General features: G+C 41.0%; 46 protein-coding genes and 1 pseudogene (2 of these 47 cut by a window edge). 18 read left to right on the forward strand and 29 right to left on the reverse strand.

The genetic code is table 11. The features are described from left to right. The 6 genes and pseudogenes from infB to HMPREF0023_RS16785 all read left to right on the forward strand — a co-directional run. Nucleotides 1-2,240: the 3' portion of a translation initiation factor IF-2 gene (gene infB / locus HMPREF0023_RS12690; RefSeq protein ID WP_004637690.1), read on the forward strand. The gene continues 466 nt to the left of window position 1, outside the view; the window shows 2,240 of its 2,706 coding nt (coding positions 467-2,706); the start codon falls outside the window, past its left edge; it ends in the stop codon at nucleotides 2,238-2,240. Beyond that, nucleotides 2,240-2,638 carry a ribosome-binding factor A gene (locus HMPREF0023_RS12695; RefSeq protein ID WP_004637691.1) on the forward strand — a complete coding sequence of 133 codons (399 nt, stop codon included), beginning with the start codon at nucleotides 2,240-2,242 and terminating at the stop codon, nucleotides 2,636-2,638. Before infB ends, HMPREF0023_RS12695 begins: the two co-directional genes overlap by 1 nt. A gap of 195 nt (nucleotides 2,639-2,833) precedes the next feature. Then, a pseudogene (locus HMPREF0023_RS12700) lies at nucleotides 2,834-3,271 on the forward strand (hypothetical protein); the annotation flags it as partial. 5 nt (nucleotides 3,272-3,276) lie between these two features. Beyond that, nucleotides 3,277-3,618 carry a hypothetical protein gene (locus HMPREF0023_RS12705; protein ID WP_005083842.1) on the forward strand — a complete coding sequence of 114 codons (342 nt, stop codon included), beginning with the start codon at nucleotides 3,277-3,279 and terminating at the stop codon, nucleotides 3,616-3,618. A 271-nt stretch (nucleotides 3,619-3,889) separates the two neighbouring features. Continuing rightward, complete coding sequence (locus HMPREF0023_RS12710) at nucleotides 3,890-4,648, forward strand: hypothetical protein (RefSeq protein ID WP_017394648.1); 759 nt, start codon at nucleotides 3,890-3,892, stop codon at nucleotides 4,646-4,648. Between the two features lie 25 nt (nucleotides 4,649-4,673). Continuing rightward, nucleotides 4,674-4,817 carry a hypothetical protein gene (locus HMPREF0023_RS16785; RefSeq protein ID WP_004637695.1) on the forward strand — a complete coding sequence of 48 codons (144 nt, stop codon included), beginning with the start codon at nucleotides 4,674-4,676 and terminating at the stop codon, nucleotides 4,815-4,817. 263 nt (nucleotides 4,818-5,080) lie between these two features. On the opposite strand, the gene HMPREF0023_RS12715 is transcribed toward HMPREF0023_RS16785, so the two are convergent. The 18 genes from HMPREF0023_RS12715 to HMPREF0023_RS12800 form a co-directional block, all read right to left on the reverse strand. Next, nucleotides 5,081-5,446 (reverse strand): Na+/H+ antiporter subunit G, encoded by a 366-nt coding sequence (locus HMPREF0023_RS12715; RefSeq protein WP_005083838.1) that lies wholly within the window; start codon nucleotides 5,444-5,446, stop codon nucleotides 5,081-5,083. Nucleotides 5,447-5,457: 11 nt separating this feature from the next. After that, entirely contained in the window at nucleotides 5,458-5,733 is a 276-nt protein-coding gene (locus tag HMPREF0023_RS12720) for a monovalent cation/H+ antiporter subunit F (RefSeq protein WP_004637697.1), read from the reverse strand. Beyond that, on the reverse strand, nucleotides 5,730-6,257 hold the full coding sequence (locus tag HMPREF0023_RS12725; RefSeq protein WP_004637698.1) for a Na+/H+ antiporter subunit E: 528 nt from the start codon (nucleotides 6,255-6,257) through the stop codon (nucleotides 5,730-5,732). The genes HMPREF0023_RS12720 and HMPREF0023_RS12725 overlap by 4 nt, the downstream gene beginning before the upstream one ends. Next, nucleotides 6,257-8,068 carry a monovalent cation/H+ antiporter subunit D gene (locus HMPREF0023_RS12730; RefSeq protein WP_008942285.1) on the reverse strand — a complete coding sequence of 604 codons (1,812 nt, stop codon included), beginning with the start codon at nucleotides 8,066-8,068 and terminating at the stop codon, nucleotides 6,257-6,259. Before HMPREF0023_RS12730 ends, HMPREF0023_RS12725 begins: the two co-directional genes overlap by 1 nt. Continuing rightward, entirely contained in the window at nucleotides 8,068-8,436 is a 369-nt protein-coding gene (locus HMPREF0023_RS12735) for a Na+/H+ antiporter subunit C (RefSeq protein ID WP_005083834.1), read from the reverse strand. Before HMPREF0023_RS12735 ends, HMPREF0023_RS12730 begins: the two co-directional genes overlap by 1 nt. 1 nt (nucleotide 8,437) lies before the next feature. After that, nucleotides 8,438-11,281, reverse strand: a complete 2,844-nt coding sequence (locus HMPREF0023_RS12740; RefSeq protein ID WP_017396562.1) for a monovalent cation/H+ antiporter subunit A — start codon at nucleotides 11,279-11,281, stop codon at nucleotides 8,438-8,440. A 246-nt stretch (nucleotides 11,282-11,527) separates the two neighbouring features. Next, nucleotides 11,528-12,910: an AAA family ATPase gene (locus HMPREF0023_RS12745; protein WP_008942287.1), complete on the reverse strand. Its 1,383-nt coding sequence runs from the start codon at nucleotides 12,908-12,910 to the stop codon at nucleotides 11,528-11,530. Nucleotides 12,911-13,024: 114 nt separating this feature from the next. After that, nucleotides 13,025-14,533, reverse strand: coding sequence for a UvrD-helicase domain-containing protein (locus HMPREF0023_RS12750; protein ID WP_005083827.1), 1,509 nt, complete (start codon nucleotides 14,531-14,533; stop codon nucleotides 13,025-13,027). A gap of 9 nt (nucleotides 14,534-14,542) precedes the next feature. Continuing rightward, nucleotides 14,543-15,310 carry a bifunctional phosphoribosyl-AMP cyclohydrolase/phosphoribosyl-ATP diphosphatase HisIE gene (gene hisIE, locus HMPREF0023_RS12755; protein ID WP_008942288.1) on the reverse strand — a complete coding sequence of 256 codons (768 nt, stop codon included), beginning with the start codon at nucleotides 15,308-15,310 and terminating at the stop codon, nucleotides 14,543-14,545. 91 nt (nucleotides 15,311-15,401) lie between these two features. Further along, nucleotides 15,402-15,782, reverse strand: coding sequence for a VOC family protein (locus HMPREF0023_RS12760; RefSeq protein WP_017396561.1), 381 nt, complete (start codon nucleotides 15,780-15,782; stop codon nucleotides 15,402-15,404). A gap of 25 nt (nucleotides 15,783-15,807) precedes the next feature. Then, entirely contained in the window at nucleotides 15,808-17,124 is a 1,317-nt protein-coding gene (locus HMPREF0023_RS12765; RefSeq protein WP_008942290.1) for an FAD-dependent oxidoreductase, read from the reverse strand. A gap of 210 nt (nucleotides 17,125-17,334) precedes the next feature. Then, nucleotides 17,335-18,132 carry an ABC transporter ATP-binding protein gene (locus HMPREF0023_RS12770; protein ID WP_004637708.1) on the reverse strand — a complete coding sequence of 266 codons (798 nt, stop codon included), beginning with the start codon at nucleotides 18,130-18,132 and terminating at the stop codon, nucleotides 17,335-17,337. Nucleotides 18,133-18,143: 11 nt separating this feature from the next. Further along, the gene (locus HMPREF0023_RS12775) at nucleotides 18,144-19,052 is read right to left on the reverse strand and encodes an ABC transporter permease (protein WP_008942292.1); all 909 of its coding nucleotides are present in this window, start codon (nucleotides 19,050-19,052) and stop codon (nucleotides 18,144-18,146) included. Between the two features lie 86 nt (nucleotides 19,053-19,138). Then, the gene (locus tag HMPREF0023_RS12780; RefSeq protein ID WP_017396560.1) at nucleotides 19,139-20,518 is read right to left on the reverse strand and encodes a CmpA/NrtA family ABC transporter substrate-binding protein; all 1,380 of its coding nucleotides are present in this window, start codon (nucleotides 20,516-20,518) and stop codon (nucleotides 19,139-19,141) included. A 303-nt stretch (nucleotides 20,519-20,821) separates the two neighbouring features. Beyond that, the gene (locus HMPREF0023_RS12785) at nucleotides 20,822-22,441 is read right to left on the reverse strand and encodes an ABC1 kinase family protein (protein WP_004637712.1); all 1,620 of its coding nucleotides are present in this window, start codon (nucleotides 22,439-22,441) and stop codon (nucleotides 20,822-20,824) included. 12 nt (nucleotides 22,442-22,453) lie between these two features. Beyond that, nucleotides 22,454-23,122 (reverse strand): ubiquinone biosynthesis accessory factor UbiJ, encoded by a 669-nt coding sequence (locus tag HMPREF0023_RS12790; RefSeq protein ID WP_005083813.1) that lies wholly within the window; start codon nucleotides 23,120-23,122, stop codon nucleotides 22,454-22,456. Between the two features lie 10 nt (nucleotides 23,123-23,132). Then, nucleotides 23,133-24,074, reverse strand: a complete 942-nt coding sequence (gene ubiE, locus HMPREF0023_RS12795) for a bifunctional demethylmenaquinone methyltransferase/2-methoxy-6-polyprenyl-1,4-benzoquinol methylase UbiE (RefSeq protein WP_005083811.1) — start codon at nucleotides 24,072-24,074, stop codon at nucleotides 23,133-23,135. Between the two features lie 191 nt (nucleotides 24,075-24,265). After that, entirely contained in the window at nucleotides 24,266-24,973 is a 708-nt protein-coding gene (locus tag HMPREF0023_RS12800) for an FFLEELY motif protein (protein WP_005083809.1), read from the reverse strand. A gap of 205 nt (nucleotides 24,974-25,178) precedes the next feature. Between HMPREF0023_RS12800 and HMPREF0023_RS12805 the strand changes: the two genes are divergently transcribed. After that, nucleotides 25,179-26,597 carry a polyphosphate--AMP phosphotransferase gene (locus tag HMPREF0023_RS12805; RefSeq protein WP_008942294.1) on the forward strand — a complete coding sequence of 473 codons (1,419 nt, stop codon included), beginning with the start codon at nucleotides 25,179-25,181 and terminating at the stop codon, nucleotides 26,595-26,597. 29 nt (nucleotides 26,598-26,626) lie between these two features. Here the strand turns inward: HMPREF0023_RS12805 and HMPREF0023_RS12810 are convergent, their stop codons facing one another. Together HMPREF0023_RS12810 and HMPREF0023_RS12815 are read right to left on the reverse strand one after the other, a co-directional pair. Next, complete coding sequence (locus HMPREF0023_RS12810; protein ID WP_008942295.1) at nucleotides 26,627-27,958, reverse strand: MFS transporter; 1,332 nt, start codon at nucleotides 27,956-27,958, stop codon at nucleotides 26,627-26,629. 183 nt (nucleotides 27,959-28,141) lie between these two features. Beyond that, the gene (locus HMPREF0023_RS12815) at nucleotides 28,142-28,642 is read right to left on the reverse strand and encodes a hypothetical protein (protein ID WP_004637719.1); all 501 of its coding nucleotides are present in this window, start codon (nucleotides 28,640-28,642) and stop codon (nucleotides 28,142-28,144) included. Between the two features lie 205 nt (nucleotides 28,643-28,847). Between HMPREF0023_RS12815 and HMPREF0023_RS12820 the strand changes: the two genes are divergently transcribed. The 3 genes from HMPREF0023_RS12820 to recD all read left to right on the forward strand — a co-directional run bounded on the left by HMPREF0023_RS12820 (nucleotide 28,848) and on the right by recD (nucleotide 38,060). Beyond that, nucleotides 28,848-32,498: an exodeoxyribonuclease V subunit gamma gene (locus HMPREF0023_RS12820; protein ID WP_008942296.1), complete on the forward strand. Its 3,651-nt coding sequence runs from the start codon at nucleotides 28,848-28,850 to the stop codon at nucleotides 32,496-32,498. A gap of 3 nt (nucleotides 32,499-32,501) precedes the next feature. Then, nucleotides 32,502-36,215, forward strand: coding sequence for a UvrD-helicase domain-containing protein (locus tag HMPREF0023_RS12825; protein WP_005088041.1), 3,714 nt, complete (start codon nucleotides 32,502-32,504; stop codon nucleotides 36,213-36,215). Nucleotides 36,216-36,314: 99 nt separating this feature from the next. Continuing rightward, nucleotides 36,315-38,060, forward strand: a complete 1,746-nt coding sequence (recD, locus tag HMPREF0023_RS12830) for an exodeoxyribonuclease V subunit alpha (protein ID WP_373868175.1) — start codon at nucleotides 36,315-36,317, stop codon at nucleotides 38,058-38,060. A 701-nt stretch (nucleotides 38,061-38,761) separates the two neighbouring features. Here the strand turns inward: recD and HMPREF0023_RS12835 are convergent. Next, the gene (locus HMPREF0023_RS12835; RefSeq protein WP_005088044.1) at nucleotides 38,762-40,060 is read right to left on the reverse strand and encodes an EstA family serine hydrolase; all 1,299 of its coding nucleotides are present in this window, start codon (nucleotides 40,058-40,060) and stop codon (nucleotides 38,762-38,764) included. A gap of 237 nt (nucleotides 40,061-40,297) precedes the next feature. Here HMPREF0023_RS12835 and rpsO point away from each other — a divergent pair, with 237 nt between their 5' ends. From rpsO to HMPREF0023_RS12850, 3 genes are all read left to right on the forward strand, one after another. Next, on the forward strand, nucleotides 40,298-40,567 hold the full coding sequence (gene rpsO, locus HMPREF0023_RS12840) for a 30S ribosomal protein S15 (protein ID WP_004637724.1): 270 nt from the start codon (nucleotides 40,298-40,300) through the stop codon (nucleotides 40,565-40,567). Nucleotides 40,568-40,820: 253 nt separating this feature from the next. Continuing rightward, complete coding sequence (gene pnp, locus HMPREF0023_RS12845; RefSeq protein ID WP_171055766.1) at nucleotides 40,821-42,908, forward strand: polyribonucleotide nucleotidyltransferase; 2,088 nt, start codon at nucleotides 40,821-40,823, stop codon at nucleotides 42,906-42,908. An 84-nt stretch (nucleotides 42,909-42,992) separates the two neighbouring features. Then, nucleotides 42,993-44,216 (forward strand): magnesium transporter CorA family protein, encoded by a 1,224-nt coding sequence (locus tag HMPREF0023_RS12850; RefSeq protein WP_005083789.1) that lies wholly within the window; start codon nucleotides 42,993-42,995, stop codon nucleotides 44,214-44,216. 29 nt (nucleotides 44,217-44,245) lie between these two features. On the opposite strand, the gene HMPREF0023_RS12855 is transcribed toward HMPREF0023_RS12850, so the two are convergent. Both HMPREF0023_RS12855 and HMPREF0023_RS12860 read right to left on the reverse strand, forming a co-directional pair. Further along, nucleotides 44,246-44,572 carry a chaperone modulator CbpM gene (locus tag HMPREF0023_RS12855; RefSeq protein WP_004637727.1) on the reverse strand — a complete coding sequence of 109 codons (327 nt, stop codon included), beginning with the start codon at nucleotides 44,570-44,572 and terminating at the stop codon, nucleotides 44,246-44,248. 11 nt (nucleotides 44,573-44,583) lie between these two features. After that, the gene (locus HMPREF0023_RS12860) at nucleotides 44,584-45,543 is read right to left on the reverse strand and encodes a DnaJ C-terminal domain-containing protein (RefSeq protein WP_004637728.1); all 960 of its coding nucleotides are present in this window, start codon (nucleotides 45,541-45,543) and stop codon (nucleotides 44,584-44,586) included. A 163-nt stretch (nucleotides 45,544-45,706) separates the two neighbouring features. Here HMPREF0023_RS12860 and HMPREF0023_RS12865 point away from each other — a divergent pair, with 163 nt between their 5' ends. Then, nucleotides 45,707-46,057: a hypothetical protein gene (locus HMPREF0023_RS12865; RefSeq protein WP_004637729.1), complete on the forward strand. Its 351-nt coding sequence runs from the start codon at nucleotides 45,707-45,709 to the stop codon at nucleotides 46,055-46,057. A 109-nt stretch (nucleotides 46,058-46,166) separates the two neighbouring features. Here the strand turns inward: HMPREF0023_RS12865 and HMPREF0023_RS12870 are convergent, their stop codons facing one another. From HMPREF0023_RS12870 to HMPREF0023_RS12880, 3 genes are all read right to left on the reverse strand, one after another. Beyond that, nucleotides 46,167-47,039 (reverse strand): Hsp33 family molecular chaperone HslO, encoded by an 873-nt coding sequence (locus HMPREF0023_RS12870; RefSeq protein WP_017396559.1) that lies wholly within the window; start codon nucleotides 47,037-47,039, stop codon nucleotides 46,167-46,169. A gap of 108 nt (nucleotides 47,040-47,147) precedes the next feature. Then, nucleotides 47,148-48,965, reverse strand: a complete 1,818-nt coding sequence (locus HMPREF0023_RS12875; RefSeq protein WP_004637731.1) for a cation:proton antiporter — start codon at nucleotides 48,963-48,965, stop codon at nucleotides 47,148-47,150. A gap of 40 nt (nucleotides 48,966-49,005) precedes the next feature. Beyond that, a complete protein-coding gene (locus HMPREF0023_RS12880) occupies nucleotides 49,006-51,231 on the reverse strand; it encodes a primosomal protein N' (RefSeq protein ID WP_017396558.1) in 2,226 nt (741 codons plus the stop codon). A gap of 148 nt (nucleotides 51,232-51,379) precedes the next feature. Between HMPREF0023_RS12880 and gspF the strand changes: the two genes are divergently transcribed. The 3 genes from gspF (at nucleotide 51,380) to HMPREF0023_RS12895 (ending at nucleotide 53,822) form a co-directional block, all read left to right on the forward strand. Continuing rightward, a complete protein-coding gene (gene gspF / locus HMPREF0023_RS12885) occupies nucleotides 51,380-52,585 on the forward strand; it encodes a type II secretion system inner membrane protein GspF (protein ID WP_004637733.1) in 1,206 nt (401 codons plus the stop codon). Then, nucleotides 52,585-53,214, forward strand: coding sequence for a type II secretion system major pseudopilin GspG (gene gspG / locus HMPREF0023_RS12890; protein WP_004637734.1), 630 nt, complete (start codon nucleotides 52,585-52,587; stop codon nucleotides 53,212-53,214). The genes gspF and gspG overlap by 1 nt, the downstream gene beginning before the upstream one ends. Before the next feature lie 263 nt (nucleotides 53,215-53,477). Next, on the forward strand, nucleotides 53,478-53,822 hold the full coding sequence (locus HMPREF0023_RS12895; RefSeq protein ID WP_004637735.1) for a hypothetical protein: 345 nt from the start codon (nucleotides 53,478-53,480) through the stop codon (nucleotides 53,820-53,822). Nucleotides 53,823-53,910: 88 nt separating this feature from the next. Here the strand turns inward: HMPREF0023_RS12895 and lnt are convergent, their stop codons facing one another. Continuing rightward, nucleotides 53,911-55,470 carry an apolipoprotein N-acyltransferase gene (lnt, locus tag HMPREF0023_RS12900; protein WP_004637736.1) on the reverse strand — a complete coding sequence of 520 codons (1,560 nt, stop codon included), beginning with the start codon at nucleotides 55,468-55,470 and terminating at the stop codon, nucleotides 53,911-53,913. Continuing rightward, the gene (locus tag HMPREF0023_RS12905) at nucleotides 55,467-56,306 is read right to left on the reverse strand and encodes an HlyC/CorC family transporter (protein WP_004637737.1); all 840 of its coding nucleotides are present in this window, start codon (nucleotides 56,304-56,306) and stop codon (nucleotides 55,467-55,469) included. The genes lnt and HMPREF0023_RS12905 overlap by 4 nt, the downstream gene beginning before the upstream one ends. A gap of 175 nt (nucleotides 56,307-56,481) precedes the next feature. On the opposite strand from HMPREF0023_RS12905, the gene tusA reads away from it, so the two are divergent. Continuing rightward, the gene (tusA, locus tag HMPREF0023_RS12910; RefSeq protein WP_004637738.1) at nucleotides 56,482-56,739 is read left to right on the forward strand and encodes a sulfurtransferase TusA; all 258 of its coding nucleotides are present in this window, start codon (nucleotides 56,482-56,484) and stop codon (nucleotides 56,737-56,739) included. Nucleotides 56,740-56,844: 105 nt separating this feature from the next. Here tusA and HMPREF0023_RS12915 read toward each other — a convergent pair whose 3' ends face one another. Next, nucleotides 56,845-57,671, reverse strand: the 3' portion of a protein-coding gene (locus HMPREF0023_RS12915) for an electron transfer flavoprotein-ubiquinone oxidoreductase (RefSeq protein ID WP_008942297.1). The gene runs 886 nt beyond the window's last position; only the last 827 of its 1,713 coding nucleotides appear in the window; its start codon lies beyond the right edge, outside the window — the gene reads right to left on this strand; its stop codon occupies nucleotides 56,845-56,847.

The following is a 57,671-nucleotide window of genomic DNA, read 5'->3' on the forward strand; positions in this document are numbered from 1 at the left end:
CTACACAAGCGCCTGCTAAAACTGCAGTGGTTGTGAAAAAGCGTAACAGCGATAAAGTAATTAAAGCACCTGTTGTGAAACCAACAGAAACTGCAGAGCAAAAGAAAGCACGTGAAGCACAAGCTGCTCAGTTGAAAGCGACTGAAGAAGCAGTACGTCGCAAAGCGGCTGAAGAAGCTCAACAGCGTACACTTGAACAGATGCGTAAAATGGCATCGAAATATTCAAGTGATGATGCAACGACTACGATTCGTGTGATTGATGATTCACCATTGGCAGCTGGTCTTGTTGGTCAGGCTTATGAAGATTCCTTTAATCAAGAAGACCGTGAAATTAAACGTGGTGGCGCAAGCAACACACGTGGTCAGAAGAAAGGTGGTCGTAATAATCAAGAAGAGCAGAGCTTCAACCGTACACATCACAAACGTGGCTTAAAAACCAGTCAGTCAAACAAACATGGTTTTGAAAAACCGGTTAAGAAACAAGTTTATGATGTGGAAATTGGTTCAACGATTGTTGTGGCTGATTTAGCACAGAAAATGGCAGTTAAAGTCCGCGAAGTCATCAAGATGCTCATGAAAATGGGTGAGCTTGTTACTCAAAACCAATCGATTGACCAAGATACAGCAGTATTGGTGGTTGAAGAGTTAGGTCATAACCCAATTCTAGTTTCTGATACGCAAGCAGAAGATAACTTGCTTGAAGCGGCTGAAGAAGCGCGTGGCGAGCAAACCACTCGTCCTCCAGTCGTTACCATCATGGGTCACGTCGACCATGGTAAAACGTCATTATTGGATCGTATCCGTCGTTCTAAAGTGGCAGCGGGTGAAGCAGGTGGTATCACACAGCATATTGGTGCTTACCATGTTGAAACTGAGAAAGGCATTATTACTTTCTTAGATACTCCAGGACACGCAGCATTTACCTCTATGCGTTCTCGTGGTGCCAAAGCGACTGATATCGTTGTACTTGTTGTCGCTGCGGATGATGGTGTGATGCCACAAACTGCTGAAGCTATTGATCATGCGCGTGCTGCAGGTACGCCGATCATTGTTGCAATCAACAAGATGGACAAAGAGTCTGCTGATCCAGATCGCGTATTAAATGAATTGACCACCAAAGGTATCGTACCTGAAGAGTGGGGCGGTGATGTTCCAATCGCTAAAGTATCAGCACACTCAGGTCAAGGTATTGATGAATTACTTGATTTGATCTTGATTCAATCTGAGTTGATGGAGCTTAAAGCTTCTGCTGAAGGTGCTGCACAAGGTGTCGTCATCGAAGCGCGTGTTGACAAAGGTCGTGGTGCAGTAACTTCGATTCTTGTACAAAACGGTACATTGAACATTGGTGATCTTGTATTGGCTGGTTCATCTTATGGTCGTGTACGTGCGATGTCTGATGAAAATGGTCAACGTATCACGACAGCTGGACCATCTATTCCTGTTGAAATCTTAGGTTTACCAGAAGCGCCAATGGCGGGTGATGAAGTTCTTGTCGTGAATGATGAGAAGAAAGCTCGTGAAGTGGCTGATGCGCGTGCTGACCGTGAGCGTCAAAAACGTCTTGAGCGTGCAAGCGCAATGCGTTTAGAAAACATCATGGCATCGATGGGCAAGAAAGATGTTCCAACTGTGAATGTTGTGCTTAAAACTGATGTACGTGGTACTTTAGAGGCATTGCATGTTGCGCTAGATGAACTTTCTACTGATGAAGTGAAAGTACGCGTAATCGGTTCAGGTGTTGGTGCGATTACTGAGTCTGATGTGACGCTTGCTGAATCTTCAGAAGCAGTATTGTTAGGCTTCAACGTACGTGCAGATAACACAGCACGTCAGAAGTCTGATCAAGATGGTATTGATATTCGTTACTACAGCATCATCTATCAATTGATCGATGATGTAAAAGCGGCAATGAGCGGTAAGCTTGCTCCTGAACATCGTGAAACGATCTTGGGTGTTGCGCAAGTACGTGAAGTGTTCCGTTCTAGCAAGTTTGGTGCAGCGGCAGGCTGTATGGTGATGGAAGGTGTGATTCACCGTAACAAGCCAATCCGTGTCTTACGTGATGACGTGGTTGTGTTCCAAGGTGAACTTGAGTCTCTACGTCGTTATAAGGATGTGGTTGAAGAAGTTCGTGCTGGTATGGAATGTGGTCTTGCTGTGAAAGGTTATAACGACATCAAAGAACTCGATAAGATCGAGGTTTATGATGTCCAATTGGTTAAACGGAGTCTTTAATGGCGGGTAGCCAACGCTTAAAGCGCATGGCGGATTCGGTACAACGTGAGTTGTCTGAGCTGATCCGTCAAGAGCTTAAAGATCCACGTCTGGGTGGTCTAGTGACCATCTCAGCCGTGAAAGTTAGTGCTGATATGGGATATGCTGAAGTTTATGTAACCGTAATGGGACGTGAGCTTGGTGATGATCAAAGTGAAGCAGCGAATAAAGAAACTTTAGATGTATTGAATAAAGCATCAGGTTTCTTGCGTCATGAATTGAGTCGTCGTATTAAAACCCGTATCACACCTCGCTTGCGTTTTCACTATGACAAAACCAATGCTTATGGCAATTATATGTTTGGTTTGATTGCTGAAGCTGTCAAGGATTTGCCGGAACAAGAGCAAGATAAAGAATAAGTTTAAAAAGCCACCTTCGGGTGGCTTTTTAATACATGAGTTTTTGGGGATGACTGATAAATTGTATTTTTAAGAAAATTAAGAATAATTAAAGAGAATGAGTACTCATTTAAAAGAAATTTTGCTATCTAAATCAAAAACATATACAGACTGATTTGTATGAAAAAGAAGTAAGTCAGCGTAAAATATTGCAGAAGAAAAGCTGAAACAAATGTCAATGAAAATGAATGGCGTACATCTCAAGTCCCAATCTTACAACTGAAACTTCCGTATTCTTTTATTGCAGATGAAGTGGTGTATTCACTCAACTACCGCAAGAATCCGCTACCAGATACAATCTTTGGTGGACGTTTTCTGATGCACATTTGGCCTCGACCACTAATGTGGGCATTTGAATGGCATGATACTTCAAAGGATTTAATTCTAAAACGAGGTGAAACTTTATTTTACTGTCAGTTTGATAGTTATGATCCATTACGCACGATAAAACTGCTACAGGCTGAGAAAACACCTGAACTTATGCACTATATGGATCAAATTTCAGGTGTGGTGAATTATGTCAATCAAACATTTAGTTTATTTAATGAAGTGGAAAAGGTTAGACCTAAGAATTTGTTAGCAAATAAGAAGTAAAATTTATGCGTAGTGGATTAGTAAAGAAAATTCTATTTAGTTTGATTGTACTCGGTGTGATTAGTTTTGAGTTTTTTATTGTTTATGCCATACATTTTAGATCTTATGAGTTTTTAGGTCTTTGGGAAAGTTTTGGCATAGAACAAACACAGTGGTCTAGATTTGTGTTTGATACAGCACGATTTTGGTGGTGGTTACCAAAAATGAGTGTAGTTTTATGGGTATATACATTAAAAAACTTTCAAATAAAAACTGTGCTACTGACCCTAATATTTAATCTACTTATTATTTTTTCTTTGCTTTGGGCAATATATGAACCTACGATGATAATTGATTTATCTAAATAGTTATAAGCTTAGAGGAGTGAGTATAAATGAAAATAATGGTATATCAGTAGTACGTGTCGATGTGTTTAGAAAATAGACACAAGTTGATTCCTATTTATATTATATCTCATTGCCATCTGCTCAATTCGCCTACTTTATCTAATAGATAAATAAAGAAAGTTTAATGACCAATTAATTATAAATTAATTAGTGATTAAATTTAAGAGGAAGTGATATGTATAAAACGAAAATACTTTTATTAAGTATAATTTTATTATTCCAAGGAGCATGTATGCAGAAAAAAGAACCTCCGTATATACCACAGGAGGGTGAAGTTGTGACATGGAAACAAAATAATCATTTAATTGTTAAGGCTAAACTTGGAGAAAGAAGAAAACATATCGTTAATGAACATTGTCCTAAATGTGAGCGAGATTTCTACAAACCAGAACGAGAGCATTATCTAGGGCAGTTTCCGATAGATTATAAGCCTGAAAAATTTTCAGAAATCAGTGTGGTAGAAGCAGAGAGCTTACCACTACCATATTCTGATGGACAACTTGAATTTGATTTAATACTTAACGGTTCGACTGTACAGGCAACGGATCGGAGTATATATAGTGAACAAGGGTTAGATAATAAAGATCAAGTCAAAGTGAGGATATTTAATGAAAAGTTTAATAGCCGAACTGTGGATGTTTATAAGAGTTATCAGGACTCAACCAAAGATTCAAATTTTGATATGGTAGAGGCAAAAAGGTGGAGTGAACAGTATGGTGTAAATTGCTGGTTCTTTTCTAAAACAAAGAGTTTGAGATGTTATGGTCAATCTAGTCATGAAAAATCTATGGGTATTTTATTTAAACACATGGGAGGAGAAGGAAACTGGATATTTGCAGAATCATGGGAGCCTTTATATGGAGGTATTACAATCAGATGGAATATAGATAAACGTAACTTCCATCGTTGGAAGGATGTAGATGCTGCAATATGGCGACTACTTGAAACATGGAATGTATCATCATTACATAAAAATATCGAAGAAAATTAATTTTTAAAATTTAAGGAATATAGATGTGAGTATACAATTAACAGATGTACAATTAAGAAAAATAAAAGAATTTATTGAAGTTTTGGGAAATGAAAAACCAAACTATGCAGGTATGTATCAATATATTTATGATGAAATTTATAGATTACCGCCTAAAAGAAGCGATTAGATCATTTATTCTTTTAGTGCAAGATACTTATGGTGTGTTAGTTAAGAGTATGAATCATAATATTTATTGCTAATAGTTTAACTAAAGTTGCGAATCTTGCTAATAGATTGTGGGTTAATATTGATGATTTTAATAAAATAGCAGAGTCTTTGAATCCAAGGTACGACAGTGGATACGTAAAAAAAGTCTCTTGTTTTGATATATCTGAAATAAAAAGACCAACTAAAGTTGGTCTTTTTTGACTTAGGTTCTTTTGTAAAAGATTAATCTTTTTTACGACGATAATGCTGCCAAGGAAGCGGGCGATTCAAGGCTTCAGGGACGTCTCCACTATTTGAACGTAAGCGTAAATGGATTGCTGCTTGTGCCATTAAATTTGCAGATACAGGTGCTGTGATAAATGCAAAGAAGGTAATCAGCAATTCAGCAGCGCCAAAACGACCATGAGCAGCGCCGAATACCATTGCTGCAATCAAAAAGCTACCTAAGCCCAATGTACTGGCTTTAGTTGGCGCATGAAGACGCATAAATAAGTCAGGTAAACGGATCATACCAATTGATCCGACCAACATAAAAAATGCGCCAAATACCACAAAAAAAGAAATGATGATTTCTAGGGTAAGTTGCATGATTTATCTCCTTAATCAATCACATGCCCGGTTGTGAAATAACGAGCAAGTGCAGCGGTAGAAACAAAACCAAGCATTGCAACCAAAAGAGCGCCTTCAAAGAAATTGGTACTGGCCCAGTAAATTCCTAATAGTACAATAAGACATGTCGCATTGAGGAATAATGTGTCTAGTGCAAGCAAACGATCAATCACAGACGGGCCTGCAATTAGACGGATCAAACACATGAACATGGAAATGGTGATTGTAATCAAACCAATGCCCAGTGCATACGGTAAAATAGTCATTTGCTCGCTCCCTCTGGTATCTTCGCGCTGAAGATTTCAATTAAAGGCATTTCATAACGCTTTTTAATTTCTTGAACATCAACCTCTGTATCCTCACAGTTAAGTGCATGAACAAGAATATCACCACGTTCTTGATCGATTCCTGCAGAAACCGTACCTGGTGTCGTGGTGATAATCATTGCGAGTAAAGTGTTGACTTGTTCATGTTCAGTGTCTAAAGGAACACGATACCATTTGGGTTGCAATTTTTTCATTGGACCCAACACCATTCTTGCGACACGGAAATTTGAAATCACAATATCCCATAGCACCACAAAGAACAGTTTGATTGCTGCCCCAAACTGAATACGCGGGGTGTAGGCGATAAAAGGTCGCACCAACACTGGAATGATTACGGCTAATATGAATGCAAATGTAAGACTCGATATATGCACGCTATTTGCCAACATTAACCAACTGACAAAAACCAAGCACGAGACAAATGGATGTGGAAAACAACGATGAAGCAAATTAAGTTTTTGCATTAGTGTTCCTCCATTGGCTTGAGCTGGGCTTCATTTGGAATCGTAGGAGCTTCTAAAATCTGTTCAGCAATTTGACGTTGCTTATACTCAGAAATATGTTCGCCTTGTAAGCTGGCTTTTGAAATCACATCAGGGATGAGTATCGCATTGTGATCTTCAACTTCACCGCCATATTTTGTTTCAGGAATATAGCTTGGATCAAAAGGTTGTACGCTGATCGCGCGTCCTTGAGAATCCTTTTTCAAGATGGCTTCATTATAAAGTGCGTGGTCTTGAATTTGCTGTGCTGTCGCAACGGCATATTGCTGAATTGGTGAGGCAAATACCACATATGCCATCAAACCAGCGAGTAATAGATAAATGGCTTTATCATTGCGGTTTGGTGCAACCTCTGGTAGTGCCAAATATTCAGCATGTGCAGGCTCTTTCGGGTTCTGTTCAGGTGCACTCGCACGCCAGAAAAGAATGAAACCGACACGGGTAAAGGCAATAATACTCAGTAAGCTCACGATCAATACGATGGCAATAATCCACGCTTGATAAGGACTTTCTGCTGTTGCTTGCAATATAAAAACTTTACCTAAGAAACCACTAAATGGTGGTAGACCCGCCATCATGAGTGCAATCGTAAAGTAGGTAAATGCAGCCGCTTTTTCCTGTTTCATCTTTGGCGAGACTTTTAAGTGATCTTTGAATGCCCCTCGTTGAGAAGTGATCCAGCCACAAAACAGGTAGAATGCAGCAGCAATTAACGTACTGTGAACAACATAGTACAATGCGGCTGACCATGCTTGCGTATTAAACATCGCAATTGCAATCAAGAGTGTACCAATTGACGACAGGACCATAAAGCCAACAAAGCGGCGTAAACGATCCGCGCCGAGTGCACCAATTACCCCATAAATCGAAGTAATTAGACCAATTACCATTAAACAGTTCTTAAAAATGCTTTGTGCCATGGCATCATCAAAGACCGTGCCATTTACACGTAAAATGGCATAAATTCCGACTTTGGTCATGATGGTAAAGATAGCTGCAACAGGCGTGCTGGCAACAGCATAAGTTTTTGGTAGCCAAAATCCAACAGGAAGCATTGCGGCTTTAATTCCAAACACCACAAACAAGATTAAGCCACCAGCAATTGCCAGTTTATGTTGATCGTTATCTAAAGTTGACATCAGGCGACCAACATCCGCCATATTCAAACTTCCTACGCTGCCATAAATCATTCCTAAACCAACAAGGAAAAGGGCAGAGGCGAGTAAGTTGATTGTGACGTAATGAACACCGAGCTGAAAACGTTGACGACCTTGACCATGCAACAGGAGTACATACGACGCCATCAATAAAATTTCGAAGAAGACAAATAGGTTAAACAAGTCACCTGTTAAGAAGGCGCCTGAAATCCCCATAAGCAAGAAATGGAACATGGCATGGAAATAACGACCACGTGTATCCCAGTTTGCGCTGGCATACCACAGCACAGGTACAGCAAGTGCATAGGTCAACGCCAACATAAATGCGGATAAGCGATCAAGGACCAATACGATACCAAATGGTGCCGACCATTCACCCATCTGGTAAACGGTGATTTGTCCAGTATTGGCAATCACTAAATAACTTAGTGCTGTGATCAATCCTAAAATAACAGAAACCAGACTGATGCCACGTCGCCAAGGTTGTCGCCAATCTTGTTTTAAAGACCCTGAACCAGGATTGCCCAATATTAATAACAAAAAGCTCGTAAAAGCAGGAATTAAGATACTAAGAATTGGAGTATGAGTCTGCCAGAAGTGGTAGAAATCAAACATTATGGCTCATCCTCACGTGGTTCATAAGTCAAGGTTGCTTCTTCTTTGGAGTCAACATGGTCTGACCCCGACTCATAGCGACTGCGTAAAGCAAGTTGCACGATAAATGCTGTTGTCGCAAAGCCGATCACAATGGCAGTGAGTACGAGTGCTTGTGGTAAAGGGTCAGAAACTCTTGCCGTTTCAGTCAGCACGGCAGGTGCATTGACTTGGGTTCGTCCCATTGCAAATAAAAATAAGTTAACGGCATAGCCAATCATGACCAGCCCGAGAACCACAGGGAATGTTCTAGCACGCAGAATCAGATAAATTCCGGTCGCAATCAGTAAACCAATTCCAGAAGCGAGTAAAAATTCAATACTAAGCATATTATTTGTCTCCACTTGGGATTGGTCCAGACATACCAGAGTGACGCGAGTCACCTAGGACCGAAATCAACAGCATGGTGGCACCGACTACGGTGATATAAACCCCTAAGTCAAATGGCAATGCAGAAGCTAAATGCATTTTTCCAATCAATGGTGGCTCTACGTAGATATGTGCGCTAGTGAGGAATGGGCGTGCCCAGAACCATGCACCAACACCTGTCAAGCCAGCAATCATTAAGCCTGAGCCAATCCAAATTTCGTACAAACGCCCAGATTTGGCTTTAAGCATGCGTTCTGTTTGATCCTGCCCCAACGCAATATACTGAATAATGATTGCCATTGAGGTGACTAGACCTGCAATGAATCCGCCTCCTGGGTAGTTATGCCCACGCAGAAAGATGTAGACACTGATCACCAAGGCAAGCGGTAAGATCCACGACGCTGCAATACGTAACATGAGCGGAGATGGGTTGAAACGATAGGTAAGACCTTGAGTCACGGTCGTACCATGCGCACGCATACCATCCATGAGACATAAAGTACCAATCGCAGCAATACCAAGAACAGCAATCTCACCGAAGGTATCGAAACCACGGAAATCGACGAGAATCACGTTGACGACGTTAGAACCGCCTCCTAGTGGGATGGATTGCTGTAAGAAGAACCATGAGATTGAATTATGTTCGCGGGTAAGCAATAGCCACGTAATCCAACCAATGCCTAAACCACCTGCAATTGCAAGACTCGCATCTCTCCAACGACGTGGTCGGGTAGATTCATACGGTGTTAACTGCGGCAATAAAGACAAGCTCATTAACAATAGAATCGTAGTAACGACATCTACCGTGATTTGGGTTAAAGCTAGATCTGGCGCAGATAAACCGATAAACGCCATTGTCACGACTAAACCGACTGCACCACTGATGAGAATGGCTTTGATCCGTTCGTGATGGAACCACAACATCATCCAACAGCCAGAGAACAGTATCAACCAAAGCACGATCGCTGCCCAAGGTGCGTGATTAAGCTCACGCGTACCTGTGGTTAAACCTTGATTGAACAAAGGTATTGCGACCATCACAATGCTGAACAGTACGATTAAAAGTAGATAGAGCTGTAATGAACCAGTCTCAGTTTTTTGTTTGATTTTACGGCTTGTGAGTAATAAATGTTTTAGGAACAGTTCAAATAATACTTTTCCTTGCCATTTACCCAAATGAGGATCCAAATCAATTTTGCGAATACGACCATCTTTCGCGAGTGCAAAATAAAAGATCGTACCACCGACGAGAGCGATTAAACTCATAATTAACGGCGCATTCACACCATGCCAAATCGCCAGATGTGTGCCAGCAAACTCAGGTTGAGCTAAGCTTGCGCGTGTAACGCTATTGACAAAGGTTTCTGCCAGCAGTGCAGGGAAGATACCCACCAAAATACAAAGCACAGCAAGAATAATGGCAGGTAAACGCATACCAATATGAGGCTCGTGAGCATCTTTATGCGGAACTTGTTTACCAATCTCGCCATCGAAAAACACACCATGGACTAAGCGGATTGAATAACTCACCGCAAAAATACCGGCAAGAGTTGCAATCACAGCTGAAACCAACATGACTGGGCCTGACAAGTTTGCCAATAACTCAGTAAAGAACATTTCTTTGGAAAGGAAACCATTGGTCAGTGGAACGCCTGCCATTGATGCTGCTGTGATCATGGTCAGTGTTGCGGTAAATGGGAGTAGTTGCCAAATCCCACTGAGTTTACGCAGGTCACGTGTTCCTGTTTCGTGGTCAATGATACCTGCAATCATGAACAATGCTGCCTTAAAGGTTGCATGGTTGATGATATGGAAAATGGCAGCCGCAACTGCAAGGGGCGAACCGATACCGAGTAGACACACGATCAGACCTAAGTGACTGATGGTGGAGTATGCCAAGAGACCTTTTAAATCTTCTTTGAAAATGGCAAAACCAGCAGCCATACAGAGGGTAAACAGACCGACAAAAGTTACGATATTGTGGTATAACGCTGCACCAATAAAAATAGGTGCTAAACGAGCGAGTAAGAAAATACCTGCTTTAACCATCGTCGCTGAGTGAAGATAGGCCGAAACAGGTGTTGGTGCAGCCATCGCATTGGGTAACCAAAAGTGAAATGGGAACTGTGCGCTTTTGGTAAATGCACCAAGTAAAATCAGTAATAAAGTTGGTACGAAGAGTTCATGCTGTTGAATCACATCTTTCATCAATACCAATTGATCGATTTGGTAGGTTCCTGTGATTTGTCCCAATAGAACAAAACCACCTAGCATTGCTAGACCACCCATACCTGTAATAGTGAGTGCCATACGTGCGCCACGTTGAGCTGCATCGTATTGACTCCAGTAACCCACCAGCAAGAAGGACGAAATACTGGTAAGTTCCCAAAAAACCAACAATAAAATGAGATTGTTAGAAAAAGAAATCCCCAACATCGCTGCCATAAACAACATCAATAATTGATAAAGTTTACTCAGGGAGTTTTTAGGACTGAGATAATAATAGGCATATATAAAAATAAGGGTGCCGATACCGCTAATCAGCAGACCAAACAATAAACCTAAGGCATCTAGGCGGAAACTTAAATTAATACCTAACTGTGGTAGCCAATCCCAGCTTTGTAGTAAGGCATTGCCTTGAAGAACTGTTGATGCCTGAGTTAACAGTAAAATAAAACAACTCAGACTGATGCCAATCGCCCCAATCGCAGCCATGCCACGTGAAATACGGTGCAAGTATGGGATTAGGGTGGTGCCGAGTATGAGCGGTAATAAGATAATAATCGGTAGCACACTGGTATCCATGTCGATGATATAGGTCAGAAACCTAAGGGTGAAATTTATTCAAGACTTACAGGCGTTCAAAGAGAATGCCAAAGCTTTAAATCTTGAAGCCCAATCAAGTTAATAGAGCAGTAAGTTGTATTGCGCAACTTAATAATAAAAAGCGATTTATCTTACTATAAAATGAACAAAAAAGATTGGCTTATTACACGAAAAACACAGATCAATAGGTAAAAAAATATGCCGAGCGGTTGGATTTTTTGGTAATTAAGAAGAGCTTCGTTGCGGTGTGTCGTCGATTCTTAATAAATTGAGTAACTCACTTTTTTCTTGTGGGTCAAGTTCTTGAATTTGATTAAATAATGTATCCACTTTATTGGACGGTGTCGCTGCCTCTAGTAAGTTCGGATTGGGCGGTTCAGTTGGCTCTATGGGTTGGTATAATTCGTTATAAAGTTCAGAAAATTGCTGTTGGGACTGTTCTAAGTCGATCGGGAAAATTTCCTTCATATCGAGTTGTAAGCATTGATAATGCAAGGCGTGTTCAAGTAACTCATCACGATTGCCTGTGGCAATGATTTGCAGACGCGGGAATGCTTGATGTAAGCGCTCCAATATTTCAGCACATAGATTTTGATCGAGTTGTGTATCAATTTGATCAATCAACAAAATGCCTTCACCCTCTAAGCAGGGTTCAAAACAATTTTGGTTGAGTAAGCAGAGACGGCGACTAATATCCCCGACGAGAGCGATCAATGTCTTTTGTGATGCTGATAGCTGCTGGAATGGTAGTACCTGATCGTGATAACGAACCATCAGTTGTAACTTTGGCACATATTGAACGTAGATATCTTTGAGTTCTGGAAATACAGTGGTTAAGCTTTTTTTAAGGGCGTATAAGTTGGGTGCAGACAGTTGTTTGGGGTGATTCACCAGTTCCTGCTGTAATTGTTCCAACATCTCAGATTGATTTTGTTGGTTAAAATCATTGCCCATCAAACGTCTGACGATATGAGCCGAGTGAGCATTTTCAACATCACTAATTTCCCTAAACCATTCGAAGAAACGTGAAAAGGTGGTGTAGGGGATGGCGGTCAAGTCATAGGCTGACATTTTTTGTAAGATGCCTGGTACATTTTTACTTTGTAAATTTATTTCTTGCACAAAACGTTCAGCAGGATAATAGGCAATCAAAGGTAAACCAAAAAGTGGGTCTTGTTGATTGGTTTTTTGATATAAGCTTACCATTTGATCGAGTTGTTGGGTTTCTACTTGGCTAATGCCAACACCTTGATTATTATAAGTTTTAAAAAGCTTCCAGATACAGCTCTGAGTGTTAATGGCTTGTGCTGAGCTACTCTCGGTTAAGTTGCTGTTTAGCTCACTGCTGAGTTGGACTTGGATTTGGACTTTAGCTTGTAATCGAGTCAGCATGATGTCTTGGTCTGCAATCACCACACCTGCCGTCCGAATATCTTTATAGCGTGCTGAGAACCAAGATAGGGCGTGATAGATATTTTTTAAAACTGTTGTTTTGCCTGTGGCTTGATCACCCAAGATTAAAGTGATCGGATGTTGTGCAGGAAAAAATTCAAGTTTTAAATCACGAAACATACCGACATGTTTAAATTGAACCGATTCGATTTGCATATGCTCACCTTGGGATCTATGGTTTTCTTCAACCAGCGTTGCCTGATCAGCTAAAACGACATAAACAAGGCATGAAGCGTAGGTAATCGAAACAGACCCGAGTCAAGTGCGCTTTTAACCTGCGGACTGACGAAGAGTTGAGGGAGCGCGTTGTTTTAGCTTTAATTGTTGTATTAAGTCATAAAGATGATGGATATTTAAACTTACTTTAGCACGAGTACAGGCCACGTAAAGTAATCTTAATTCTTCATCTGTAATTTTATGTTCTAGTCCATTTATTTTAAATTGGTAATCATCTTCGATATGAACGCGATTCCACTCCAATCCTTTCGCTTTATGCGCGGTTGAAATGACATAGTCCGCTTGTTCAATTGGAGTGATTTTTGCCAAAGCTCTTTTGAGCGGTTCAGTTCCATGATCATCGACAAGTTTAACCAACGGTTTGATATCACTGCCATCATTGGTTTCGCAGTATTCATGTACATCATGCCAAGAGTTAAACCAAGCCAGCTCAGGGACATCGGTGATGCGTTTACCTTGTTTAAGCAAACTGGCAGCATCAACAAAACGACTCAGCTTCTGATGATCGGCTTGTAGACTGACTTTATCTCCATGTACCAAACCTGACAGTAATAATTCCATGGCTCTAGCATTGGTACGGCATAAAATCGCATCACGCATTTTGGTATGTGGTTTATTGACCACGCTTGATTTCATGTTTGGATTGCCGAGCAGCGGAACCGTTTCGTTTAGCGCACCCAGTAGGCAATTTGCTACATCAGCAATTGCCTCACCAAAACGAAATGATGTGGTCAAACGACTTTCATGTAATGGCATCTGTTGCATTGCATTGACGGCGCCACGCCATGCATAGATTTGTTGATGTGCATCACCAACATAAATGACTTGTGTACTTTTCTGGCGTAACAAGATTCCAAGCATCAGTGGGTCAGCATCTTGAGCTTCATCAAACAAGACATAGTCCGCAGGGATATTGGGTTCTGATAGAGCCCAAAGCTTTAGATAAATATCATGTCCAATACCAGCTTGATGATTCTGATCAATTGATTCTAACCAACGACGTTCTACCGCAGGGTAAAGGTGCTGTTGTAATGCTTCGATATCATCTTGGTGTAACCAACTGGGTGCTTGGATATGGCGAGGTGCCGGGTATTGTGAACTGGTCGAGCAAAAATAACTGACAGCATTCGCGACGAGACTTGCAAGACGACTTGGCATCAACACATATTTTTCATAACGCCCGCCCATGAGACGACGAAGAGTAATCGGCTGTAGGCGATATTCTTTGGCAATAAAACTTGGACTTAGGCGTGGTAAGCGTAATTTGTCGGTCACACCACGCGGTACGCTACGAAAAGCAAGTGAGTGAAAAGTTCTGCAATTCACATTGCCATGAAATTTGCTTTGCGCTTCAGATGCGATGGCTTTATTAAACGCCAAGTACATACCACGCCGTTCAGGCATGGCATCACTGATCATTTGTAAGGTGGTGGTTTTACCTGTGCCAGCATACGCAATCACTTTAAAGGATTGTCCTAGGCGAGCATTGTCTATGGCAATCGCTTGCTCATAGGTGGCTTTGGGTTTTTCGATAGTTGACACAGGCTCTCGTTACGCTTCTTTGCTACGGTTGGCTTTTTCAACAAGGCCAGATAGCCCCTGACGGCGAGCGAGTTCATCCAATACTTCTTGTGGTTCAAGGTCGAAATAACCAAGCATAACAATACTATGGAACCATAAGTCTGCAACCTCATAAATCAGGTCATGCTTGTTTTCCAATGAGGCTTGGATAGCATAGTCTTTGGCAGCAATAATGCTTTCGACGCTTTCTTCACCGACTTTTTCTAATATTTTATTGATGCCTTTTTTATACAGGCTGGCGATATAAGAATTATCTGCTTCGGCTGTTTTACGCTGTTGCATCAAACGACCCAAATAAGCAAGTACATCGACTTGTTCATTTTGATTGTGCGTATGGGTTTCTGTTTTAGCAGATGCACCGTAAATAGCAGTTGGATCTTTCAGTTGAGCATCAACAACTTCCCAGCCTTGTGACGTGAGCTTACGATAGAAACAAGACTCACGACCTGTGTGGCAGGCGATTCCACCATGTTGTTCAATTTGCAGAATAATTACATCCGCATCGCAATCCAAACGAATTTCATGCACAGTTTGGAAGTGCCCTGATTCTTCGCCTTTGTGCCAGAGCTTTTGACGTGAGCGTGAGTAATACACTGCCTGATTTTTTTCAGCAGTTAGTTGTAAAGCCTCACGATTCATCCACGCAACCATTAACACTCGACCAGTTTGATGATGTTGCGCAATGGCAGGAACAAGACCATTGGAATCAAATTTAACTTCATCTAACCAGTTTGACATGAGTGAAAATCCATTTGGTGGAAAGCCGTTAGTGTAGCGTTTGTGGCTAGGGTTGGCTATGCTTATAGGGTAAAAAGTCGAAGATAGAACGTTAAAGATAGTTCGAGATTTCAATCAAATTCTGATCTGGATCACGAATATAAATCGAAAGAATTTTCCCCATCGCACCTGTTCTATCGATTGGACCTTCAATGATTTCAATGTGCTGTGCCTGAAGGTGTGAAATCACTTCATTGAGTGCTGTTTCCGTAATAAAACATAAATCGGCTGAACCCGCAGTTGGTTGAAATGCCTTAGGTTCAAACGCTTTGCCCACTTGATGCAGATTGATTTTTTGATTGCCAAATTTTAGTGCTTTACGGTTTTCGGCAAAAGTAATGACTTCAAAATTCAGGGCTGATCGATAAAACTGACAGGTGATTTCAATATTAGCGACGGTCAAAACCAAGTGGTCTAAATGGCTAATTTTCATATTTAATTCAACTCTCTTTATTTCTTTATTCACATTCAGGTAAGGATTGATTGTTTGTAATTAAACGATTTTCATGGCGTTGATACTCAGCAATTTGCTGATAACTCATTTGTTGAAGAGGTCCTTTTTTTAAGCCTGAAATGGTGATTGCCATTTCTTTACGGAAATAGGGGATTTGATACATCCACGGGAAAATCAAGTCACGTAAACCACCCGCCCACCAGTGATCTGACTGATAAAGTGGTGTCAGCAAACGGCTGAGAAATTGATAGAACTGGGTCGATGAGCTGCGTTGTAGATGATAGTGTTGCCACAATATCGACCAGTCAATTTGCTGATTTTTCTTGGCAGTTTGTAGCGATTGCGAAAAAGCCCACGCATCTAACAGCGCCATATTGGTACCCTGTCCGAGTTGTGGACTCATGGCATGGGCTGCATCCCCAATCACACCAATTCGACCTTGTCCAAATTGTGACATCACTACATCACGATATTGAGCTGATAGCCATTGCGGTTGATTTTGCTGGCCTAATAAAAGCTGCTTGAGCCATTCTGCGACTTCAGGCCAGCGTTCCTCCACTTGTTTTAACCAATGTTGTTTTGCAGATTCATCTTTTAGGAACGATTGTAGTTGCGATGTTGGTAAGCTCCAAAACACACTGGAAAGCCGTTGTTGTGGTGCTGATGGGATCGCACCGGTAGGAAGAATCCCCATCATAATTTTAGCGCGATCATAAAACTGATGTAGGATTTCAGGATTTAAGCTTAAACATTCAGGTACGATTGTCCATGCGGCACCCCAAGGATAAGGCTTATCGATTTTAACCCATGCTTTGGGGCGAAGTTGGCTACGTGCACCATTGGCAATCAATACAACGTCAAAACAGTCGTCAAAACGGTGTTGTTTGAATAAACCCAATACTCGAACCTCGTTTTGTTGCTCTTGGATTTTTTCAATACAATGGCTCATTCGCCAAGTCACTTGACTGGAATATTCAGCCAACTTTTCAGTTAAGACATGACATAAAGTGGCACGATGAATGCCGAGACCAAAACGGTGAGCTTCGGCTTGATGATAATGGCTATTTACCAATAGACGCTTATCGGCAAGTTGTCCTTCTAAACCTGTGACTTTTGCACCGAGCTTTAAAGCTTGATCAAGGATGCCAAGATGTTCAAACACAGCTAAACCCGCGGGTTGTAACAGTAAACCTGCGCCGACAGGAGAGAGTTGATCCACCTGTTCAAAAATAGTGACTCGATGACCTTCACGAGCCAGTAAAATGGCTGTCGCTAGTCCCGCAGTACCAGCACCAATAATGGCAAAATGAGCTGTATGCATGTGTTTTTAAATCAACGTGTTGCGTTGTTATCTCTGTATTTCAATAATAATTTTGTCTTATGGTTGGTTAGGATGCCGTTTTTGAATAGTACTGGTTTTAATAGAGAAGTCAAAGTCTCGCAATAGATAGATACAGCGCGCATTACAAAAAAGCCTGCATGGCACATCTCATAAAGACGCATTATGCAGGCATATCTAAATCAGTAGATACTAAGCTTCAGCATGTTTATGCTTATGATGCAAGAAAGCAAGTACTTCACCTCGATAATGATTGAATTGCGCATCTTCAGCTAATGCGAGACGATCACGTGGTCGGGGCAGATCAACTGTTAAAATATCACCGATGGTTGCCGCAGGACCATTGGTCATCATCACAATTCGATCAGATAGTAGCACTGCTTCATCCACATCATGTGTGATCATGATCATGGTGTTATTCAGCTCAGCCTGAATTTGCATGAGTGCATCTTGTAGGTTGCTGCGCGTGAGGGAATCCAATGCACCGAACGGTTCATCGAGCAATAAAACCTTGGGTTTCATGGCGAGGGCACGCCCAATCCCGATACGTTGCTTCATGCCGCCTGAAATTTCATTGGGTAATTTGTCTTTAGCATGCAACATATTGACTTGATTAAGATTGTGAATGATCCAGTCATGGCGTTCGGCTTTGGTCATCGTGGTTTTGAATACCGAATTCACTGCAAGCTCAATATTTTCATAGCAGCTTAGCCAAGGCAGTAACGAGTGATTTTGAAAGACCACAGCGCGATCACTACTTGGAGAGTTGACTTCTTTACCATCGAGTAGAACCACTCCTTGAGTGGCTTGGTATAATCCCGCAACGATATTTAAAACGGTTGATTTACCGCAACCTGAATGTCCAATTAATGAAACAAACTCGCCTTGATGAATGTCTAGATGAATATCCTGTAAAGCGGTGAAGGTTCCGCCACTGTCTTTTTCGAACACCATATCGAGATGTTGTAAAGAAAGATATGCTGTACTCATGAATGAACTCCTTAGCGCGTGGCAAGTGATTTGTCCCAGCTAAAACGGCGTTGTAGCATGAGCATAATGCGATCGAGGGCGAAGCCAATAAGACCAATGGTAATGACTGCGACAAAAATTCGTGAGGTAGAGAGACTGCTGCCATTTTGGAACTCATCCCATACAAATTTACCCAAGCCCGGATTTTGAGCGAGCATTTCCGCTGCAATCAGTACCATCCAACCGACACCGACGGATAAGCGTAAGCCTGTAAACACCATCGGAATAATGGCTGGCAATACAATTTTGGTGAGATGGGTATACCACGATAAATTCAGCACTTTACTGACATTCATAAAATCTTGGCTAATTTGCCCCACACCGACCATAGTGTTAATGAGGGTAGGCCAAATGGTGCACATGGCAACAGTGATGGCAGAAATGACAAATGATTTTGATAACCCTTCGATTGGGTGGACATATAAAGAGGCCACCAATAGGCTCACGATGGGTAGCCAAGCAAGTGGGCTAATGGGTTTAAAAATTTGAATCAGTGGATTTAAAGCGCGATAAAAATTAGGACTGAGCCCACAAAGTAAACCGACTGGGATCGCAATCATTGAAGAAATGAGACATGCAGTGAGAACTGTCTTTAAGCTCGTCAGAATTTGATCAATAAAGGTCGGTGGCGCGCTAAAGATTGCGGTTGATCCTTCTGGTAAATTGGCATAAAAAGTTTTAGCAGCTTCGCGCTGATTAGAAAACTCGGACATTAGCCCTTTAAAGGCATTCAACACTTCAACGGGACCGGGTAGATTGCCGATATTGGTTTGGATTTGTTGAGATGCACCTTGCCACACCGCGAGAAATGCAAGAATTGCAATAATCGGAAGGACGATACTGAGAATAGTGTGACGTGTCTTTACTGATAATTTTTTCATGAAAATTCCCCCTATAACATCAATTTAGATTTGGCGAGATAAGTGCGCCTTTGTCATGGCGACACTTATCTCGTGTTGGTAGAGAATTATTTCAGGCCAATTTTAAAGGATGCCAAGAATGCATTTGGCTGGTTGGCATCAAAGCGCACACCATCCAGTGCACTGGTTTCAGGTGCTTTGATATAGCTCGCAGTGCTAAAGTCAGGGAAATCTTCAGCCTTCATTTTTCCTTCAGCAATGAGTTCTTTTGCTGCTTGTGCATAGATTTCTGGTTGATAGGCTTTCTTCGCCATATCTAAATACCATTGGTCAGGCTTGGTTTCTGGGATATGTCCCCAACGACGCATTTGGGTCAACCACCAGACAGCATCTGAATAATACGGAATGCCGTATTGACCTTTATAAAAGGTATTAAAATTGGGTACAGGGCGTTTATCACCTGCTTCAAATTCAAATGTTCCTGTCATACTGTTGGCAATCACCGCCTCATCCGCACCCACATAGTTGGGTCTTGAAATAATTTTGACGGCTTCGGAACGATTGGCATTGTTGTCTTGATCTAACCAGTACGATGCACGGATTAATGCTTTGACAACTTTAACTGTGGTGGTTGGATTTTTCTCTGCAAAGTCTTTGGTCATACCAAATACTTTGTCTGCACCATCTTTCCACATTTGATCTGAGGTGGCGACAGGGACTCCAATTTTTCTAAACACGGCTTGCTGGTTCCACGGTTCACCCACGCAATAGCCCATGGTTGTACCCGCCTCCATCGTAGCAACCATTTGTGGAGGGGGAACCACTGAAAGCATGACATCTGCACCTTTATTGCCCGAGGTGTCGTTAGCATCATAAACACCAGGATTGACACCTCCAGCAGCTAACCAATAGCGCATCATGTAGTTATGTGTGCCTACAGGAAAGGTCATCCCTAAATTAAATGGCTTCCCAGATGCTTTGGATTGGTCGGCCGCACCTTTTAGGGATGCAGCACTAATCGGGTGCTTCGGTTTGCCATTCTCCATACTCAATTGTGGTTTCATTTGTTGCCAAACAGTGTTGGAAACAGTGATTGCTGCGCCATTATAAGAAAGGGTAAATGGGGCAATGATTTCTTTATTACCGGTGATGCCTGTCATTGCACCAAGAGGCATCGCCGCGAGCATATGCGCGCCATCTAACTCACCGCCTGCAACACGGTCATACAAGACTTTCCAGTTAGATTGTGCTTCAAGCTGTACATTTAATCCTTCATCTTGGAAATAGCCTTTTTCATGGGCAATTGCTAAAGGCACCATATCTGTCAGCTTAATAAATCCAAGTTTAAGATTGGTTTTTTCAGCGCCAGTTGCTGTGTTTGAAACGGCATCCTTTGCTGTTTCTGGTTTTTTCCCACATCCGCTGAGCGATAAGACGACAGCAGTCATACACATCGTTAGACATGTTGATTTGACGAAATGTGACATAATCGTTAGACCCCTATTTTGATATCTCTTGGTCATCAGCTTGGTGATCTATGCTGATTGATATTTTATTTTTGCTTGTGAGCGGTGTGATAGGGGCGTGCAAAAAAAGACAATACAAAATCATGATGACGCCCTCACAACTCAATCCATATGTATGGACAAGCAGTTCTACGGGCATCATTGGCCGTGAATTAAAAAAATCACCTTTGATTTTTTATAATTATGAAGTAGCAACTTGTATGCCAAATCATCAAAGGTCTATACATTATTGTTTTATAATTTAAGTGTGAAATACCAAAACTACTATTTAGTCATACGCCAAAGCGCTAGTAGACTGCTTAAAACGATCAATACAATTGAGATAAACCAAGGGCTTATAATTGCAATCGTCAGCATAATCAACATGGTGCTACCAAACATCCAGCTGCGACGTTGTTGCTGTTGCATTTGTAAACGCATTTGTTGAATTTCTTTGAGCTGTTTGTCATGCCATGCAGATTGATTTTTTAAACCATTGAGACTATCAATCAGCAGACTCGGTAGATCCTGAGCGCCCAATAATAGATCAGGAATTTGTTGTCCAATCTCTTTGACATTTTTTACTGGATTCATGTTGGCTTTGACCCACTCTGTCAAAATAGGTTTTGCCAATTTCCAGATATCGAGTTGAGGGTAAAGGTCTGTACCCAAGCCTTCAACATGAACCAACGTCTTTAACAACAACATCAGTTGTGGTGGAATTTCCAAATGGAATCGACGTGCAATATCCATCACCTGAATCAAAATGCCTGCGAAATCCAATTGATCCATTGGTTTTGACACCATTGGACCGACAGTACGACGCATTTCTCTTGATAATGCATCTTGATCAGTGCCCGGTGGAATCCAGCCTGCTTGATGCACGATCTGAATCAACTGCATGAAGTTACTGTTCATGACAGCAAGTAGCATCCGCGCAACCGTCATTTGATCGGACTTGGATAATTCGCCCATGATGGCACAATCTAGTGCAATAAAACGCGGATTACTTGGGTTAATGGTTTCAACAAAGACATTACCCGGATGCATGTCAGCGTGGAAAAAGTTGTCACGGAATACTTGAGTAAAGAAAATGGTCAAGCCTTTTTCTGCCAAATCAGCGCGATCCATGCCAAGACGATCAAAGGTCGCGATATCTGAAATAGGAACACCGGTGATACGTTCAGCCACCATCACATCTTTACTGTCCATATAGACTTCAGGCACATACATCATGCTTGAGCCAGTAAAGTAGTGTCGCATACGACGGGTATTGTCTGCTTCTAAGCTTAGATCCAGTTCATTTAAGATAATTTGGCGATAATCTTGAATAATTTCAGATAAATGTAAGGCACGAGCGGCTTCTAAACGATTTTCTAGCCAATCACCAAGCCATGTTAAAATTTCAAAATCTTGTAGGATTTGACTGCGAATATCAGGGCGAGTGACTTTAACCACGACTTCACGACCATCATGCAACGCCGCGGTATGCACTTGGGCGATGGATGCAGCAGCGAGCGGTTGCTCATCAAAACGCAAGAATAAGGTGTCAACATCCGCCTTTAGCGACTCTTGAATACGCTGCTTAGCCAGTTGTGTGTCATAGGGTTTTACGCGGTCTTGTAATAACACCAGTTGTGATAATACTTCAGGTGGAATTAAATCGCGGCGAGTTGAAAGTAATTGACCGAGCTTAATCGCTAACGGCCCCATATCTTCTAATGCTTCTTTGAGCTTAAGTGGATTCTTTTTCTCTCGACTAGACCATGCAGCAGGGTGCATTTTGATGACATTTAATGCATGGCGTGCTTTTACTGGTAATTCTTCCGCAGGGAACAAGGTATCAAGGCGGTAATGTGCTGCAATACGCCAGAGTTCAAGTAACCGTGTAATATGCGGAATCATATGAAATTTTACCTAGTCTTGTGTGGGATTAAACTGAGATTGTAACTGCTGAAATTTTGCTTCTAAACGATCTAATTCTTGATTGAGCTGACGAGTCTCTCGATTCAGATCATCCATTTGCCAACGCGGAGCAAATAAACCGCTATCTTCTTTGAGCGCATCTTCGACAAAGAATAAATGACTTTGCAACGAGCGTTTTATGTGTTGAGGCGCAAGCTGAATTTTCCCTAACTCATGTGCGAGTTGTGGTCCAATCCAAGGGGATAAATGTGCTGCCAGATCTGGTTCGGCTTGTTGCATGATCCGTTGAATATCTTGCAATAAGTGATAATCACCTTCCAGTGGAATATTGCCAATTTGATCCATGTCGCTGAGTAGCAATTTGACTAAAGCCACCACGTTTTCAACATGTAAAGTTGCGGTCGCATCGACTATTTTATGTTGAGGATCTAAAGGACGTTGTTCAAAAATAGAAGCGGTTTGACTCTGTCCTGTGACAGTGGGTTCGAGACGAACTTTATTTTCATCAAAAAACACATCAACAGAAAGTTGCGGACTGTCGATCACAACTCTCAATAGTTGACCTTGTAGCTGATTGAGTTGAATACGTGTAATCGCATCCAAATCAATCATTTGATGAATGATACGTTCGACTGCACCAAGTGCTAAAATCGACCACATATCTTAAGCCTTACAATTTGAATCCGCGGTGAACTGCAACAATACCACCTGTTAAGTTGTGGTAGTCACAGCTTTGGAAGCCTGCATTTTCCATCATGCCTTTGAGGGTACGTTGGTCTGGATGCATACGAATTGATTCTGCAAGATATTTATAGCTTTCAGAATCATTTGCCACCAATTTACCCATGATCGGAAGTGCGGTGAATGAGTAAAAATCGTAGAGTTTTGAAAATGGTTCAAAAACAGGTTTTGAGAACTCAAGTACCAATAAACGACCACCTGGCTTAAGTACGCGGTACATCGCTTGTAAAGCCGCATCTTTGTCCGTCACGTTACGTAAACCAAAACTGATTGTCACTAAATCAAAACTATTATCCGCAAATGGTTCTAAAGTTTCTGCATTGGCCAGTACGAAATCAACATTGGTACAACCTGCATCAATTAGACGGTCACGACCAACGTTCAGCATTGATTCATTGATATCTGAAAGAACAACATGTCCCTGAGGGCCAACTTCACGGCTAAACACTTTGGCTAAGTCACCCGTACCGCCAGCGATATCTAGCACGTGCTGACCACGACGAACGCCTGACATATTGATCGCAAAGCGTTTCCATAAACGGTGAATACCAAATGACATCAGGTCATTCATGATGTCGTATTTGCTCGCCACGGAATGGAAGACTTCTGCAACTTTTTGTGCTTTTTCATCACTGCTTACGGTTTGGTAACCAAAGTGTGTGGTTTCACCGACATTGCCTGTATTGGCACCACGCGGCAAGTTGTATTTCGGTACTGAACCTGTAGGTGTCGAAGCAAGACCTTGTTGTAATGATTGTTGCTGACCTTGTGGTGTGCCTTGAGGCAGTGGCGAGCTTAGGAATGGACTGACTTTGTCTGAACTTGGTTTTTGCTCAACTTCTGGGGTAGGCTGTTGGTTTTCGTTAGACATTGTTTTCTCCTAAACTTTCGTTCTAGCGGCACGAATCAGCATGCATAATGACAGATTTTGTATTTTTTTACAGGCTTTGCTGCGTAATTGTTATGAATAATATACAGAAACTCATTTTCCCAAAAGTTTTTTTAAATTGAATTGGCGAGTGATAAATCTCCCTCTACATTGAGAGGGAGCAATGCATCACTTTAAGCTTGGAACGGGTTTGGATGTCCAGCATGGACTTTATCAATAATTTCACGTTCTTTTTCTGTAAAGGTTTGGATAAAGCTGGCTGCTGACTTCATCGGTTTCATCGCTGCAAAACCTTCTTGAATAAAGGCATACATGCGTTCAAATTGATATTTATTGGCGATCCCTTTACACATTTTAAACGCAGCATACATCATGGTTGAGCGCATATATTTGTCTAATGTTAGGCCTAGCTCATCCAGTAACTGTAATTGTTCATATCGAGCTTCACCTTGGTCCAATTTGATTAAGGTCTGACGCATGATTTCATCTGTGAGCGGTGTGTCCAAAGGGTAATCTTGTAAGAGCTGAATCGCGACTTGTTCATCCAATTGTGTTGCGAGGACTGCAAGACTGACCGATTTGGTTCCTGTTTTGATTGCATTTTCAGGGAGCAGGCTTTCTGCTTTATGCGCATATTTCAAGAGACGTTCGATTTGCTGAGCCATGGCATCAAAATCAGGCCCGCCATATAAACGATTTAAAAAATACTGAGCCATCAGTTGATTCTCAGGTAGGGCAAAAAACGCTTGGTGTGTAGCCGCGATACGAGTCTTCATCCATGCTTGAACTTCATGCAGACGTTGTGCAATCGCTGGATCTTGGTGGTAATTTAAATTTTGATATTTTAATAAAAGATCATCAAATGCAGCGAGTTTTGACATATTTGAACTCTATGAAAATAAAACCATGAAATCATAGGCTGCATCATACCCAAGAACTATGACAGCATAAACGTTAAATGTTTAACAATTGGTCACTGTGGCTATACACTGACAATATCTACAGAAATTGTACATTTGTGTTTCTAAACACCAAAGCAGTTATGACTATACTCGATGTTATTAAATCATGCACTTAGGGTGAAAAATGAATGCGCAAACCCCTGTATTTGAATTGCGAGATGAAGATGAGCTGTCTTTAGATTTGATCGAAGCACAGTATGCTTTAAGAGAGAGTCGGGACCAGAAAAATGCAAAAAGTGTTTTGGTCTTGGTCAGTGGGATTGAGTTGGCCGGAAAAGGTGAAGCCGTTAAACAATTACGAGAATGGCTGGACCCTCGTTATTTGCGAGTAAAAGCGGATGCTCCTCAGCGCTTATCAAGCGATCAGGCATTTTGGCAGTCTTATACTCGATTCATCCCCGCAGAAGGACAAATTGTGGTGATGTTTGGCAATTGGTATAGCGATTTACTTGCAACCGCGATGCAGGATCCCAAAGCATTCAAAGACAGTGCCTTTGATCAATATGTTCAGAAGATGCGTGATTTTGAAAATGATTTGCGACAAAATCATGTCCATGTGATCAAAGTTTGGTTTGATCTCTCATGGAAATCCTTACAAAAGCGTCTAGATCAGGTTGATCCATCTGAACAGCATTGGCATAAATTGCATGGATTAGATTGGCGTAATAAAAAACAATACGATACTTTGCAAAGTTACAGTCAGAGATTTACGGATGATTGGTTCATCATCGATGGTGAGGATGAAAAGCGCCGTGATCAATGCTTTGCTCAATATATATTACAAACCTTACAGGCTTTACCAGAGCATCCAACACAAGTCGAGCAGACATGGCAACAGGCCAGTATTCCTAAAGAATTATTAGTACCAGATCAGAACATATTGGAAAAAGAGCAATATAAAGATCAGTTAAATGAACTCACCCGTAAAGTCGCTGAGGCGATGCGTTGTGATAAGCGAAATGTCATTATTGCCTTTGAAGGCATGGATGCTGCAGGTAAGGGCGGGGCTATCAAACGTATCGTCAAAAAACTTGATCCACGCGAATATGAAATTCATACCATTGCAGCACCAGAGCGTTATGAATTACGTCGTCCATATTTATGGCGGTTTTGGAATAGATTGAATGATAGTGGAAAAATCACCATTTTTGACCGAACTTGGTATGGGCGTGTCTTGGTGGAGCGAATTGAAGGTTTTGCATCCACAGTGGCGTGGCAACGTGCCTATGATGAAATCAATCGGTTTGAACAGAATCTAACGGATTGTCAGACGGTGATTGTCAAAATCTGGTTAGCAATCAGTAAGGATGAGCAAGCGCGTCGTTTTAAAGAACGCGAACAGACCTTGCATAAGCGCTTTAAAATTACGGAAGAAGATTGGCGTAACCGAGATAAATGGGATCAATATTTAGAAGCCGCCGCAGATATGTTTGAACGAACGGATACTGCAAATGCACCTTGGCATGTGATTGCTACAGATGATAAATACACTGCAAGAATTGAGGTCTTGAAAGCGATATTAAAACAGCTGAACGTCGATTAAGCGTTCAGCTGTAAAAGGTGCATACGCTTTTATTTATCAGAGATAAGAGCAGCGTGTTGATCAATTGAATGTTGATGGGTTGAGACGTTGCCACGAATCATTTGCTGTTGGCGGAAAATAATTAAGGTGGCAATGAAGCTAATGATTGCAGCAAGCATCAACCAAAAGGCTGGCATACTTTTGCTACCAGAACTTTGTACCAGATAGGTCGCAATCATTGGTGTTAGCCCACCAAATACCGAGGTTGCTAAACTATAAGCAACCGAGAAACCTGCGATTCGAACTGAGCTTGGCATGATTTCAGTGAGAGAAACCACTAGTGCACCATTATAAAAACTATAAAGTAGTGATAACCACAGCAATGCGAGCAGCATATGAGCTAAACTGATGTCATGGGCTAACCAGTTCAGTAAAGGATAGGCACTCAGAAAAATCAGTAACGAGGTGATAATCAGTAATGGTTTTCGACCAAATTTATCAGAAAGATGACCGCCAATAGGGAGGAGCAAGAAGTTGCTTGCGCCAACCATGACGGTTGCAATTAAACTTTCAGTGCTGCTGAGATTGAGGACTTCTTTACCATAGGTCGGTGTGTAAACAGTAATGAAATAAAACATGGTGGTGGTGGTGGCAACCATACACATTCCAAGCAACACAATTTTCCAGTTCGAAGCTAGTGTGCGCATGATTTGCTGTGTGGTTGGATGTTCTTTGCGAGCACTAAATGCTTCAGTCTCTTGCAATGATTTTCGTAACCAAAAAATGAAAGGAATAATTGCACAACCGACGAAGAACGGAATGCGCCACGCCCACGCATCGACTTGTGCCTTGGTGAAAATGAGACTGACAATATAGCCCAACGTGGCGGCAAAAATGACAGCGACTTGTTGGCTAGCGGATTGCCAACTGGTAATAAAACCACGATTATGAGGCGCTGCGATTTCTGATAAATATACTGAAACACCGCCAAGTTCTACGCCTGCTGAAAATCCTTGAGCGAGTCGACCGATGAAAATAAGAACGGTGGCTGCAAACCCAATGCTGGCATAACCAGGCGTCAGTGCAATCAATAATGAACCAGCTGCCATAATGCTTAAGGTAACCATTAAGCCTTTGCGTCTTCCGATGCGATCAACGTAAGGACCAAGGACCAAAGCACCAATTGGACGCATTAAAAAACTCACCGCAAAGATCAAAAAAGTTTTCATCAGTGCGGCATAGCTGCTATCAGCGTGGAAAAAGGTTTCTCCTATGGCTTTTGCGTACAGCCCAAATAGAAAGAAATCATATTGTTCGAGAAAGTTCCCACTTGTGACATTAAAAATGGCACGTATTTTTGACGTTGTTTGTCCGTGTTGCACAACGACTCTCCATCATTTATTTGTCATCGTGGGATGGAGAATAAAAATACAATCTTGATCTAAACTTAAAAAATTAAGTGAATATTAACGTTTCTGTAGTTTTTGTGTATGTGATTGCCGTCCTTTGAATCTATTGTTTCAAAGGACGGCCTTGATGAATATTTTTATTAGGTCGATGCAAAGTTAGTTCGGTGCAAGACTTTTCTGTTGGATTCTTTTCGCAAGGTTATAACAGTCTTGGATGTGTAATTCGGTAATTTTTTTCATCATAAAATAACCTAAACTTGCAGCAACGATTTGCCCGCCTAAAGGAATAAATTTGGTGACTTGCTTGGTTGCGATTTTTGCAAAAAAGCCGTTAAAGGATTTTTTCATAGCAGTACGCGCGACCAATAAGCCTGAAAACTCAAATCCACGCTTACGAAGTTCATTCCAATGAATTTTTTTAGTTTCAGGGTCATATACACTGATGTGTTCGGGTGCAAGACCAAAACGGGCATTAATCTCTGGAATAATGTGAGTGAGCATACTGAGATCGACCACCACATCAAAGAAAGGAATCGGAACAATCGCTGCTCCTGCTGAGTAATAAGCAGTTTTTTTGGTACGTTCTAAGCATTCTTGGCGAATTTGTTCCAAATTTAAATTTGGGTCAATAAAGTCAGGCGCTTTTTCAATTTTCATAAAGTAATACCTAAGTTTGTCCCTTGAATATTGGATTTTGAAGTGTATATATAACGAGTAAGCAATCCATTATTCAATCGTATTTAAAATAAATTTATATTTCATGTTGCCTAACGTGACATAGTTCTACAAGCTTGTATAGTGATGATTGTGTACGAATTTGTGCATAAATAGGGTGTTTTTGATCAATGGGGTTCAGTTAAGCATGGGTATTCATGTTATTCAAAGTCAAAGCCTTGAGGTGTTATTAAAAGGCGTGATGACAGCAATCACCCAACCAAGTCACTCTCCATTGCAAGTATTTCATACGCAGCATTTTATTGTGCCAAGTCCTGCTCAAGAACAGTGGCTGACCCAGAAGATTGCTGAACAGCAGGGAATGACGGCAAACTATCAGTTTCATCATCGTATTCGCGGATTTCAATGGTTTGCCTATCAACAGGTCCTTGATAATAAGGAAAAAGTACGTAAAGCCAATATTCCACGTCTGATTTTAAAATGGCGTATTCATCAAGCTTTGCAACCCTTTATTCAGGCTGAACAGATCACTCTTGAGCCTGAACATCCTCTCTATTCGATTGTGCAACGAATTTATGATAGTGCGGACCAGTTGCAACAACGCACTGAAAAGCAACTCAAAAAACAAAGCATGTTGTATTGGGTCGCTGAGCAAGTTTCGCATTTATTTAATAACTATATGATCTACAGGGGACATTGCCAAAGAGGCTGTGGTGATGCTTGTACGTGCTCGACCAATTGGCTTTCGACTTGGGGGCAAAATAAAGCACTCGATATCGAAAATTTGATCTCAAAAACGGATCAGCAGATCTCAGCATTTAGCTTACAACAAACGCAACAATTAGAAGCATGGCAGCGTTGGCTATGGCAAAACCATTTTCATGATGACTTTGTAGAAATGCAAAGCATTGATGCTGATTTTTGGCAAATTTTAGATAATGAACAGACTCGTGTACAAGCATTAGCACAATTACCGACACAAGTGATTGTGTTTACTTTATTGGATTTACCGCCGAGTCAATTACAGTTTTTACGCCGTTTGGGACAATATCTAGACGTGTTGATTTTGCACTATAACCCCTCTCAGGAATATTGGGCAGATAGTGTCGATCCGTTGTGGAAGCAGCGTTATGACTTGGGGGTGAAAGAACGTTTTATTGGCAAAAATCCAAAAGCCACTGACGCTGAAATCTCAGCATTTTTTGACAGTTTTAGTTTAGGTTTTAATGCGTTAAATCGTGAATCGCGACATCCGCTTTTGACGCATTTGGGTAAACAAGCACGAGATCATTTCTCCTTGTTGTCACAACTGGCTACAGGAGAAGAAGGGAGGTGGGTCGATGCTTTTATTGATCATTTTCCTGAAACCTTACTCGGAAGAATTCAGTCTGATATTTTTTATTTAGCCGAGCCTAAAGCCGAACAATATGAATTGGCTGCTGAAGATCATTCGGTTCAAATTCATGTGTGTCACTCCAGTTTAAGGCAGCTGGAAGTCCTCAAAGAGCAATTAATTCACTGGTTATCACAAACAGATGCAGTACCACGCCGTCCGAGTGATGTCTTGATTTTAACGCCAAATTTGGCGGAATTAGAACCTCTGATTCGCAGTGTATTTTCTGCGGTTCCAAATGAACACGATGTATTTTTACCCGTCAAAATTGCAGGCGTGGCGCAACTGGATGCTTTAAATGCTTGGCGTGCAGTAGTGGGCCGGTTGCAGCTGACGCAAGGTCGTTTTACACAAGATGATTTTGCCGATTGGCTCAATCTTGCTGCGACCCAACAACGCTATGGTTTGGATTACACACAAACCCAGCGGGTTTTAGATTTACTCAATGATGCAGGCTTTAAACGTGGTTTAGATGAAGCACATCTCAAACAAACACTTAGTGCTGAGGATAGGGATTACCGCTATAGCTTTAAGTTTGCTCTAGATCGTTTGGCATTAGGTATTGCTGTACCTGCACATGTGATGGTGCAGCAAACCTTGAGTTATGCGTTGGTGCAGCCCAGTGATTTTGAATTGATTGGTATTCTGATTCAGATTTATCAGGATCTGTCTGCGCGCCGAGATTGGTTGGTGGTGCATGAACAGGGACAGCGTTTACCTGTAGAAATATGGTTAAAACGACTTAAAGAAGATATACAAGAATTTGAGCAAGCTGACATTGTGGCATTAAAAACCGTTCGTGAGATTATTCAAAAACAAGAACGTATGCTGACTTTGGCAAGCTATTACGATGATGCTGAAACACAGCTTCGCCAAATATCTTTACCGTTGCCTTATATCCTCGAGGAAATCCAACGCACTTTAGAGAGTCAATCTGCGCAAGTGGAACCCACAGGACAAATCACGTTTAGCCAAATTGGACAGATCCGCCCGATTCCTTATCGCTTAATTGTGTTGTTAAATTTAGATACAGGTAAATTTCCAAATCGCGATAGCCATATTCCATTTGATTTGATGGATGCACTACGCCAACAACTGGGTGATCGTTCTCGTTTAGAAGATGATCAAGGGGCTTTTCTGGATGCGGTGCTATTGGCGCAAGAGCAATTATGGTTGTTCTATAATGGCTTTGATATTAATGACGGTGAGGTCCGAGAACCTTCAAGTATTTTGCAAGGTTTCCGTGATCACTTGGCATTGGTTGTGAAAGCCCCTCTCTCTAAATCTCTCCCAGAGGAAGAGACTTCCTTTAATTCTTTTGGGGAAGACTATGAGAAACTCCAGATTCCACCACAGCTCTACCCACTTTATCATCTGCATCGCTTGCAACCTTTTGATCCACTCGGTTTTTTAGCAGAGCAAAGTTATACGCGTTTTCAAGATCATTGGTTTAAAGTGGCATCACAAATTCAGCAAGTCAAAGGTGAGCGCCAAGCTTGGGTCAATAGTACTTATCCAATTGAGCTGAATGAAATGGTGGTCTTGGACAGCCAGCAATGGATTCAAGATATCACCTTTCCAGCAAGACTATATCTAAAAACATTAGGGGTAGAGAATCTAAGTGTCACTGACTTGGTTGATCAAAACGAGCCTTTGCTATTAGATGGTTTAGGTAAATATGCAATTCGCCATTTTTTACAGCAACAGGATAATCAAGCGACGCCAGCAGTTTTGCAAGATCAGTTGCCTGTAGGGAAAGTGCAGCAAAGTGCTTGGCAACAAAGTTGTCTAGAGCAACAGCGTTTGTTGGAGCGATTGCAGCAATATGCAGTTGCACCGACTGAAACAACGCAGCGAGTTTGGCGTGTTTCTAAACAACTGCAAATGAGTTGTGTGACTCCGAAACAAATGACGCAAGACTGGGTCAGTTTAGATGCATCGAGTGCTCGTGCTAAACGCTTTGCCAAAGTGTGGTTGGAATATTTACTGTGGTTGGCGATATTGAATCATGATTCAGCAGCCTCGAAGCGCCGTATCGTAGTGTTTAGCGATCAGACTGTGATTTGCGAAGGTTTAAGTGCTCAGCAAGCGCAGCAGTATTTACAAGCATGGTTACAACTTTGGCAAACTGGGCAACAACAACCAGTGGTGTTGCCAGCAGCTTTACTGCTTAAGCCGCTGGAAAAAGGCAAACACTATGATTGGGTTGAACAGGATAGCCAGCAGGTTTTAGTCGAAGACAGCCAAAAGCAAGTCTTGAAAGATTGGAATGATACCGGTGATTTTTCAGGTTTTGATATGACACAAAATGAAGCCTGTAAACTGCATCGAGATTGGCAATTTATTCTACAAGAACAAGATGCGAGCGCATTATTGCAATACGCTTGTGATCATTATAGTTATGCGCTGTATCAACCCATTTTTGAATTTTTACGCGTGGAGTAAGGCATGAGTTCAAAATTTCCTGTGTCTTATCAACCCATCTGTGATATTCAATTTGAAGGTTTGCATCTAATTGAAGCATCGGCTGGAACGGGTAAAACGTATACTTTGTCGAGTTTGATGGTTCGCATTTTCTTAGAAAAATATTTGCCTAATCAAGTGATTGCGACGACCTTTACCCGCGCTGCTGCCGCGGAGTTAAAGAGCCGTATCCGTGCTCGATTGATTGAAGTACAACAATATTTAGAACCAATGCGAACGGTGTTGGAAAGTGATATTTACATACGTGCAGCGCAAGAATCTGATCCATTGAAGCAGCATTTACTTAAAACTTTTGCTCCACGTATTGCCTATGCCTGTGAACGTTTAAAACTAGTGATCGACCAGTTAGATGAGCTATTCGTGGGAACACTGGATAGCTTTAGCCAAAAGTTATTGCGTGAGTTTGCCTTTGAAAGTGGCAAGATCGAACGTGCTCAAATCACTGAAGATGCGAAAGCTTATACACGTCAATTGATCCATGATGTATTACGAGAATGGATTCAATCACAACCCCAACACGTCATTGATGCGCTTTATAGTGTGGGTGCGCTTAAAAGTGTGGATCATTTTTTCGGGATGGTTGAGAGCGCTTTAAATTTTAGCTCTGCACAATTTAAATTACCTGACATGCCTGTAATTGAGCTTGCTCAATTACAACAGTGGCAACAACAAGCACAGCAAATAGACCTCAGTGCTTTGGCTGAATATTTTAATTTAGATGGTGCATATTATTCTCATATTAATGGTACTTCTTTTCGTAACAACGCCTTCAATAAGCTCTTTTGTGAGTCTTTACCTCAACTCTTAAAAGCTTTGTTAGAAACTGAAAATGTGCAGGTTTTTGATGCTTATTTTGCTGGGGCGCGTGATGCTGCTTTTAAATTCCTAGACAAGCTCGATGGTCAGAAGATTTTTAAAAAATGTCCTGCTGAAGTGGCGGACGGTTTTTATCAGCACCCTACGATTCTACACATTCAAAAACTTTGCCATTCTTTAAAAGAAACACAACAACAATTTGAACAACTTCAGGTGTATCTAAAAGCGTATTTATGTATTGAAGTCAAAAAACGTTTACCACAAGTCTTGCAGCAAAAAGGTGAAACCACTTTTGCCCAACAAATCAAAACCTTGTCAGACGCATTAAAAGGTGATCAAGGTCAACGTTTTGCGGTATTTGTACATGCACGTTATCCCTTGATTTTGGTGGATGAGTTTCAAGATACCAACCAAGATCAAGATGATATGTTAGCGACCATTTGGCGACATCCACAACGTTACCAAAAAGGCTGCATGATCATGGTGGGCGACCGTAAGCAGGCAATTTATGGTTTCCGTGGTGGTGATATGCTGACCTTTTTAAATGCTTATCAAGACATTATGTCGAAGTCTGGGCGTGAATATAAGCTGATTCATAACCATCGCTCAGTCAAAGAGTTGGTTGAAGTTGTGGATGTGTTATTTCAACGGCAAATGGATTTTGGTGAACAGGTACTTTATGACCCAATTCAAGCGGGTTCACGTCCGCATCCAGCATTGATTGAAAATGGGCAACTCAACCCTGCGCCATTACGTTGGTTACAACTACAAGATGGCAATGAACAAGCAACCCAAGTGGCTTGGAAAATTCAAAGTTTACTCAATCAAGCCCATTTGCAACAGTTATATCTAGATGGAGAAAATCACCAAGTTATCAGTGAAGATGACATTGCGGTACTTTCACGTAGCCATCGTCAGCTAGATGAAGTTCAATATGCTTTAGAGCGATTAGGCATTCGTGTCAATCGACCATCAAAACGCAGCGTATTTGATTCAAAGATTGCACAAGATGTAGGGGCATTACTCACCGCATTGTTGCATCCTTATGATGAAGCGAAGTTGAAGCGTGCTTTACTCAGCCGTTTATTTGGTTTTGATCTGTCACAACTAGTCGCACTTGAGCAAAGTGCAGAAGGGCTGAGTCATTATATTCAGCAGTTCGATGACATCCGTGAAATGTGGCTTAATCAGGGATTCTTGGTGGCATGGCAACGTTGTTTAAATCAATTTGAAATTTGGCAGCAATTGGTCGCAACGCAAAGTAAAGATAATGAACGTGCAGTGGTCAACTTACGTCATCTCACTGATATTTTGAGTCAGCACAGTGAGCATGTACAAGGTATCCACAACCTCTATCATTGGTATTTAAAACAACTCCATTCTCCAAGTGACCGAGAATGGGAGTTGGAACACAAGCTATCCAGTGAAGCGGGTGTGCAGTTGATGACCATTCATCAATCCAAAGGTCTAGAATTTAAAATTGTATTTTTACTTGGGGCGAATAAAGCATTTTCTGAAATGCAGAAGACCTTAAATTTCTCCACCACTGAAATTCAAGTGCCTGAGACAGGACAGACTCGAACCCAACGTGTAGTGGCAATCGCAGATAAAAACTTTTTGCAACAAACTGAACTCGATCAGCATCAGCAACGTGCACAGGCTGAGCAAAATCGATTATGGTATGTGGCATTAACGCGTGCAAGTCACCGTGTTTATGCGATATTTGAACCTGAAAAAGGCGATAAAAATAAATTATCAGGTTTGGCATTTTGGAAAAACCACGGAGATATTTTTCAGCATCCATATAGTGTTGAAGATCATTTGTTGTTGGAACGCCCAGCTTCTTTACGGACACAAGAAACTCAGCCAGAGCGATTATTAGCCGCAGAGCCTTTACCTACACAACGTTTTTACGCGCGTGGAAAAACCAGTTTTAGTTACTTGGCGCAGCATCTTAAACATAAAGCCAATCGCCTTGATCGTTTAGCAAATGCGGATCAACAGTTTGATCAGGCTGAAGATGAAATCAATCTCTTAACTGTTGAAAGTGTTGCGGTATCACAACCGATTGCTTGGATCAAATACTATTTTCCAAAAGGAACATTGGCTGGAAATTTCCTGCATGAGATTTTTGAGCAGATTGACTTTCAGCATCCTGAAACATGGATCGAGGAAATTCGCCGCCGTTTTAAAAATACTTATCAAGGTTTATGGGTCGCATTATTAGAACAATATCAGCAACATTTTCCTGAGCAAGAGAATGCTGAACAGCAGTTATATCAGTGGATTGCGTTGTGGTTAGCAGATGTACTGCAAACACCACTCAACCAAGGTTTTCAATTACAACAATTAGTGGTAGGACAGTATTTATCAGAGTGTCCGTTTTACTTAGCGTTATCTGATCGTGTGTTAGCGATGCAGCGCGTACAACAGTTATTTGAAGAATATGACATTCAAATGCCTGAGTTTATTGATGCGAAATCAGCACGTTATTTGAATGGTTCGATTGACTTAGTTTTCTTTGATGGACAGCGATATCATATTGCTGATTATAAGAGTAATTATTTGGGTGAGAATCAAGCAGATTATCAATCTACACAAATTGCTGAAAGCATGTCTTTATCCAGTTATTGGCTTCAAGCCGCTTTATATTTGGTGGCATTGCACCGTTATTTAAGCGTGAAATTACAAAATTATCGTATCGAGCAGCACTTGGGTGGTGCGTCTTATTTATATTTGCGTGGTATGAATGGACAAGCAGATCAAGGCTATTTTTATTGGAAACCTGAGGATGAGTTTGTCTTGCGTTTAGACGCAATATTGGGATATTTCTCTGAGGATAAACAAGGAAAAGGTGTGTAGATAAAATGGCTAAATTTAAATTAAACAAAATCTTATCTTGTGGATAAGCTTGTTTATAACCTTGTGGACAAGCGTGTGGGTAAGTTTGAGGATAACTCTGTGGACAAGCTAATCAGTGATCAGTCAGAACAAATGACTTGGATAAATATGTGGAGTCGTTATCTCACACAAGCTCCATTTTCTCAATCTGCTCAAGCAGATAGCGCTGCACATGTGTTACAACAACTGATTGAAGCCAGTTTAAATGGCGATAGTTGTATTCAAGTTGATTTAGTTCAACTGGAAGCCTTGGGTGATTTAGCAATTCCAAGCGAAAAAGCAGCCACTCAAGTTGCCCCATGTGTCTACGATCAGCAGGGCTTGGCATTATACCGATATTGGCAGTTAGAACAACGCCTCGCACAGCAGATTTGCCGATTAAAGCGACAAATGACACCAGTAATCGATATTTCTGAATATGAATCATTGCTTGAAGATGAGTTTCAACAAGCTGCTCTGAAAATGGTATTGCAACAATGGGTCAGTATCATCACGGGTGGACCAGGTACAGGTAAGACTTATACCTTGGCACGTATCATTGCGGCACTCAACCAAATGATTCCTGATATCCGAATTGCTATGGCTGCACCTACAGGAAAAGCCGCGCAGCGAATGCAAGAAGCACTACAAAATTCATTTAACGATCCAAAATTAATTGCTTCTGGTTTAGTCACAGATGAGTTACGCAATCAAAGCACGCAGACCTTGCATCGTTTATTGGGAATGGGGAATCGACAAATCCCTCGCTTTAACGTGAAGCAGCCCTTACCTTATGATGTGATTGTTGTCGATGAAGCGTCGATGTTGGACTTAAATCTCGCCACTGCATTGTTTGAAGCTGTACCTGATTCTTGTCGAATCATATTGTTGGGGGATGCTAATCAGTTGGCGTCCGTCGATGTTGGGTCTGTTTTAGCCGACTTACAACAAGTCGAGGGTTTGGCAGAGAATCGTGTTCAACTGCAAAATAGTCGCCGCTTTTCAGATAAAGCAAAAATTGGTCAATTGGCGCGCTTTATTCAAGCACAACAAGCTTCATCTGAATCGGTCTTAACTCAGCTTGAGCATGAGATTGTAAAGCCTGCTCCTTTGCAAGAAATGAGCTTGAGTAAAGAAATGCCTGATGCGATTCAGTTGGAATATCTACCTGAGCAATTGGATATAGAGATTGAACAATATCAGCAGAAATTAATGTATGGATTCAATGATTATGCTGAAATATTAAAATCTTATTTACATGCAGATCAACCAGAACAATACATTCAAGACGTGATACGTGTGTTTGATGATTATCGAATTTTGGCGGCAGTGAAACACGGCGCATTAGGTATTGAACAACTCAATCGCTATGCTGAGCGATGGTTGAATCAACAGCTTAAACAAATCGCTGTTGCAGAATGGTATGTCGGTCGTCCTGTAATGATGACTTATAATGATTATCAGCTCGGGATCTCAAATGGTGATATCGGGATTTGTTTTAAACATCGGACTCAAGCACAGCAATTTGAAGTATTTTTCCCTAGTTTAAATAAATGGATTGCAGCGCATCGTTTGCCACGTAATATGCAAACAGCTTTTGCATTGACTATTCACAAGTCTCAAGGCTCTGAGTTTACACATACCGCAATTGTGTTAGATGCAAATGCGAAAAAACTGCTTAGTCAGGAACTGATTTATACAGCAGTTACACGTGCTAAAAAAGTGGTCACGTTGCTGGCAGATCCAAATGCGCTGTTACAAGCCCTTACAGTACGCACAGTTCGTCGCAGTGGTTTAGTACAAAAGATCAATTTTCAAGGATTGTAAACTTATTCTTCAAAATTCACATTTTTGTAAGAAAAAGCTTACAAGGATTCGAGATATTGTCGCTAGAGCAATTTGCTGGTTTTTGAGATTATGAACACACAAAGAACCTAGCATGGAAAGTTAGGTAAATCGCAAAAAGAATAATAATAATGTCGTGATGACAGCGGGCTTACAGTGAAGTAAGTGATAAAAGAGGAAATTTACAGCCGCTAAGCCTTGTAGTTTTGGGAGAGACTACAGGGCTTTTTTATTTTTATCATTTCTTGAAGCAATTATCTAACAAAATATCGTTCATCAAATTCCATAAAGAGAACCGATAATATTGTGTACAGTTTTTGCATAAAAAATATTTTTACGAGATTGCAATGCTTTAAAACAACAATTTAAGTAGCTAACCATTGTTAGACAGTTTTTTTTAATTATTAAGTTAATTGTTATACAGAATCGTACGTTTTTGCTTACACGCAGATAAGAAAAATGCTATTTTTCTCCACAATTGATTGTGACAGAATAGTCGGTATAAAGAGAAGAGATTTTTTAATTAAATAACAAAAACGATGTGTAAATTGCATGCAGAGGGTAAAAGGGCAAGCGAATACAAAAAAGATAAATCATAAAAAGAAATTAAAATAAGAATAATAAAAACTTCAGCGCAAAAGCCCGAGTGTAACTTGGGCTTTTTTGTATGCTTGAATTATTGATTACACCAAATCATTTTCCGTACGATCAGTTGCAAACAATGAGCGACGTTGTTCCTTTGGAATCTTTGGACAGTTGGTTGAGATTTGATAGAGCGTTTTGGCTAAGGCGGGTAAATGTGTTCCTACTACAGATTTTCCTGTCGTGAGTAATGACACACTGATGTCACGCTCAGGATCAGCCCAACATAAAATGTTAGAAAAACCAATATGACCGAATGCTTGTCCCGTCATTGGGCCAAACAAGCCGATCGGGTTACTGCCTAACATTGGTCCAAGTGCATAACGCATCGGCGCGAGTAAACTGCGATCAATGCTGATTCCTGATGTCGGTAGTGTCGAACGGAAAACGGTCTTGGCACTCATAATTTGCTTACCTTGATACTCTCCACCACTCAGTAACATTTCAAAAAAGCGTCCTGCTTGCTCTGCACTGGTGTAAATATTTCCAGCAGGGCAAATGGTATCCATGAAACGGTTATCATTGGTAATATCGACTGCCATCTGTAGTCCAGCGCCGAGTACGTGTTCCAAATAGCGATCTGTGCCTAAACTTGGATGAATCCCTGTTGCATAGTTCATTGCGACATCAGCACGATATTCTGGTTTCAAACCATAGTTGAAATAGTCCAATCCCATCGGTTTTTCGATCTGTTCAGCTAAAAATTCACGTACAGTTTGCCCTGTCACACGATGAACAATCTCCCCCAAAATATAACCAGCGGTAACCGCATGATAGGCAAGGTGAGTACCCGAAGGCGAAACGGGTTTAGCTGCATATAGGCGTTTTAAAATTTCTTCTTGATCAAACAATAGTTCTGGTGTGACTTCGCCTTCAACGCGAGGAATACCTCCGCGGTGGGAGAGTAAATGAAATAGTGTCGCGCGGCGTTTGCCATTCACTCCATATTCAGGAATATAGTAACTAATCGGGTCAAGTAAATTGAGATCACCACGCTCATCTAACATATGAATCAGCATGGCAGTGACCATTTTTGAAGCTGAAAATAGACAGATTGGGGTATCAGGTGTACCAATTTTAGCATCGGCAGCCAAACCATCAGGCGAATTTCCCTGTGCATGGCCTATGCTACGATTAATTAAGATTTCCCCTTTGCGACGTAAACACAACGTAATCAGTGGATAGTTGCCTGTTCTATATAAAGATTCGACACTGGTCCAAATTTTGTCAACTTGAGCATGACTCATTCCACCAAGTTCTGCTGAAACTTCATCCTTTGAGCGAATGACTTGGCTGAGATCATGAGGAACATAACAGGTGTTAGCGGATAAAAGTTTCACGATTCCCTCGCATTTTTTCGTTTTCTTTCGTATCTGTCATAAACTGAAAACAGATTCAGGCTAGTGTGCATCTTTTAATCTGAGTTGTCAGCTGCCGAATTGCCCGCCAAGTTAAAACATTTTTGCAATATAACGACAGATCACTTAAAATAGGCGACTTGCTGTAGTGATGCACGGCAGTCAGTTCTCGTAACTGATCAATATCGTTTATTTTATTAAGCATCTCGGAGAAATCGAATGGCTTTAACTAACGCAGATCGCGCAGAGATCATTGCTAAATTTGCTCGTGCTGAAAATGACACTGGTTCACCAGAAGTACAAGTTGCTTTATTGACTGCACAAATCAATGATTTGCAAGGTCACTTTAAAGAGCACAAACATGACCACCACAGCCGTCGTGGTTTGATTCGTATGGTTAACCAACGTCGTAAATTACTTGACTACTTAAATGGTAAAGATCACGGTCGTTATGTTGCTTTGATCGGCGCATTAGGTTTACGTCGTTAATTCGATTTGGCTTTGTTTTCGGTATTTCGCATGTTGCTATGCTTTATCGCTGAAAAGAGAGTTTCATCTAATTCACATTAGATGATTTTTAGAAGGGGCGCTTGTTCGCTCCTTCTTTGCGTTTAACTTTTTTAAATTTTGGTCTAGTGTGATGGCTTCTAAGCTTTGTCATTTATCTATAATCGTTGTAGTCTGAATGCCAAACCTTAGGGGTCTCACTAGAATTAAAACTAGGAAAATACAATACATGTCTATGTTTAATATCATTCGTAAAGAATTTCAATTTGGTCAACACCAAGTTGTTTTAGAAACGGGTCGCGTTGCACGTCAAGCAAATACAGTTTTAGTCACGATGGGTGGTGTAACTGTTTTAGTCGCAGTTGTTGCGCAACCTAAAGCAAAAGCGGGTCAAGATTTCTTCCCACTTACTGTTAACTATCAAGAAAAACAATATGCTGCTGGTCGTATCCCAGGTGGTTACGGCAAACGTGAAGGCCGTGCTTCTGAAGCTGAAACCTTAATCTCACGTCTAATTGACCGTCCAATTCGTCCGTTGTTCCCAGAAGGTTACTTCAACGAAATCCAAGTGACTGCAACTGTGGTTTCTTCAGACAAGACCATGGATGCTGACATCGCAGCGATGCTTGGTACTTCTGCAGCATTGTCTATTGCTGGCACACCTTTCCGTGGTCCAATCGGTGGTGCGCGTGTTGGTTTGATCAATGGCGAATATGTTTTAAACCCGAACTTTGAACAACTTGCACAGTCTGATCTTGACCTCGTAGTTGCAGGTACAGAGTCAGCAGTATTAATGGTTGAGTCTGAAGCGAAAGAACTTTCAGAAGACCAAATGTTGGGTGCTGTGCTTTTCGGTCATGACGAAATGCAAATTGCGATTCAAGCAATTAAAGAATTTGCTGCCGCTGCAGGTGCAAAAGAGTCTGATTGGGTTGCCCCAGCTAAAAATGAAGCGTTGCTTGAGCAATTGAAAACTGCGTTCGAAGCGAAGATTTCTGAAGCATATACCATTGCAGTAAAACAAGATCGTTATGCGGCACTAGATGCGCTTTATGCAGAAGCAGTTGCTCAGTTCGTTCCTGAAAATGACGAAACGGGTATTGCTGACGAAGTAAACGAACTATTCGAAGACCTCAAATACCGTACTGTGCGTGACAATATCCTATCAGGTAAGCCACGTATTGATGGTCGTGATACTAAAACTGTTCGTGGTATCGACGTTCAAGTAGGTGTATTAGATCGTGCGCATGGTTCTGCATTATTCACACGCGGTGAAACTCAGGCGTTGGTAACAACAACTTTGGGTAACACACGTGATGCATTGATGGTAGATACCCTTGCTGGTACTAAAACTGACAACTTCATGTTGCACTACAACTTCCCTGCATACTCTGTAGGTGAAACAGGTCGTGAATCAGGTCCTAAGCGTCGTGAAATCGGTCATGGTCGTTTAGCGCGCCGTGGCGTTCAAGCAGTTCTTCCTGCGGCTGACCGCTTCCCGTATGTGATTCGTATCGTATCTGACATTACTGAATCTAACGGTTCATCTTCAATGGCTTCTGTATGTGGTGCTTCATTATCACTGATGGATGCTGGTGTTCCACTAAAAGCACCAGTTGCGGGTATCGCAATGGGCTTAGTGAAAGAAGGTGAGCGTTTCGCAGTTCTTTCTGACATCTTGGGTGATGAAGATCACTTAGGTGATATGGACTTTAAAGTCGCAGGTTCTGCAAACGGTATTACTGCGCTTCAAATGGACATCAAGATCGAAGGGATCACTGAAGAAATTATGGAAGTTGCATTAAACCAAGCATTTGCTGGTCGTATGCACATCCTGAATGAAATGAATAAAGTGATTTCACGTGCGCGTGCAGAGATCAGCGCAAATGCGCCGACTTTCGAAGTGATTAATATTAATCCAGATAAGATTCGTGATGTGATTGGTAAAGGTGGTGCTACCATTCGTGCTATTACAGAAGAAACTAAAGCTGCGATTGATATCGAAGACAATGGTACAGTTCGCGTATTTGGTGAAACTAAAGCTGCTGCTCGTGCTGCGATTGCAAAAATCCAAGCACTGACTGCAGAAGTTGAACCAGGTAAGATCTACGATGGTAAAGTGATTCGTATCGTTGAATTTGGTGCGTTCGTTAATATCATGCCAGGTACTGATGGCTTACTTCATATTTCGCAAATCTCGAATGAGCGTATTGCAAACGTGACTGACGTATTGAAAGAAGGTCAGGAGTTGAAAGTACAGGTTGCTGATGTCGATAACCGTGGTCGTATCAAGTTAACGATGAAAGACATCGAACAAGCTTAATCACTGTTTGAAATACAAAAAGTCCGCTTCGTGCGGACTTTTTTATGGCATGATATTTTTAATTCCAACCTAAATATGAGCACTATGCAGCTTTATTATTTCTATCGCCACAATAGTGAAAATACAATTTTTATGAGCGTACAAGAACAACAACAGCATACGCTTGAATTTCTATGGGTGGATAGCTTAAGGCAAGATTTAGTGAATCACTCAGAGACTTGGCAAAACAATATTTACGAGCAGACAGGCATTGTCTTGAATGAATTTCATATGCGAGATTTGTTGAATATTGAGCATCCATGTGCTTTTGATACCGTCGAAGAATATGATTTATTGGTCTTTCGTAAGCTGATTAGTGCGGATGATCAGATTTATGAAAATGATCCTGTGTTAGATGTACATGAGAGTGTATTTGGTCTTGCAACAACCCCAATGAGTTTTATCTTGACGCCACGAATATTGGTGAGTGTTCGTGAACAAGGGAATATGGCAGTTGAAAACTATGTTCAACGTTTACAAATGGTCATGGAGCGGGCGATTTTAGAACAAAACAAGCCTCGTAAATTACCGAGTACTCCAGCTGATTTGTGTTTACGATTACTCAATAGCATGATTGATGGTTATCTGAATCTACGTACGCCGTTAACTCGTCGTGTTGAATATTGGCAGCAACAACTATTACAGGGAAATCGTCGTTTTAAACAGTGGCATCAGTTGTTTCATGAAGATATGGCGTTTCAGCAAATCGAAAACTTATGTGAGGAACAAATTGAGACCTTACAGGAGTTTCGAGATGAATTGGTCGATAACTATCATCATGTTGTGGGTGAACGAAAATACAAAACGCAAGATATTCTTTTGGTTCGCCTAAATGATTTGATGAGTCATATTGAGCGTGTGCAAAAGCATACGCTTCGGTTGCGAAATGCGATTCAATCAGCAATTGATTTACATTTTTCTGCAACGGCAAATCAGACCAATGAAAATATGCGTATTTTGGCGATTATCACGGCTGTATTCGCACCATTAACCTTATTGACGGGGATTTATGGAATGAACTTTGAGTTTATTCCTGGATTAAAATCACCTGTTGGATTTTGGATTATGCTGGGCGTGATGCTGATGACTACCATATTGCTGCTGTACTATTTCTATCAACAGCATTTAGTTGGACGAGGCGAGCGTAGTGTGATTGATTTGCTGGCGCAGCAGCACAAGCAACGTAATATTAATTTATTGTGGTTCTTGGATTATGAACCTATTAAACAAACTCTCAAAGAAGTGGAGAAAATGACTAAGCTGAAATAGCTTATCTAAGCTCAGTCATTTTCTTTTGTTCAATGAAAATGTTTGAGCTGTTTACGCAATTGTTGTACTTCATCAATCAAATCCAGCATGACAGCAACTGCTGATAAGCTCGCATCGAAATCACGTTGTAAGCGATATGCTCGACGAGCACGGGCAACATCTTCACCGATGAATTGATAATTTTGCGGCTCAACTGTGATTTGCAAAATATCGTAATCAATCAATTTGAGTACCCATTCAGTACTTTGACCACATGCTTCTGCGAAATGTTCAAGATCAAGTGCCAATTGTTCATCAACGATTTCAACTTGGCAATGACCGTCATATTGAATTTCTTTGTATTGAATAGTTGTCATGATCTTGCTCCTTATGAGGTACGAGCTTTGAATGAAGAGAACGCTTCAGCGAATTGTTGATAAGCCTGTTGTTCTTGTTCACTCTGTGCAGCTGGTAAAACAATATTAATGATCAAATAAAGGTTACCTGCAGTTTTGCTAGGAATTCCTTTGTCTTTTAGACGAAGTTGTTGACCATTTTTTGCATTTTTCGGTAAATTGACTTTGAGCTGACCCGCAGGGGTACTGACTTCAATGCTTTGACCTAAGCCCGCTTCCCAAGGTGCAACATCAATGGTTTGATAAACGTCAGCACCTTCGACGCGGATTCTGTCTGTATCTTTGTATTGAATCTCAATATATAAGTCGCCATTTTCACCGCCATTGATTCCATTTTGTCCTTGACCTGTGAGGCGAATTTGTTGACCTTCTTTCATTCCTTTAGGAATTTTGACTTCTAATGTCTTGCGCTGAATTTCAGGTTCACCATAAACATTATAGGTTGGAATCTGTAAGGTAATTTGCTGTGTAGAACCTTGATAAGCAATACTTATATCCACTTGAATTGAGGCGTGTTGATCTTCACCCCGATAACTGCGTTGCTGACGTTGTGAGCGTTGTTGACCGCCACCAAATCCAGCACCGAAGCGACCAAATAGATCTTCAAAACCGCTAAAGTCGGCATCGCCTGAGCTTTGACGATAAAATTGAGAGCCATCAAATCCACTTGAACCTTGGTTGAATCCACCTGTTCCTTGTCCAAAACCAGAAAAATCCTGTGGATGATCCAGCATCTGGTCATATTCAGCTTTTTTATCAGCATTGCTTAAGGTGTCATAGGCGACATTGATCGCTTGCATCTTCTCTTCGGCATCTGCTTCTTTGCTGATGTCGGGATGATATTTGCGTGCGAGTTTGCGATAGGCTTTTTTGATTTCATCTGCTGAGGCATCGCGGGTCACGCCTAGTTCTTCGTAGTAATTCTTTGTCATTGTTTATCGTCATAATCTATTACTTTTCATTCTATTATTTGACGATTAAGCAGGAAAAAACAGAGGGGATGTGTGTTGATATTGTTTCAGCAAGAACCTTTATACTTCACAGCATAAGGGTCATCCCAAACATCTTAAATGTAATTTAAAAGTAGGTTATCAAATGAATTCTCAAGAATTTGCAGAGAAAATAAACGAATATATTGTCGATGAAAATTTAATTCTTTATAAGAAATTATTTTTTAATACAAAAATAGAGGATGTGAAAGATCCATACTGGCTAAAGGCACAATCATTATTTGATTCTTTGCCTGAAGAGAATAAAGAAGTTTTCTTTGAAATAATTCATCAAATTATGGTTGATACTATTTCAACTTTTTTGGGCGTGCTTGATGGTACTAGTGATTTAGGTGAAGCTGATGATGAGTTTAATCTAAAAAATGGGGATGAAGTGTTAGATGGTTGTTTACAAGACTATTTTCTTTGTTTGATCGAGCAGAACAGAAAAAAATAATTTTAAAATATTGTTGAATGGAAAAAGTATAAAATTTGAAAGATGGTTACCACATGATTATATTTGAATGGGTAACCAACTTTAAAACATTAATTTAAGCTAATACTAATTAACTCAAATGCTCACCGAACAAGCCTAAAGCTTCTTCAGCGGTAAACTCATAACGTGTGTTACAGCATTGGCAATCCATTTGAATTGGGTTTTGGATTTCAAGGGATTCATGTACTGCCGCTACACCAATTTGAATCAAAGCATTGGCACAACGCTCTCTAGAACAGGTGCAACCAAACTTTAATTGCTCGGCCTCAGGTAAACGCACTTCTTCCTCATTATACAAACGATAAAGAATTTCATTGGCTGACAGGTCGGTTAACTCTTCAGGTTTTAAGGTCTCAGTGAGCATAGTTAAACGTGGCCATAAGTCTTCATCAACGAACTCTTGTTCCTCTTCATTACGAGGAAGTAGTTGAATCAATAAACCACCTGAACGTTGACTATTGGTTGCTAGCACAATATGAGTTGGGATTTGTGCTGATAAATCATAGTATTGTATTAAACAACCTGCCAAAGTTGGTTGATCAAGGGGAACAATACCTTGATAACGCTCGCCATGTTCAGGTTCAATATTAATGAACAGAACAGGATTGGTTAATGATGCAAGCACAGTGCGACTATCAGTACCTTCAGCGAAACGAGGATCTTCTTCATAATCAGCCAAAGCACGGACTTCACCTAAATGGTTACACTCAGCCATTGCCCATTTGAACGTACCAGTTGCTTGAATTTGTAAGCTAATACGCCCTTGGATCTTCAAGGTGCTTGCAAGTAAAGCTGTTGCACTTAACATTTCACCTAATAAGCTTTGTACCGCAGGCATATATTCACGTTTCGCCAAAATGGTTTGTAGTGCTTCTTCCAAATGAACTATTTCACCGCGAAAAGGACTATCTTCAATAAAAAAGCGTTGGCGTAAATCAGACATTTTTTTCTCCAGCTCCTCAAATGAGGAAAACAAAGCGGTGCTTTGCCTTGAAAGCTTATACGATGGTGAACGGTTATCCATTCAATAATGGTGTCATTTTACGAAAACTCAAGTTGTTCCATGCGGTGAATTTGCATCACTTTGTTGGTTTTGTTCATTGCTCATTCGATCAGTATTTAAAGTTTTTGTATTTTCAAATAAATATTCCAACTCTGCGATTACACTCGGATAAGCTTCAATTGAGTCAAAATCATCACCAGTCGAATAGCGTAAATCAAATAATCGCTGATCATGGCTTTGAAATTGTTCGATTTGGGCTCTAGCTTCTTCACTTGAAAGACCTGTCTCTGTCAAAGCCAGTTGCGCCATACTCAAGGATGAGACATAGGTTTCACGCCAGATATGCTGAATCCCCATATCTTTTAATAAGTGCGCATGATGACGATCACGTGCCCGAACAAATAAGACTAAATCAGGATAGTTTAGACGGAGGTGACGCGCCAGATTCATGCTGTCTTCAACATCATCAATCGCAAGGATCAGCAATTTACAATATTCGATCCCTGCTGCTCTTAGATTTTCGACCTGAGTGACATCTGCATCAAAAAAGCGATGTCCATATTGCTCAATAAAATCAGCATCGGGTTGATTGCTATCAATCACGCTCAACTGTTGACCTTGTGCATGTAAGGCACGCGCAACCACTTGACCAAAACGGCCAAATCCAACAATCAAAATTGGATGTTGGGGAATATCTGGTGTCTGTGCTGCTATTTTCTTATGCAATATTGGTAGTCGTTTGTTATTCACCAACCAGAAAACTAGAGGCGTCAGAAGCATCGAGCCAAAGATCACCCATAGCGCAGATTCAAAAATCGGTTGAGCAAGAATTTGTTCTGCGACAGCAATATTCAACAGGATAAAACTTAACTCGCCACCCTGAGCAAGGGCAGTGGCAGAAAGAAGGCTGAGTTGTTTGTGGCGCTGGTGATAATAGCTGATAGCTGCGATGACCACAGTTTTGATCAATACTAAAGAAAAGATTGATCCCAAAATTAAAAGTGGTGATTCGAATAAAGGAAGTACTGAAAGATTTAAGCCGATTGCAAGGAACAAGAGTCCTAGCGCAGTATCTTTATATGGATGAACAATACGTTCAACTTCAGTGTTGAATTCAGTATCTGCGAGTAATAATCCTGCTAAAAATACGCCAATTAAAATATGAATATTTAAAATATCCATGATGACAATAATAGAGAGGATTGTTACAAGACCTAATACAGGAATAAGTTCAATACTATTGCGCTTGGCTAAATAGCGAAACGCAGGTCGTATCAGAAAACGACTGGCTAAGAACAGTCCTGAAACTGTCGCAATGATGGCTGCAAAATACGCGATACCATGTCGTGTTGTTGCTGTATCATCCCACAAAGGAAACAAGACAATAAATAATATCGCTACAAATACTTGCATCTGTATAGCACTTAAAATGGATTGTCCAAGTGTGCTATTTGATTTTTGTTGGTGATGAAGCAATTGTTGAACCAAGGTTACAGCGGAAAGTGCTAGTGCTACACCAAGAACGATACTGCTGGCAAAATTATCAAAGAGGAAAAAGCAGATACTGGTTAAAATTAAACTGATGGTCAGTAAACTTAAGCCACTGTTTTTTAAAATGGTATAGCGTTGTATCCACAGCTGGATTGGGCGAAATGCTAAACCGAGAAAGAACATCAGCAATAGCATGCCTAATTCGGTAATTTGAGTAATAAATTGGGTATCTGTGATCAGTGCAAAGCCACTTGAGCCGAGTAAAAGCCCAGCAATTAGATAACCCAAAACAGTATTTGAGGTATATCGTTTTGTGAGTGGGACAATAATTAAAGCCGCAGTTAGTAAAAAAATGATGGATAGCAGTAAGGACATCTATTGCCTCAAATTTTTCTGTTTTGCATAGGGAATTAGACTAACTAAACTCTTGTGGATCAACATCGATGGATAGCCTGAGTTGGTGCTGACGAGGTAAATGTACCACTTGTTGCCACCATTGACGCAAATAAAAATGCAGTTTGGCGCGATCGGCCGACAAAATCACCATATGGGCACGATAGCGTCCAGCTTTACGTTCCATCGGTGCAGGAATTGGTCCCCAAATATCAACTAAATCACCAGCCATTGTTCTGAGTTGTTGTGCAATATCCGTCAAGAAATGCTGGCTATACTCTCGATCTTTCGATTCAACACGTATCAATACCGTATAACGATAAGGAGGGAGCATTGCAAGTTTGCGCTCAGCCAGCATTTGTTTGGCTACCGTACGATAGTCATGTTCAATTAATGTGGTGAGCATTGGATGGTCAGGGCGAAGACTTTGTAAATAGACATTCCCTTTATGTTCGCCTCGTCCAGCACGTCCAGCCACTTGTACTATTAATTGTGCAGTACGTTCAGGGGCGCGGATATCCACGCTCAGTAAACCAGCGTCAATATCTAAAATAGCCACCAAAGTTACATGTGGGAAATGATGTCCTTTAGCAAGCATTTGTGTGCCCAATAAAATACTCGGTTTATTTTGTTGGATACGGTCATAAATTTTCTGCCAACTTCCGACACGGCTGGTACTGTCACGATCAACTCGAATCACTTCATTGTGAGGAAATAACTCTTGTAAATGTTCTTCAAGCTTTGCCGTTCCAGCGCCAATCGTTTTTAAACTTTGTTTTTGGCATGCTGGGCAATGATCAGGGAGGCGATTGATGGTGCCGCAATGATGACAATGTAAATAATGATAAGGCTGAGAATGAAGGGTGAAATGCGCATCACAATGGGGGCAATTGGCTTGCCAACCACAACTTTCACACATCAGAATCGGTGCATAACCCCGACGGTTGAGAAAGATCAACACCTGTTCTTTGCGTTCTAAAGTGAGTTTGATCTGCTCAATTAAATTTTGGCTGATACCATGTTTTTTCTTGGCAATTTTTAAATCAATCACATGCATTTTAGGCAGGACAGCGACGCCAGCACGTTGATTGAGTTCCAGTAGATGTAGTTTGCCTGACTCGACCAGATGATAGCTATCGATACTCGGTGTTGCAGATCCAAGAATCACAGGACAGTGTTGTAAGTATCCTCTGTAGAGCGCTACATCACGGGTATGATAACGAAAGCCTTCTTGCTGTTTATAAGAAAGATCATGCTCTTCATCGAGGATAATCAGTCCGAGATGAGGAAGCGGCGTGTAGATCGCAGAACGAGTCCCGATCACAATCGAAGCTTTACCTGTTTGCGCGTGTTGCCATGCTTGTAAGCGCTTCGAGTCATTTAACCCTGAGTGTAATAAAGCAATATCACAATGAAACCGTGATTTAAAGCGAGCGACAGTTTGAGGGGTAAGGCCGATTTCTGGAACCAGTACCAACACCTGCTTACCCTGCTTTAATACTTCATGCATGACTTGCAGATAAACTTCAGTTTTGCCACTGCCTGTTAAGCCATCCAGTAAAAATGCTTGGTAATGATGCTGCTCTTTGAGGATTTGTTGAATCGCTCTTTTTTGATCCTCATTGGCTGTGAGTGGTACTTGCGCCAATTGTACAGGTGTGGGGCTAAAATCATGTGGTTCCAGACAACACTCAACCAACCCTTTCTTTTCTAAAGCTTTCAGTGTTGCAGTTTCAACACCACTGAGGTTCAAGACATTTTCAGTGGTGCCATGAGGATGTATTTTTAAGATTTGATACGCCTCATATTGTTTTGGAGAGCGTTTCAATAATGCATTCGGATCATCATTTGGCACGATTTTCCACAGATGAAATAAAATGTCTAATGCACGCCCTTGTCTGAGTAGTGTGGGGAGGGCACTTTGCATCACTTCGCCAATTGGGAATTGATAATACTGAGCAGACCATGTCATCAAAGTTAAAACGTGTTGATCTAATATTGCTTCTTTATCAAGTAATTCAGTAATTGCTTTCAGTTTAAATTGACCTGTGAAAACTTGATTAGGATCAATTTTTTCAACAATGATACCTACGAGATTTTGTCGTCCGAACGACACTGCAACACGCGCTCCAATCTGTGCTTGTTGATACTGTTCGGCACTGACCGTATAGTCAAACGTGTCATACACATATACGGGTAGGGCAACTCGAATACGGTACAAAATGGCGTTAGAATTTTCGCTAGGCATATTGGTTTCATTCACGTGTAAAATGGCATGACTGTATGTCATATAATTATGCTAAAGTGCTGAGCGTTATGTATAAATGAATATGAATGATTCCAGCATATGGATGCAACAGTAACGACAACTATTTTGGGACAATTAGAACAGAACCATGCCAGCTTATCAATTTACTGCTATTGATGCTTCTGGAAAGCAACATAAAGGTGTGCTTGAAGGAGATTCTGCACGTCAAATTCGTCAACAGTTACGAGATAAAGCATGGACGCCAATCGCGGTCGATGCCGTTGAGCAAAAAGACAAACAACAACATCGCTCATGGTTTAGAAAAGGTTTTAGTGCTTATGATCTGGCTTTGATGACACGGCAACTTTCTGTTTTAGTGGCGGCGGGTATTCCATTAGAAGAGGCATTGCGTGCGGTTAGCAAACAGAGTGAAAAATCGCATGTCCAAAATCTATTGATCTCAGTGCGTTCAAAGGTGTTAGAAGGGCATTCGCTGGCACAAGGGATGCAACAATCAGGTCGTTTTCCTGAGCTGTATATTGCCACAGTTGCTGCCGGTGAACGATCAGGGCATTTGGATCTGATTTTAGATCAGCTTTCAGATTACACTGAAAATCGTTTTGCCATGCAAAAGAAAATTCAGGGTGCAATGATTTACCCAATTATCTTGATGCTGATGTCCTTTGCAATTGTTATGGGACTGATGACCTATGTTGTACCCGAAATTGTGAAAACATTTGAGCAAAGCAAAGAAGCCTTGCCTTGGATTACCGTTGCCCTGATGAAAGCCAGTGCTTTTATTAAACAGACATGGGTGGCAATGTTGATCATTGGGTTTATTGCTGTGATTCTATTTACCCGTTTCTTAAGAACGACAGCAGGTCATTATGCATTTGACCGATTAACGCTCAGATTGCCACTATTTGGTAAACTTTCACGTGGTATAAATGCAGCACGTTTTGCCAGTACTCTGTCTATTTTGACACGTTCTGGTGTTCCTCTGGTTGAGGCTTTACGTATTGGCGCAGAGGTGAGTAATAACTGGGTAATTCGTGATGCAATTACTGTGGCGATGGAACGTGTCACCGAAGGGGGGAATCTAGCAACACAACTAGAGCGTTGCGGCTATTTCCCACCAATGATGGTACAAATGATTCGCAGTGGTGAAGCTTCTGGTGAGTTAGATCGAATGTTGGATCGGGCATCAACCATGCAAGATCGAGAGGTCACCACATTTATCTCCACCTTGTTGGCATTACTTGAACCTTTAATGTTGATTTTTATGGCAGCAATTGTGTTGGTGATTGTGATTGCGGTAATGTTGCCAATTATTAATATGAACAATATGATCTAATGAGTGACATGAAAGAGATGAATATGAATAATTCAATGAATAAGCACAATGTTGAACAAAGCTTGAATACTTGCACTCAAAGCATAGCGGCGCGGTCGAGCGTTGTTCGAATGAAGCGTGCCCACTCCGAGCATAGCTCTCCATCTTGCACTTATCCTCGTACTCGAAGCATAGCTTCTCGTCTTGCGGCACGTTCGAGTGTTACTCGAATGAATCGTGCCTCAGGATTTACGCTCATCGAAGTGATGGTTGTTATTGTAATTCTTGGTGTGCTTGCTGCGTTGATCGTTCCGAATGTGATGGGGCGTGGTGAAAAAGCAAAAGTGGATACCACACAAATTACTTTAAAAGGTGTGGCGGGAGCGTTAGATCAATATAAGTTGGACAATGGTCGATATCCATCAATGCAAGATGGTGGTTTAGATGCTTTAGTGAATCAGCCTGCATCTGCAAAAAATTGGTTGCCTGGTGGTTATGTGAAAGGTGGTTATCCAAAAGACAGTTGGGAAAATGATTTACAGTATGTCATTCCAGGCCGTGATGGACGCTCATTCGATTTATATTCATTTGGTGCAGATGGTAAAGAAGGCGGAGAGGGTAATGATGCCGATATTTATTATCAACCATAATTTTTAATTAAAAATATCACTTCACTCTTAAGTTAGATGAATAAGGAGTGAAGTGATAATGTTTCTTAATAATAAAGCCAATCATAAGTTTTTGAAATAAAAAGAATTGATAAAATATTATAGATTTGAGATTTATAATAAGAATTATTCCTATATTTAATGGTTACAAGAAAAAAGAAATAAGAGTCAAAATAGACTTTTTCTTTAGATCAAAGCTTTGCATAATAAATTTAGATCATTGAATTGACGTGTGGAGATAACAGATGAAAGCATTTTTTGTGTTGGATGAACTGAATCAGTTTCATTGGGCAATGCTGAAATCTGTATTGCTTATTTTAACTTTATTACCAATTAGTCAAGGTGCTTTGACTTTATGGCAAACAACTGAAGGCAGTAGCCAAATTATGATTGGCTTTTTTGCATTGAGTATGTTGAGTGCATGGTTTGTCTTATGTTTTTTAAGTGCTTTGAAAACTAGTGTTTGGCGTCATGCAGATTTGATTTCCAAATATGAGCAATTTTTATTTAAAACCTATCGTTATATTCCCATGTTATTTTTGTCTAGTTTAGTTGCGTATTTATCTTTGCAATTATCATTGGTATTTTGACTCTAATTCAACATTAACTATTGGTCATCATAAAAATATTCTTAGGATTAAAAAAAAGAGCGTTTTTTAGTAAAACGCTCTTTTCATCTTATCGACGTGATTTGAAAGAAACATCGACCTTACGTGGACGATAGATCCAACCTATGATTAATAAAAGCAATGAGAAGATCAGTATTGGATAATCACTTAAACGACTATATAAGGTTTGCCCTTGCATAGCAGGTAATTCCCCACGTAATACTGCTTCTTCATCGATAGGTGCTTGTTTAACAATATGTCCATGATGATCGATAAATGCGGTGACACCGGTATTGGTTGCACGAATAAACCAACGTCCATTTTCTTTGGCACGCATTTGAACCATTTGTAAATGTTGCCAAGGGCCTGCTGTACCTGTAAACCATGCATCATTCGAAACTGTAATGAGAAAGTCACTATTGAGTGCATTACGACGGGTTAGATTTGGATAGGCGACTTCATAGCAAATCGCTGCTGCTAAAGCATGACCTTTAACCATCAATGGTTTTTGGTTGGCTTCACCACGAGAAAATCCAGCCATACTGACATCATTTTGCATGGCTGGTAGTACCCACTTCAACATTCCTGATAGTGGAATGTATTCGCCAAAAGGAACTAAACGTTGTTTCTTGTATAAACCAGAAGAATCACTACCTGAAGCCATAATACTATTGTAGTACATTGGCTCACCCGCTTGTTGCGACTGAGGAATATCCCAGTATGGTATGCCTGTAACCCAAGCCGTGTCGGTCTTTTTGGCTTGGACAGCCATCGCCTTTAGAAAATCAGGAATATCAGTTTGAAACAAAGGAATCGAAGACTCTGGCCAAACGATGAGGTCTTGTCCCCATTCTGTACGTGATAAATTGGCATAAATCTCAAGGGTCTTAATCTGATATTCAGTCAACCACTTGAGATCTTGGGGAATATTCCCTTGAAGTAAAGAAACCTTGAGTGGTTTTTCGTCTTTGGGTTGAACAAATTGAATAAGCCCTGCACCCCATGCACCGATCAATAACAGTGCAGAAGGAATCGCCCAAAACCAGCGTCGATTCAGAATTTCCACCAGCGCGCAGGCAAGTACGATCACTACAAATGAGACGGCATAGATACCAAATAATGGGGCATAGCCATCTAAAAAGCGTTCAGTGAAGGCATAACCAGCAAATAACCACGGAAAACCAGTGAACACCCAAGTTTTGGTCCATTCAAACAAAACCCAAAGTGGGGCAAAGGTCAGAGGTGTTTCTGGGAAAAAGCGACGATATAGCCATGTTTGCAGGGCAGTAAACAGCCCCATTAACAATGCCATGATGCTGATCATTAAGACACTGAGAACTGCATTGGTATCGCCGTAGACATGAATGGACGTATAGAGCCAAAAAGCGCCTACAAACCATAGCCCAAAACCATAGGCCCAGCCTAATATGAAGGCTTGTTTAGGGTTGCGTTGTCTCAAAGTCGCATATAACAATGCAGGCGATAGAATCGCAAGCCACCAAAAATAATAGGGTGCCAGTGCCAAACTAAAGATCGCACCTGAAATGAGAGCAATCAATAAGGGAATAATAAAAGGCAACTGTTTTTGATTGTTGGCAGGGCTTAACAGCTTGTCAAAAAAGTTTCTCATTGACGGACTGCTCGAATCAGGTGAATCGTACGCGCATCTGCTTCAATAATCGTAAATTGCCATGTTCCAAGTTCGATGGTTTGACCTTGTAAATCACTGACAAGACCAATTTCTTGGAGTAATAACCCACCCATAGTTTCAACTTCATCATCAGAAAAGTCTGCATTGAGCACCGTATTGAAATGTTCAATTGGGGTTAATGCTTGCACAATCCATGTATTTGAAGTCGTAGGATCATTATCAGGAACGATAAATAATGCTTCTTCATCCGCAATATCATGCTCGTCTTCAATTTCACCCACAATTTCTTCTAGAATGTCTTCAAGTGTGACTAAACCAGAAGTTGAACCATATTCATCAATAACAATAGCGATATGCGTTTGTGTATTTTTAAGCATCCGCAGAACTTGATCGGAACGTGCACTCTCAGGAACAAATAAAGGTTGTCTCATTAAAGCACGAATATCAACTTTCACATTGCGATCTGTTAAGAACGGTAAAAGATCTTTAGCTAACAGAATCCCGACTACATTATCGCCTTGTTCCGATGAAAAAACTGGAAAGCGAGAATGCGCTGAGTCGATAAGAACATCTAAGATATCGAGTAATTGGTCATCTTCCTGCAAGCTAATAATCGCTGTACGAGGTGTCATGACTTCTCGAATCTTTGTTGCTGGCAGATCGAGAACACCCTCAAGCATAGCAACAGTATCTGGCTCTAAAAAGCGACGGGAGTCTTGAACTAACTTGAGTAATTCATCGCGGGTTTCGGGTGCGGTTCCTAACCATTTTCTTAAGCCACGCATACCCCACGACGGACTGGATTCCTCGATCATGATCTTTCCTAAAGACTCTCTATATCAATTAGATGATTTTCATCATACCGAAGATAAAGCCGATATGCATCAATAAAACGATGCAAGAAATGTACAGTTTTTCAAAATGCTGTTGATGATTTTTAGAAGTTCACTTTATGGTAAAATGTGAATATGAAAATATTTGAGCTTTATCATGTCTGAACAATCAAAACTTGCTACTGTTCAACTTAATACTAGAGGGTTGCGTTGCCCTGAGCCTGTGATGATGTTGCATCAAGCGATCCGTAGAGCAAAGTCAGGTGATATTGTTGAGGTGTTTGCAACCGATCCTTCCACCTCATGGGATATTCCAAAGTTTTGTATGCATCTTGGGCATGAGTTGTTACTCAAAGAAGAAAGTTTGGATGAAAATAGCAATACTGAATATCGTTATTTGGTGCAGAAAGGGTAGCTTAGTTCTTTTCTTTATTTAAAAATGATGAATAAAAATTCAGATCTTGAAGTGTAAAATGGTCGAGCATTGCTCGACCATTTCGTAAAGGATTTTTCTTTTTAATTACATATTCGGGTAGTTTGGACCACCGCCACCTTCAGGTGTTACCCATGTAATGTTTTGTGATGGATCTTTGATATCACACGTCTTACAGTGTACACAGTTTGCAGCGTTGATTTGGAAACGCTTCGAGCCATCATCATTTTCCATGACTTCATAAACACCCGCAGGGCAGTAACGTTGAGCAGGCTCGTCCCACTTCGGCAAGTTAACCTGAATCGGTGTTTCTGGATTAGTTAACTTTAAGTGAGCAGGTTGGTTTTCTTCGTGTACCGTATTTGATACGAATACTGAAGATAAACGGTCAAACGTTAACTTACCATCTGGTTTTGGATAGTTTGGTTTGAACGTCGATGCATCAACAGTCTTAAGCGCAGCAAAGTCTTGTTTCAAGTCATGCAATGTGAATGGGACTTTAAAGATATTTTGATCAATAAAGTTAAATGCACCGCCAATCCATGTACCGAATTTATGCATTGCAGGACCGAAGTTACGCGCTTTATATAACTCTTCTTTTAACCAAGAGTTGTTATATTTTTCAGTATAAGCAACCAATTCTTTTTCGAAGTGGTCTTCGCCTTCGGTAACGCGTGCAATCGCAAGGTCACCACCTTTTGCAACACCCGCAGCGATCGCTTCAAATACTGCTTCACCACACAACATACCTGACTTCATTGCGGTATGTGAGCCTTTGATTTTTGAGAAATTCAAGAAACCAGCATCATCACCGATCAAGCAGCCGCCTGGGAAAGTGAGTTTAGGTAAAGAGTTGAAACCACCTTTTACAACCGCACGCGCGCCGTAAGAGATACGTTTACCACCTTCAAGGA

Origin of the sequence: Acinetobacter sp. ATCC 27244, assembly GCF_000156555.1 — a bacterium.
Classification (GTDB): domain Bacteria; phylum Pseudomonadota; class Gammaproteobacteria; order Pseudomonadales; family Moraxellaceae; genus Acinetobacter; species Acinetobacter haemolyticus.

Coding starts and splice junctions, on each gene's coding strand:
- HMPREF0023_RS12695 (WP_004637691.1), top strand. CDS start 2,240: ATGGCGGGTAGCCAACGCTTAAAGCGCATGGCGGATTCGGTACAACGT.
- HMPREF0023_RS12705 (WP_005083842.1), top strand. CDS start 3,277: ATGCGTAGTGGATTAGTAAAGAAAATTCTATTTAGTTTGATTGTACTC.
- HMPREF0023_RS12710 (WP_017394648.1), top strand. CDS start 3,890: ATGCAGAAAAAAGAACCTCCGTATATACCACAGGAGGGTGAAGTTGTG.
- HMPREF0023_RS12715 (WP_005083838.1), bottom strand. CDS start 5,446: ATGCAACTTACCCTAGAAATCATCATTTCTTTTTTTGTGGTATTTGGC.
- HMPREF0023_RS12720 (WP_004637697.1), bottom strand. CDS start 5,733: ATGACTATTTTACCGTATGCACTGGGCATTGGTTTGATTACAATCACC.
- HMPREF0023_RS12725 (WP_004637698.1), bottom strand. CDS start 6,257: ATGCAAAAACTTAATTTGCTTCATCGTTGTTTTCCACATCCATTTGTC.
- HMPREF0023_RS12730 (WP_008942285.1), bottom strand. CDS start 8,068: ATGTTTGATTTCTACCACTTCTGGCAGACTCATACTCCAATTCTTAGT.
- HMPREF0023_RS12735 (WP_005083834.1), bottom strand. CDS start 8,436: ATGCTTAGTATTGAATTTTTACTCGCTTCTGGAATTGGTTTACTGATT.
- HMPREF0023_RS12740 (WP_017396562.1), bottom strand. CDS start 11,281: ATGGATACCAGTGTGCTACCGATTATTATCTTATTACCGCTCATACTC.
- HMPREF0023_RS12745 (WP_008942287.1), bottom strand. CDS start 12,910: ATGCAAATCGAATCGGTTCAATTTAAACATGTCGGTATGTTTCGTGAT.
- hisIE (WP_008942288.1), bottom strand. CDS start 15,310: ATGTCAAACTGGTTAGATGAAGTTAAATTTGATTCCAATGGTCTTGTT.
- HMPREF0023_RS12760 (WP_017396561.1), bottom strand. CDS start 15,782: ATGAAAATTAGCCATTTAGACCACTTGGTTTTGACCGTCGCTAATATT.
- HMPREF0023_RS12765 (WP_008942290.1), bottom strand. CDS start 17,124: ATGCATACAGCTCATTTTGCCATTATTGGTGCTGGTACTGCGGGACTA.
- HMPREF0023_RS12770 (WP_004637708.1), bottom strand. CDS start 18,132: ATGAGTACAGCATATCTTTCTTTACAACATCTCGATATGGTGTTCGAA.
- HMPREF0023_RS12775 (WP_008942292.1), bottom strand. CDS start 19,052: ATGAAAAAATTATCAGTAAAGACACGTCACACTATTCTCAGTATCGTC.
- HMPREF0023_RS12780 (WP_017396560.1), bottom strand. CDS start 20,518: ATGTCACATTTCGTCAAATCAACATGTCTAACGATGTGTATGACTGCT.
- HMPREF0023_RS12785 (WP_004637712.1), bottom strand. CDS start 22,441: ATGATTCCGCATATTACACGGTTACTTGAACTCTGGCGTATTGCAGCA.
- HMPREF0023_RS12790 (WP_005083813.1), bottom strand. CDS start 23,122: ATGTGGTCGATTTTAGCACTTGGTGCAGTCGAACGTATCATTCATCAA.
- ubiE (WP_005083811.1), bottom strand. CDS start 24,074: ATGTCTAACGAAAACCAACAGCCTACCCCAGAAGTTGAGCAAAAACCA.
- HMPREF0023_RS12800 (WP_005083809.1), bottom strand. CDS start 24,973: ATGTCAAAACTCGCTGCATTTGATGATCTTTTATTAAAATATCAAAAT.
- HMPREF0023_RS12805 (WP_008942294.1), top strand. CDS start 25,179: ATGAATGCGCAAACCCCTGTATTTGAATTGCGAGATGAAGATGAGCTG.
- HMPREF0023_RS12815 (WP_004637719.1), bottom strand. CDS start 28,642: ATGAAAATTGAAAAAGCGCCTGACTTTATTGACCCAAATTTAAATTTG.
- HMPREF0023_RS12820 (WP_008942296.1), top strand. CDS start 28,848: ATGGGTATTCATGTTATTCAAAGTCAAAGCCTTGAGGTGTTATTAAAA.
- HMPREF0023_RS12825 (WP_005088041.1), top strand. CDS start 32,502: ATGAGTTCAAAATTTCCTGTGTCTTATCAACCCATCTGTGATATTCAA.
- rpsO (WP_004637724.1), top strand. CDS start 40,298: ATGGCTTTAACTAACGCAGATCGCGCAGAGATCATTGCTAAATTTGCT.
- pnp (WP_171055766.1), top strand. CDS start 40,821: ATGTTTAATATCATTCGTAAAGAATTTCAATTTGGTCAACACCAAGTT.
- HMPREF0023_RS12850 (WP_005083789.1), top strand. CDS start 42,993: ATGCAGCTTTATTATTTCTATCGCCACAATAGTGAAAATACAATTTTT.
- HMPREF0023_RS12855 (WP_004637727.1), bottom strand. CDS start 44,572: ATGACAACTATTCAATACAAAGAAATTCAATATGACGGTCATTGCCAA.
- HMPREF0023_RS12860 (WP_004637728.1), bottom strand. CDS start 45,543: ATGACAAAGAATTACTACGAAGAACTAGGCGTGACCCGCGATGCCTCA.
- HMPREF0023_RS12865 (WP_004637729.1), top strand. CDS start 45,707: ATGAATTCTCAAGAATTTGCAGAGAAAATAAACGAATATATTGTCGAT.
- HMPREF0023_RS12870 (WP_017396559.1), bottom strand. CDS start 47,039: ATGTCTGATTTACGCCAACGCTTTTTTATTGAAGATAGTCCTTTTCGC.
- HMPREF0023_RS12875 (WP_004637731.1), bottom strand. CDS start 48,965: ATGTCCTTACTGCTATCCATCATTTTTTTACTAACTGCGGCTTTAATT.
- HMPREF0023_RS12880 (WP_017396558.1), bottom strand. CDS start 51,231: ATGCCTAGCGAAAATTCTAACGCCATTTTGTACCGTATTCGAGTTGCC.
- gspF (WP_004637733.1), top strand. CDS start 51,380: ATGCCAGCTTATCAATTTACTGCTATTGATGCTTCTGGAAAGCAACAT.
- gspG (WP_004637734.1), top strand. CDS start 52,585: ATGAGTGACATGAAAGAGATGAATATGAATAATTCAATGAATAAGCAC.
- HMPREF0023_RS12895 (WP_004637735.1), top strand. CDS start 53,478: ATGAAAGCATTTTTTGTGTTGGATGAACTGAATCAGTTTCATTGGGCA.
- lnt (WP_004637736.1), bottom strand. CDS start 55,470: ATGAGAAACTTTTTTGACAAGCTGTTAAGCCCTGCCAACAATCAAAAA.
- HMPREF0023_RS12905 (WP_004637737.1), bottom strand. CDS start 56,306: ATGATCGAGGAATCCAGTCCGTCGTGGGGTATGCGTGGCTTAAGAAAA.
- tusA (WP_004637738.1), top strand. CDS start 56,482: ATGTCTGAACAATCAAAACTTGCTACTGTTCAACTTAATACTAGAGGG.